Here is a 55618-nt window from a genome sequence, read left to right on the forward strand (position 1 = left end):
GCTTCGTCTTCCACGGTCCCGGACAGGCGTCCTGGCAGGACGTCCCGGATCCGGCCGTCAAGGAACCCACCGACGCGATCGTGCAGGTCGACGCCGTGACCATCTGCGGAACGGACCTCCACATCCTGAAGGGCGACGTCCCCGAGGTCCGCCCCGGCACGGTGCTCGGCCACGAAGCCGTCGGGGAGATCGTCGAGGTCGGCGGTGACGTGCGGACCGTACGCCCCGGCGACCGGGTGCTGGTCTCCTGCATCACCTCGTGCGGCCGGTGCCGGTTCTGCCGGGACGGCTCCTACGGCCAGTGCCGTGGCGGCGGGGGCTGGATCCTCGGCCACCTCGTCGACGGCACCCAGGCCGAGTACGTCCGGGTGCCGCACGCCGACCTCTCCGTACACCCTCTGCCCGCCGCCGTTCCCGGTCAGGACGCCGTCCTGCTCGCCGACGTCTTCCCGACGTCCTACGAAGTGGGTGTCCTCAACGGGCAGGTGCGTCCAGGGGACACCGTCACCGTCGTCGGAGCGGGCCCCATCGGACTCGCGGCGATCGCCACGGCACGTCTGTTCGCGCCCGAGCGGATCATCTCCGTCGACCTGGCCCCGGCCCGGCTGGAGGCCGCCCATCGCCTCGGCGCCGACGCCGTGGCGGACGCGAACGAGGACCCCGGCCAGCTGGTCGCCGATCTGACCGACGGTCTCGGCGCCGACGTGGTGATCGAGGCGGTCGGTGTGCCGGAGAGCTTCGAACTGTGCACCCGTATGGTCCGGCCCGGCGGGCACGTCGCCAACGTCGGTGTCCACGGCGGACCGGCCACGCTCCACCTCGAGGACCTGTGGATCAGGAACGTGACCATCACGACCGGCCTGGTGGACACCTACTCCACTCCCACCCTGCTCCGGATGGCCGCCGCGGGGCGGCTGCCGACCGGGCAACTCGTCACCCACACCTTCCCGCTGGACCACATGGAGGAGGCCTACGAGGTCTTCGCCAGAGCCGCCGACACCGGCGCGCTGAAAGTCGTGCTCGGTCCGGAGCAGCACGCGGAAGTGGCCGTCCCCGCGGCCTGAGCGAGAAGGAGCGTGACGGCCATGACCGAACGCCGAGCGCACACACGACGACGGAGGCGCCCCTCGGTGATCTGGGCCGCCGCCTGGCCACCCGGCGCGCCCGCCTCGGCCTGACGCGCGGGCAGACGGCCGCACGGGCCGGCATGGACGCCGGCTACCTCCGCTACCTGGAGGAGCACCCCGGCGCCGCCCCCGGCACCGGGATGCTGCACCGGCTGGCCGAGGCCCTGGAGACCACCGTAACCGAGCTGACCGGCGGCGCCCTCGACACACCGCCCGGCTCCGGACGCGCCGCCCGCGAATCCCGCCTCACCGAGCTGAGCGCCGCCGAGTGCCAGGCGCTGCTGGGCTCGCACGGAGTGGGGAGGCTCGCGGTCGCCACCGGCTCGGGTCCGGAGATCCTGCCGGTCAACTACAGCATCGTGGACGGTGCGATCGTCTTCCGGACCGCGGCCGGCTCCCCGGCCGCGCCGGCCGACGGCCGCCGGGTGGCCTTCGAGGTCGACCGCATCGACGACGCCTTCAGCCAGGGCTGGAGCGTCCTGGTACGCGGAGTCGCACGCACCGTGACGGACCCAGAGCGACGGCGCCGCTACGCCGAGCGGGCACACAGCAGGCCGTGGGCGGGCGGTGTGCGCGAGGTGTGGATCCGGATCGAGCCCGATGTCGTCTCGGGACGCCGGATCACCGTATGAGCGCGGCTTCCCGGCACGCGTACGGCCGCACCGCCGTGGACGCGCGCGGTCCCCGCAGAGCGTCAGCCGGGCGCCGGCGCCGTCTCAGCGGCCCCCGCCAGGCGGACCCCCGCGACCAGCTCGGGGCGGATGCGCACCGCATGGTCCATGCCCTCGGAGGGGACCCAGGGCTGCAACAGCGTCTGGATGCGGGCCAGTTCGGACGGATCGGTCACCAGGCGGGCGTAACCGGTGACGACCACGCTCCAGCCGAGATGGGTGTCGGGATCGATGACGTCGGCCTCGTACGCCACGACCACGCCCGCGCCGTCGGCCTCCTGAGCGTGCGCCGTCAGTGCCGCGCCCTCATGGGTGCGGATGACGATGTCCCCGCGGTCCAGGACGTGGTTGACGGGGCGGACGGTGGGCAGGGCCTGCCGGGTGAAGACGATCCTTCCCAGGGACACGCTGCCCAGCAACCGCAGCGCCTCGGCGGAGTCGAGGTCGATACGCCGGCGCACCGGGTCGTGGTGAGGAGTCATGGCCTTGCTTCTCCAGGAGGGGGCAAGTGTTCCGCCGGCGGGGCCCGTTGCTCCGTGGGTGCCGGGGCGCGGTCGCGGAGACCGAGGCGTTCTGCGGGCGGAGCGACACCGCGGGGGACCGGCGCCGCTCCTGTCCTCACTGTCGTCCACGGCGCACCCGCCCTCCAGTGCCGGTCGGACCTGATGGGGGGCCGTACGTCCCCCCGACGGGGCGGCCGAACCGGACCGGCGGGCCCCGCTCGGGGAGGCCGCGCTGCCGGGCAGCGCCGGCGAAGGCTACTGTGGCAGTGACCCCGACAGTCCACCCTTCGCGCGCGAGGGGACACGGAGGCACGTGGTGGCACACCCGGAGGAGTCCCGCGTTCGGCTGCCGCAGCTCAAGCTCGACGAGTTGCTGGAGGAACTGCAGGCCCGGATCAACGCGGCCCGGGGCACGCAGAAGAGGGTGCACAGCCTGCTGGAGGCGGTGCTCTCCGTCGGCCGGGAACTGGACCTCGAACAGGCACTGCACTCCATCGTGGAGGCGGCCGCCGTGCTCGTCGACGCCGAGTACGGCGCCCTGGGCGTCATCGGCCCCGACGGACGATCCCTGTCGGCCTTCCACACCGTGGGCGTGAGCGAGGCGCGGATCGCCGAGATCGGCCCCTTCCCGGAGGGACACGGCATCCTCGGCGAGGTCATCCGGCACCCGGCGCCGCTCCGGCTGGAGAAGATCGCGCAGCACCCGGCCTCCTACGGCTTCCCGGCCCACCATCCGCCCATGAACACCTTCCTGGGCGTGCCGATCCGGGTCCGTGATCAGGTCTACGGCAACCTCTACCTGACCGAGAAGCGTGGCGGGGCGCAGTTCGACGAGGAGGACGAGTCGGTGCTGTCCACGCTGGCCGTGGCGGCCGGCGTGGCCATCGACAACGCCCGACTGTACGAGGACTCGCGGCTGCGCGAGCGCGGGCTGCTGGCGAACGCCGAGATCAGTCACAGTCTGATGTCCGGCAGTCGTCGGGCCGAGGCCCTCAAGCTGATCGCCGAACGAGCCCGCGAGCTCATGGGCTCGGCACTGGCGGCGGTGGCGATCCCGCTGGGCGCGGGTGCGTCCCTCAGTGTGGAGATCGCCGTCGGCATGGACGCGGACGCGCATCGCGGGCTGGTGCTGCCCCCGTCCGGAACGCTGATGGGTCTCGCGTTCGCCGCCGCCGCGCCGGTCGCCTCCGAGGACGTGCAGCGCGACGAGCGGGTCTCCCCGGAGCCGCCGCGCTTCGAGGGGCTGGGCCCTGCCGTCGCCGTCCCCATCGGCACCGGGGAGGGCGGTGCCCGGGGCGTGGTGCTGGTGGCCCGGGAATCCGGCCGGCCGGTGTTCTCGGGCAAGGAGACCGAGATGTTGCAAGGGTTCGCGGCGCAGGCCGCCATCGCGATGGAGCTGGCCGACCGCCGGGAGGACGCCGAGCAGATCGCGGTGCTCCAGGACCGGGACCGTATCGCCCGTGACCTGCACGACCTGGCCATCCAGCGGTTGTTCGCCACGGGCATGACCCTGCAGAGCGCGGGACGCTTCATCGAGCACCCGGAGGCCTCCGAGCGGGTGCTGAGGGCCGTGGACGACCTGGACGAGACCATCAAGATCATCAGGTCGGCCATCTTCGGGCTGCGCTCCCGCACGGGGGGACCCGACGACGGGCTGCGGGCCCGGGTCATGCGCGTGGTGGGGGAGGAGACACCCGTGCTCGGCTTCCCGCCCAGCGTGCGCATGGAGGGCCTGCTGGACACCGATGTCCCGCGCGAGATCGCCGACCACGTCGTGGCCGTCCTGTCCGAGGCACTCACCAACATCGCCCGTCACGCGCACGCCGACCGGGCCCAGGTCGTGCTGACGGCCGGCGGCCGGGAGGTGTCGTTGACGGTGTCGGACAACGGCGTGGGCTTCCCGCCCGGCGGCCGGCGCAGCGGGCTGCGCAACATGGCCGAGCGGGCGGAACAGCTGGGCGGGAACTTCGACACGTCCCACCCGGACGAGGTAGGGGCCACTCTGCGCTGGCGGGTACCCCTGCCCGACGCCCAGGGCTCGTCCGGCGGATCATGGGCCGAGTCGGGGCCGGACCGACGTGAGGGCCGGCCAGTGCCCTGATCGTGTTGACTGCCCCCGGCAGGCAGTGCTGGAGTCGGCACGTGGACAGCATCCCCGCCAACCGGCGGCTCTGGAACCAGATCAGCAGCGCCTACCAGCACGAGCACGACCCGCAAATCGGCGCCGCACCCCGGCTGTGGGGCATGTACTCCATCCCCGACGCGCACCTGCAAGCCCTGGGCGACGTCACCGGCAAGCGCGTCCTCGAACTCGGCTGCGGCGCCGGCCAGTGGTCCAGGGCGCTCGCCGCCGAGGGCGCCACCGTGGTCGGGCTCGACCTGTCCGAAGCCCAACTCGCCGCAGCGGCCCGCGCGATGGGAGCGGCCCGCTACCCGCTGGTGCAAGGCGCCGCCGAACAGCTCCCCTTCGCCGCCGACAGCTTCGACCTGGTGTTCTGCGACTTCGGTGGGCTCAGCTGGGCGCCCCCGCACCTGGCCGTCCCGCAGGCCGCACGCGTCTTGGGCCGAGGCGGGCGCCTGGTGTTCAACGTCGCCAGCCCATGGTTCGAAGCCTGCTACGACGAAGCCGCCGGCCGCGTGACCACGACGCTGCAGCAGGACTACTTCGGGCTGAACACCATCGCCGAAGACGACGGCGCGACCAGCTATCAGCTCACCTACGGCGACTGGGTCAAGGTCCTGTGCGGCGCGGGTCTCATCATCGACGACCTCATCGAGCCACGGCCCGAACTCGGAACACTCAACGGTTACAACGAAACCGACCCACCCGACTGGGCACACCGCTGGCCGGCGGAACTGCTCTGGGTGACCCGCAAACCGTAGGTTCCGCCGCGCCGAGACGGGAAAGGGAGGCGAGGGTGACGGCCCCGCGGAAGACGTGGGCGCGTGTGGGGCTGTCCGCCCCTGCTCCGGCGTCTTTTGCGGTGGGCCCGCTGATCTCGGGGCTCGGGAATGGTGTGCTCGATCTGGCGACGTCTCAGGCAGCGGCGGTTGCGCCGGGAGGACTACGCCTTGTCGTCGCCCCAATGGCCCGGCGTGATCAGCAGCGCCGCCCACGGACGGTCACACGATCCGCCGGACGGGCCCTGGACGGGGGCCTCGTGTCCCCTACTCCGGATGACGGTGCTCGGGCGCTGCCGAGCCGGTCGATGGGCCTGCGGGACGGGCCACTCGGCCCATGCCCGGCGACGACAGGCCGGCGCAGTCTGTAAGTGTGGCAGAACGGCATCCAGCCTCTGGGAGGAAGCCATGACCGGCACCCCGACCGTCGTGGACGACGTGATGACCCACCGGGTGGTCGCCCTGCGCGCGGGAGCGGCGTTCAAGGAGATCGTGCGCACCATGCAGGAGTGGAGGGTCAGTGCCCTGCCGGTCCTCGACGACGGCGCTCGGGTCGTGGGCGTGGTCTCCGAGGCCGATCTGTTGCCGAAGGAGGAGTACAGCGAGGGCGGTCTCGACCCGTACGAGCGGGTGCGGCGCCTCGCCGACGTCCGCAAGGCGATGGCGGTTACCGCGGGAGATCTGATGACCACGCCCGCCGTCACCGTGGCACCGGCTTCCACCCTCGCCCACGCGGCGCGCGTCATGGCCCGCAGCGGGGTCAAGCGGCTGCCGGTCGTGGACCACGAAGGGGTCCTGAAGGGCATCGTCAGCCGGTCCGACCTGCTGAAGGTCTTCCTGCGGGACGACGCCGACATCGCGGAGGACGTCCGTCGCGAGGTCGTGGACCGGCTCTTCGGCGCGTACGCGGCAAGGGTGCGGGTCGAGGTGTGCGAGGGTGCGGTCACGCTCACCGGCCAGGTCCGGGAAACGGCGCTGGTCCCCCTCGCCGCGCACCTCACGCGGGCCGTGGCCGGTGTGGTGGACGTGCGGTGCGCCCTGACCGGGCCGCCCCGGCGCCCTGATCTGGACCCGGACCTGCCGGACCCGCAACGGTCCGCCCCGGCCCGGCGCCAGTAGACCGCGCGGACCCGCCGGCCCGCCGGAACGAGGAGGCGAGCGCGGACCCGCGGGAAACTGGAGACGCGAGGGGGATCGGGGTGTCAGGCGACGTCCGCGGCGGTCAGATGGCACTCCACGCCCACGACGCCTTCCACGCCCCGGACGAGACGCGTGGCCAGTGGAACGCGGGAAGCGTCCTCGACGCGCCCGGTCAGGACGACCACGCCGTCGGTCACGACGACGTGCACGGGTTCGATCGGTGCGGGGAAGAGGACGTCGAGGATGTCCCGACGGATCTCGTCGGCGAGTTCGTTGTCCGGGCGCAGGAACACCTTCAGCAGGTCACCACGGCTGACCACGCCTTCGAGCATGCCTTCCGCGTTCACCACGGGCAGCCGTTTGACGTGCCGCAGGGCCATGATGCGCGCGGCCTCGGCGAGACCGGCGTCCGCGTGGACGGTCACGGCCGGTGCGGTCATCAACTCCTCGGCGCAGGCGGCGCCGGCCTTGGCGAGGTCGGGCAGCCGCCGCAGTTGCGTGAAGCGGTCCGGGTCGCTGTTCCTGAACTCCTCCTTGGGCAGCAGGTCCGCCTCCGAGATCACCCCGATCACCCGGCCGTCGCCCTCCAGCACCGGCAGCGCGCTGACCTGCCACTGGTACATGCGCTCGACGATGTCCTTGAACAAGGCCCTGCGGCCCACCGCCACTGCGGCGCGCGTCATCACGTCGCCGACCCGGTGCGGACTGCTGTCCATGCCGTCCTCCTCGCACTCTCGTGGCCGTGTCCCGGCGTTGTCGGGCCGAATCGGGTGTGCGCTCACGCCGAGTCCCCGCTGCCGTACGGGGCGTAGAGATCGAGCAACCGGACGCGCGAGGTGTGCAGTCGCTGGGCGATCACGCGTCCCACCCAGACGGCGATGGACCGGCCGAACTCGGCGTCCGCCGAGCACAGGGCGCGTACCTCGTCCGCGTCGAACTCCCAGGCCTGTACGGGGCTCATCGTCTCGGCGCCCAGGTGCCAGATGCACGGCGGGAAGTGCCAGGACCAGCCGACCAGTTCGCCGTGGCCGAGTGTGTCTATGACGGCGGGCCGGCGTCCGGGCACGCGCAGGTCGAGGGCGACGGTGCCGGTACGCACGATCCAGAAGCGGTCCGCACGGCGGCCCTCCTCGAACAGACGGGTACCGGCGTCGAAGGAGACCTCGCGGGCGAGGCGCATCAGCTGTTCGCGGTGCACCAGCTCAAGAGCGGTCGTCATGGTGGTGGCGGAGGTCATCGCACCGGCTCCCTTCATGCGGTTGTGATCCCAGGGTGCGGGTCCCCGCGCCCGGGCACCACGGGCCGCCCGGACCCGGTCGGGGGCTCTTCGGCCCATGCTCCGGAGCCGCTTCCCCACCGGGGCCCGGGCCGCGTTCGTGAGCAGGTGTCTCGTGCCGTCCGGCGAGCCGTCCGCCGAACGGTCGCAGCTGCCCAGGGGCCTCTCCCACCGCCCGCAAAAATACCCCTGGGGGTATTCGTGTTACGGTCCACACATACCCCCGGGGGTAATTTTCAAGGAAGGAGAGACTCGTGTTCTTCGTCGACACGATCGAGTTGGCCGGACTCGGCAACCGCAGCTACCTGGCCGGCGGTGAGCGGACGGCCGTGGCCGTCGACCCGCCGCGTGACATCGACCAGGTGATCGCGGCGGCGGCTCGGCGCGGAGCGCGGATATCCCACGTCGTCGAGACCCATGTCCACAACGACTACGTCAGCGGCGGCCCGGAACTGGCCCGCGTCACGGGCGCCGCCTACCTCGTGCCCGCCGTGGCCCGGGTCGCCCACCGGCGCACACCCGTCCACGACGGCGACCGCCATGAGATCGATGCCGGCGCCGGCCTGGCGCTGCGGGCGCTGGTGACGCCCGGCCACACCCCGCACCACACCTCGTACGCGCTGGAGGAGGACGGGACGGCCGTCGCCGTGTTCACCGGCGGCTCGCTGCTCCCGCCCGCACCGGGCACACGCCGACGACCGGAAACCCGGGACCGCCGTCCTGCTCGACATACGCGAACCCCACGAGTGGCAGGCCGGGCACGCCCCCGGCGCGGTCCACCTGCCCCTCTCGGCACTCGCCGCGGGCGACGGGCTGCCCACGGCGGCGCGGTCGCGGCCCGTCGTGGTGATCTGCCGCTCTGGCAACCGCTCCCGCCGGGCCGCCGAGCTGCTGCGGGACCGGGGCGTCGAGGCCGTCGACGTCATCGGCGGTATGCGGGACTGGGCCGAGGCAGGCCTGCCGGTCGTGGACGCGCGGGGCGGGAACGGGACCGTCGCGTGAGCACACTGTTCCTCGCCCTCGCCGCCGGAGCCGTCATCGGCCTCGCCCTCGGGGCACTCGGTGGCGGGGGCAGCGTCCTCGCCGTCCCCGCCCTGATCTACCTGCTGGGATTCACCCCCGTGGCGGCCACCACGGCCGGCCTCGTCATCGTCACCCTCACCTCGGCCACCGCCCTGACCGCCCACGCGCGCGAAGGGCACGTCCGCTGGCGTACGGGACTGCTGTTCGCTGCGGCGGGCATCGGCCCGGCGCTGCTGGGCGGCGCGCTCGCCGGACATCTGCCGGCGGCCGTGCTGACCGTCGCCTTCGCCGCGGTCGCCGCGGTCGCGGCGGCCGCGGCGGCCGCGGCGGTACGCATGCTCAGACCGCACACCGCGACGGACGACGTCGTCGCCGTACGGCCGGGACCGGCGGCGACCGCCGGAGCGGGCCTCGGCGCGGTCACCGGCATCCTGGGCGTGGGCGGCGGATTCCTCGCGGTCCCGGCCCTGGTCGACGTCCTCGGCATGCGGATGCGCGAGGCCGTGGGCACCAGTCTGCTCGTCATCACGGTCAACGCCCTGGCCGCCCTGACCATGCGCGCCGGTGCGGCCGACGGCCTGGACTGGACCGTCGTAGGACCGTTCGCCGGGGCGGCGATCCTGGGCGCCTGGGACGGCAAGCGGCTGTCCGCGAAGCTGTCCGGACGCACCCTTCAGCGGGCCTTCGCCCTCGCCCTGCTGGCGGTGGCCGGCTTCATGCTCGTGGACGCGATCACGTGAGGGAGCAGCGACCCGCTTCCCTCACGCCAGGGACAGGAAAAGCTTCTCCAGCCGCGCGCGCATCGCCTCCGTGTCCTCACCGTTCTTCCGGCCCGACTCGATGTCGGTCACGCACTGCTGCAGGCCCGTGGCAATGATCGCGAAACCGGCTCGGTCCAGGGCCCGTGAGGCGGCTGCCAGCTGCGTGATGACGTCCTCGCAGTCCCGCCCCTCCTCGATCATCCGGATCACACCGGAGATCTGACCCTGCGCCCGCCGCAACCGGTTCAGCACTGCCTTCAGGGACGCGCCCTCAAGCTCCAGTTCCACGCTCACTCCTCGAATACCCCTAGGGGTACTGTACGTCCCGGTACGGGACGGCGACGACCAGCAAGGATCACACCCGCCATGCCCCCCTCGTCCTCGACCCCGCCCAGGCCGCGGCCCGGCTCCCCGAACTCACCGTCATCGACGTACGAACCCCCGGCGAGCACGCCGCCGGACACCTGCCCGGCGCGCTCAACATCCCGTTGGACCGGATCCGGCACGCCCTGCCCGGACTCCGGCAGGCGGCCGAGCACGGCGAGCTGCTCCTGGTGTGTGCCTCCGGCGCCCGTTCGGACACCGCCCGCAAGCTCCTGGCCGAGGCGGATGTTCCGGCGGCCTCCCTCGCCGGCGGCACCGGCGCGTGGGCCGGCGAAGGCTACGAGCTGCACCGGCCCGCCGCCTGTGACCCCCGCGCCCGCTGGAGCATGGAGCGCCGGGTACGCCTCACCGTCGGCGCGGCCGTGCTCCTCGGCCTGCTGCTCGCCCTGCTCGTGCACCCGGCCTTCCAGATCCTCTCCGCCGGCATCGCGGGCGGCCTCGTCGTCTCCGCGGTCACCGACACCTGCGGCGTGGCCGCCCTGCTGGGCAGGCTGCCCCACAACCGCCCGCGCCCGGCGGACCTCGCCGCGACGCTCACGGCACTGCGCAGAGGCTGGCCGGGCCGGGGCGCGGAAGGGCACGGATCCGCCCGCCACGCCCGGATCCGGGGCCATCGGACCCCGGTGAGGCCCGTTCGGCGACATGACAGCCGCCGCCGGCCGGGTGAGCCTGAAAGGGCGCGGCGCCTCCACTGCCGCCACGAGCGGCCCGGGAGTGCCGCTGCCCGAAGCCACCGGGCTCAGGCGAGAGCCGGGCACCCGCACAGAGAGGCTGATGTCATGGTCTGGGCAGCATGGACCACCCCCGGCGTCTTCACCGGCCGGGGCGGCGCACTGACCGACGAGGCCGGGGTCGTCACCGGGGAACTGACCGTCCACACCACGTGGGACGGCAAGGAGGCCCAGGTGAAGGTCCAGTACACCGGCACCCTGGACTGGTTCACCCTCACCGGGAGCCCGCTGCCCTGCGGCTCCGAGCAGCACAGCCGCGAACTGCACCAGGCGGCCGTGGAAGCGGTCAAGGCGGGCGGCGCCTCCCTCGCGCGGCCCCGCACGAGCACCGCCCAGTGATGCGAGCAGGAGTGCATCCTTTCGCCGGATTCGACCGGAACCGTCTCTGGCGGTGGGGCGCACCCGTGATTCGCGGTGCCCGCTCCGCCACAGGCCCCTGTCCGCTAGGGAAGGATGCGCAATGAGGCTTCGCGACGAGATGCCCGTGGACCACAGGCTCGCGACGGTCTACCGGTACGGCGCCGGACTGTGCGGAGTGATCCTGCTGGTCTTCGGCTGTCTGGGCTTCGCCGACGAACTGCGCCCGTTCGACACCGCCGGGACCGACGTCGCCGGAATGTCGACCAACGGACTGCTGAGCCTGATCTCCGTGCTCTTCGGAGTGCTGCTGATCGCAGGCGCGGTGATCGGGGGCAACATCGCCTCGGCGCTCAACATGACGGTGGGGGCGCTGTTCCTGCTCAGCGGCTTCGTCCACCTCTTCATCCTCGACCGGCCGGCGAACATCCTCGACTTCGGCCTGGCGAACGTCCTCTTCTCCTTCGTCATGGGGCTGCTCATCGCGACCTTCGGGATGTACGGACGTGTGTCGGGCGGGCTCCCGCACGACAACCCGTACTGGCGCCGCCGGCACGCACGGGAGGCCGCGCAGGAGTCCCTGGCCGCCCGCCGCAGGCAACGTGTCCAGGGAATCCTCGTCGGAACCCGGGAGGCGACCTCCGCCTCGCCCGCCGCACGTCCCCGCGGCTGACCCGCGAACTCGGCGGCCCGGCGGCGACTTCTTGCCGCCGCCGGTGTGGCCTTCGGGCAAAGGGGAGTCGAATGGAAGCTTCCGGCAGGGAAGGCATGTACCGTGCGAGTCCCATGCGATCCGCGCGGATCTGCCGCCAACTGCCGTGTCGCTCAGGGAGAGTTGCCCGATGGACGTGCGACGAACGCTGATAGCGCTCGCCATCGCCGCGTGTGGCTGAGCCTGGAAAGCGGGCTGTGCATGACCACCCCGGGACCGGACGAGGGGCTGATCAGGAGCGCCGGATAACCTCAGCGGCACCGAAGGCTACTGCCCCTGCCGTAGATATCGGGCACCGCAGCTCCGGCAGAAGGGCTCCGCCGCGTCCGTGCCCCATGCCTCGGCGGGCCGGGCCTCGGAAGCGGGGTCGAGGTCGCGGCCGCACAACGCCCTGACCCCGCCCGTTTCGTCATGTGCCAGGTCGTGTCGCGGGCCTCGCCCGACCGTGGCGGCGTGCCCTCCGCGTACTCCGCGCGCAGTTCGAACTCCACAGCCCACCCTCGCTTTCCGCACCCGCTGGTGCTGTGCGGTCAGTCTCGGAAACGCCGGGCGCGGACGGCGGCCCGTACCCGCACCCGCACCTGCGCTCAGAGGTCGATGACGCGCACCACGAAGAACGCGGCGACCAACAGGCAGCCGAACACGATCAGGGACAACCAGAGGCGCGGGTGCTCCCAGATGCCGCCGTTGGGCCGCTCGGGGTGGGCCCCCGCCGTGGACCCCTCCACGGGGGGTGTCTCACCGGGAGGACGCAGTGACTCGGTCATGATCACTCCAGGGTGGTTCGGTCGGTTCGTTCGGGGCCCACTCGCCGACGAAGATGCCCCAGCGGTCGGCGCGCTCCAGTCCCTCGGTCCTGCTGGAGGTGAGCCAGGAGACGAGCGACAGGCCGATCGAGCGCTAAGTCATACATATTTCGGGCGCACCTGCGCGGTCGGATGCACCACCGCCCCACCGAACGTCCCGTCCGCGAGGCGTCAGGGGGTGCCGGACGGCCCGTCACCGGCCAGCACCGCCACCGCTTCCCGCAGGCTCCGAGGGCGCCGTAGCTGGGTCTCGTGCTTGGCGGCACCCCAGCCCGGTCCGCAGACATGCACGGCCGTGTGTGTGCGGGCGCCACGCACGCCCCACCGCGTGGCCGCGAGGTGGCGGGCCAGCGCCAGGCTCGCGGTGGACCGGGACTGTGACCACAGGACCACCGCCGTGGATCCGATCCGCCGCACGGTGGCCACGAGGGCCTCGGCCGGAACGGCGCCGCCCAGCATGAGCACGGGCAGCCCCCGCTCCGCCAGCACGGCGCTCAGCGCCTCCAGCGGCAGGGTGTGCAACTCCCCGGGCATGCAGGCCAGTACGACGGGAAGCGCCTCCCCGCTCCGCCCCGGTGCCTGCGACGAGCGGACGTAGCAATGCCGCAGCGTCGCGGAGACGTGCCAGGACAGCAGGTGTTCGACCTCCACGTACTGGTCACCGGCCGACTCCCACTTGCGGCCCACCGCGTGCAGCGCGGGCGCCAGGATCTCCTCCCAGGCCGTGATGATCCCGTACGTCGTGACGGTCCGGTTCAGTTGCTCCTGCACCGCTACGGCGTCCAGCCTTACCGCGGCCCGTGCCAGACCCCGGCACTCCTGCCACACGCTGCCGAGCGGCAGCCCACCGCCGGAGCGCCCCGCCCCGGCCCCTTCGGACGCTTCGCCGCTCCCGGAGTCCTCGGACACCCGCCCGCCGTCGGGCGGCCGTTCGGCAGGGGAGGGCCACCCCGGAGCGGACGCCTGTCCCGTGGGGAGTTCTCCGGGAGACCCGGGCTCCACGGCGGGCCCCCGTCCTGCCGTGGACGTCGGCGCCCCGATGCCCTCCGGCACCGCGCGTCGCCTCGCGACCCTCGCCGCCTCGGCGGGTGGCACGCCGGCGGCGGTCATCCGGCACATGTCCTGCATCATGGCCACGTCGTCCGGCGACCAGCGACGGTGGCGCCCCTGTACGCGAGCCGCCGGGCCGAGCCCGTAGCGGCGGTCCCAGGAGCGCAGGGTCGTGGGGGAGACGCCCAGCTTCCGGGCCAGGAACCCGGTCGTCACGCCGGCTTCGTCACCGGGATGCTCACCGCTCCGCGATTCGGTCGTCGTCATCGTCCGGCCTCCAGAACACCCAGTCGACCGTCGTTCCTAAGCGGCACAGGAGACGAGCGCGTCCTCCTGGAGGCAGCGGCTCAGACGGTGCAGCGCACGCCGCTGGTGGCTCTTCACCGTCCCCAGGGGCCAGCCCGTGACCCGGGAGATCTGCGCCTGCGTGAGGTCTTCGTAGTAGGCGAGGTTCAGCACCCGGCGCTGCGGCTCGGTCAGCTCCGCCATCGACTCCCCGATCAGCACGCGGTCGAGCACGGTCTGCGGATCGGTGAGCGGCCGGCCGTCGTCCAGGGCGAGCAGGGAGGACGCCGTGGCCACCAGTTCGGTGCGGCGGGTGCGGGCCGTCAGCGCATCGGCGATCTTCCGGCGGGTGATGCCCACCAGCCACGAGGACAGTGAGCCCCGCTCCGGACGGAAACCGCCACGGCCGCGCCACGCGGCGAGGAAGACCGTCTGGGTGACGTCCTCGGCCTCGCAGGGGTCGCCGAGGGCGCGACGGGCGAGCGCCTGCACCAGCGTGCCCCACTCCCGGTAGACCTCGGCCAGCGCGTCCTCGTCGCCGGAGACGAAGCGATCGGCCACCTCAGCGGCACCGGAAGGGTGGGCGGCTTCCGGCGTGCGGCCGCAGTCGATGGGGACTGTCTGCGTAGTCGTCATGGTCGGCCACTCCCGTGCGAAGAACGGCACGTCCCGCGCTGTTCGCGGATCGCCGACGGTCACCTGTGGCTGTCCGTCCCTCACAGCCTCACGCCGAAACGATGCACCCAACAACCCGCATCGTTTTTGCAGCGTTCTGGTCGCACCGTTCCCGCCCCGTACGCGGCAAACGGTGCACCGATCCCGCGTCCGCGGCGGGAACCGGGGCCCGTCCGTGACAACACCCCCCGTACGGGTCACCGGACACGCCAGACTGTGCGAATGCTGAACCGCTTCTCCGATGTACCGGACGACTTGATCGGCCGTTCGCACGAATCGGCCCTGCTCGCCGGAGGCCTGGGCGGGCGACGCGTCGTCACTCTCACGGGCGTGGGAGGCGTCGGCAAGAGCCGGCTCGCGCTCCACGCGGCCGACCATGTGCGGCGATCCGACGGGCGAGCGGTGGCATGGGCCGATCTCTGGCAGCTCCGGGACGACCGGCTCCTGTTACCCCTGGTGGCCGATTCGCTCGGCTTCGCCGACCACACGTACGGGGAACCGGTCGACGCCCTGGCCGGCTGGCTGAGGGGTCAGGACCTGCTCCTGGTACTGGACTCCTGCGAACACCTGACGAGCAGCTGCCGTGCCCTCGTCACCCGGCTCCGCTCGTCGTGCCCGCGGCTGACCGTGCTCGCCACCAGCAGGGAACCGCTCGGTGTCAGCGGTGAACAGGTGGTCGTAATAGAGCCGTTGCCGGTCGACACGGATGCCGTGGACCTGCTGATGCGCCGAGCGGCCGCCCTGGGCGTGCCGCTCACCCGTCCCGAGGACCGGGTCACCGCAGCACGGTTGTGCCGATGGCTGGACGGCATTCCGCTCGCCCTCGAGATGGCCGCGGGCCAACTGGCCGGCGCCACCGTGGGCGAGGTCGAACACCACGTCCGCTCACGCATGGACCTCAGCGCGGCGACCTACGGTCCGGCGGCACCGTCGCACCAGCGCGCGCTGCGCACGACGATCGGCTGGAGCCACGAACTGTGCGAGCCGTCCGAACGCCTCATGTGGGCCCGGCTCTCCGTCTTCCGCGGGCCCTTCGACGCCGAGGCGGCGCTGAACGTGTGTGCGGACGACACGCTCCCCACCGCGGCGGTGCGCGCCGGCCTGGACGCGCTGGAACGCAAGTCCGTCCTCACACGGCACGGCGACCGCCACCGCATGCTCGACACCGTCCGCGAGTACGGACACCTGTGGCTCGGCGAACTCGGGGAGGAACCGGAGTCGAGGAGGCGGCACGCGCGGTACTTCCAGGCGCGCGTGCGCAAGGCCGACGAGGAGTGGCAGAGCGCCGCCCAGACGCACTGGTACCGGTGGATCGAGGACTGCCACGCCGATCTGTGTGCCGCGCTGGACCACTTGTCCTCGACCGGAGCGGCGGCGGCTCTCGACATGAGCGGCCGCCTCGGCTTCTTCTGGAGCTGCGGCGGGCACCTCCGGGAGGCCGCCGGGTACCTGGAGGACTGCCTGGCAGTCTGTCAGGCCCCTGCCCGGGTGCGCGTCAGGGCTCTGTGGGCGCTGGGCGTCACCCGCGTCCTGTGCGGTGACGGCGCCGCCGCGCGCGAACTGGCCGAGCGCTGCTCCTGGGAGGCCGACCGCTGCGACGACGCCGACGGGAGCCTGCGGGCCGCGTACCTGCTCGCGCTGATCCATCTGCTGGACGGCCGCCCCATGGCCGCCGGCCACACCGTGGACCTGGCGCTCCAGAGGGCCACGGGCTCGACGGATGTCACGGCGGCCACGGTGCTGTGCCGCCTGGCCCGGGTCTTCGCACTGACCGGACAGGGGTTCCTCGGTCAAGCGCGAACAGGCGCACTGGAGTTGCGTGCCGACTGTGCGGAGCGGGGGGAGTGGTGGGGCCGGTCCTACGCCGACTACCAGTTGGCGCTCATCGCGCTGTTCGAGGACCGGAGCACGGACGCCGTGGACCACGCCCGGTCCATGGTGGAGGGCAAGCACCGTATCGGTGACACGTTCGGCATGGCGCTCGGCCTGGACCTCTTCGCGGCCGCCCTGGCGGCGCAGGGAAGGGGCGAGCCGGCGGCGGCCGCCTACGCGCTCGGCGAGGTCCTGTGGAGCGCGGTCGGCCATCCTCAGCGCGGCACACCGGAGTTGGGCCCGGTGCGCGCACAGTGCGAGCGCGCCACCCGTGCGCTGCTGGGCGCCGAACGCTACGAGGCCGTGCTCGCGCAGTCGGCGGTGCGGGACCCGGAGACCGTACTCGGCGAGATCATGGGACCTTCCTGGCCGACGGCCTGACATCGGGCGTGACGACGGGCGAGGCCTCCGTGCCCGCCGGACGGCTCAGCCGGCCCGGCCACCACGCGGCGCGGCCCAGGTCCCGTACCAGGGCCGGTACCAGCAGCGAGCGGACCACCAGGGTGTCCAGCAGCACCCCGAACGCGACGATGAACGCGATCTGCACCAGGAAGGCGAGCGGGATCACGACCAGTGCGGCGAAGGTCGCGGCGAGCACGACCCCGGCGGAGGTGATCACGCCACCCGTGGCGACCAGTCCGCGTCGCACTCCCTCGCGTACGCCGTGCCGCAGCGACTCCTCCCGCACCCGGGACATCAGGAAGATGTTGTAGTCGACGCCCAGGGCCACCAGGAAGACGAATCCGTAGAGGGGTACGGACGGATCGGTGCCGGTGAAGCCGAGCGCGCGCTGGAAGACCAGGGCGGACACCCCGAGGGTGGCCAGGAAGCTCAGGGCCACGGTGGCCACCAGCAGGACCGGGGTCACCAGGGACCGCAGCAACCCGATCAGTACGACGAGGATGACGGCCAGCACCACCGGGACGATCAGCGACCGGTCGCGTTCGGCGGTCCGCTCGGTGTCATGACGCTGCGCGGTGAATCCCCCGACCAGAGCATCGGCGGACGGCACCGCGCGCACCGACGACCGCAGCCGGACCACCGTCTCCCGCGCCCCCTCGCTGTCCGCGCCGTCCCGCAGGGTGACGTAGAGAAGCACCCGGCCCTTCGCGACCCGTGCCTGCGGGGCGGAGCCGGGACGGCCGTCACGGGTCAGCGGCGCCACCGAGGCGACGCCCGGAGTGCGCCGCGCCGCCGCGGCGACCCGGGTGAGGCGGTCGGCCCGCGCCGTCACGAGCGTCGGATTGCCGGATCCGCCGGGGAAGTGCCGGGCCAGGGTCCGCTGAGCGGCGACGGACGGCGCGTCGTTCACGAAGATCTCGTCGAGTGGCACCCCCTTCGAGGCCAGCGTCGGGGCGGGCGCGGCGAGGGCGAACAGGGCCACCAGGCAGACGGCCCACACGCGGCGCGGGGTGCGGTCGACCCGGCCCGCGACCCGCTCCCACAGCCGCCGGCCGCGCTCGCCCGGACCCTGCCGGGAAGGGTGCGCCGGCCAGTAGGCGGCACCCCCGAGCAGCGCGAGCACCGCCGGCAGGAACGTGATTGCGGTCAGCAGGGCGCACACGATGCCGATGGCGCCCACCGGTCCGAGAGCGCGGTTGTTGGTCAGATCGCTCAACAGCAGTGCCAGCAGACCCGCGGCGACGGTGGCGGCGCTGGCCACCACCGCACCCGCCGACCGTCGTACCGCGGCCCGCACCGCGGCGAAACGGTCCCGTCCGGCACCGAGTTCCTCCCGGTGCCGGGCGGTCAGCAGCAGGGCGTAGTCGGTGGCCGCGCCGATGACGAGGATCGACAGGATGCCCTGCACCTGACCGTCCACGCGCACCACGCCACGGTCGGCGAGGACGTAGACCACGGCACACGCCACCCCCAGCGCGAAGACCGCCCCCAGGATGATCACCAGGGGCAGCAGCACACTGCGGTACACCGCCAGCAGGATGACCAGCACGGTGACCAGGGCCACGACCAGCAGCAGCCCGTCGATGCCGGCGAACGCGTCGGACAGGTCGGCCTGGCTCGCCGCCGGGCCCGCCAACCGGACCGTCGCCCCCGGCACCCGCTCCGCCGCCGCCCGCACCCGGTCGAGGGTGTCGGGGAGCCGGTCGCCGAGGTCCGGTCGCAGCGGTACGACCCCCTGGAGGGCCTCACCGTCCTTCGAGACCAGCGGAGGGGAGACCGGCCCGGCCAGCGCAGGGTCGCCGTTCAGCGAGGCCAGCGCCCGCGCCGCGCGCGGCTCCAGCCCGGCAGCGGAACCACGGTCCCCGCCGGTCCACACGACGATCGCCGGCAGTGACTCGTCCTGCGCGAACGTCTCCTGCTCCCGCAGCACCCGCGTCGACTCGGCGTTGCGCGGCAGGAAGGCGGCCTGGTCGTTGGTGGCGACCTCGCCGAGCCGCCCGGCGAAGGGCCCGAACGCGGCACCGGCGCCGAGCCACACGACGAGCAGGACGAGGGGGACGAACCAGCGGGCACGCCGGACGGTCGACATCGTTCTCCTTCACGAAAACGGACTGCGGGGCCCGGCGACGGGATCGGCACCGGTGAACCCGATCCGACTACGGCCGTCCCGGCGCCCACGGATGCACTCACGCGCGACCGGCTTCCGCCCGACCGGAACCGGGTTCACCCGACTGGCACGGCCACTCGCGCCCTCGCATCCGCCGGAGCCCCCTGAACCGAAGAAGCCCATGAAGCGCCGATGACACCGCCCGGAGGCGCGCCGGGGCGGACCGGCACCACCTCGGGCCCCAGGGAGGCCGCCGGCATGACGGACTGGCACTGGCTGTTCGGCGACCAGCTCGGCCCGCACTTCCTCGCACCGGGCGACGGCGGACCCGCCCGGAACGCCGGGGTGGTGATGATCGAGGCCCGCTCGGTGTTCCGCCGGCGCCGCTTCCACCGGGCCAAGGCCCACCTGGTGCTCTCCGCGATGCGCCACCGGGCCGCCGAACTCGGCGACCGCGTCCGCTACGTACGCGCCGAGACCTACCGGGAGGGACTGCGCAAGGCGATCGGCGACGCCCCGGTGACCGTGCACCACCCCACCTCGCGCGCCGCCCTGCGCCTGGTCGACTCCCTGGACCAGGCGCGGTTGCTGCCGGCGAGGGGCTTCCTGCTGTCGCAGGACGCCTTCCGCGCCTGGGCCGGGGAACACGACCGGGGGCGGCTCCGGCAGGAGGACTTCTACCACTGGGTGCGCCACGAACTCGACCTCCTCATGGACGGCGACTCCCCGGTCGGCGGACGCTGGAACCACGACCACGCCAACCGCGAACCCCCGCCCAAGGGGGCGCGGGCCCTGGGCGCCCCCAAGCCGTACCGGCCTCGTGAGGACCACATCGACGACGAGGTGCGCGCCGACCTCGACCAGTGGGAGGACGAGGGAATCCGCTTCGTCGGCCGGGACGGCCCGAGGCGCTTCCCCGCCTCCCGGCGCGAGGCGCTGTCCGCGCTGCGCCGGTTCACCGAGCACCGGCTCGCCGGCTTCGGCCCGCACGAGGACGCGATGCTCGCCGGCGACCCGGTGATGAGCCACAGCCTGCTGTCGTCCTCCCTCAACCTCGGTCTGCTCGACCCCGCCGAGTGCGTGACGGCCGCCGAGGACGCCTGGCGTGCCGGGCGCGCTCCCGTCCACAGCGTCGAGGGCTTCGTACGGCAGGTCGCGGGCTGGCGCGAGTACGTGTGGCAGTTGTACTGGTACTTCGGCGAGGACTACCGCCGGCACAACGCTCCGCGCCACCACGCCCCACTGCCCGAGTGGTTCCTCGAACTGGACGCCGACGCCGTCTCCGCCCGCTGCCTGGCCACCGTCCTCGCCCAGGTGCGCGACACCGGCTGGACGCACCACATCCCCCGGCTGATGCTGCTGGGCAGCTTCGCCCTGCAACGGGGCTGGGACCCGCGGGAGGTGACCGACTGGTTCCACCGCTGCTTCGTCGACGGCTACGACTGGGTGATGCTGCCCAACGTCACCGGCATGTCCCAGTACGCCGACGGCGGCCGTATGACGACCAAGCCGTACACCTCCGGCGGCGCCTACATCCACCGCATGAGCGACCTGTGCGACGGCTGCGTCTACCGGCCCGGCGACCGCACCGGCGAACGGGCCTGTCCCTTCACCACCGGCTACTGGTCCTTCGTCCACCGCCACCGCGCGCTGCTCTCGGGCAACATGCGGACCTTCCGCGCCGTGCAGGGCCTGGACCGGCTCGGAGACCTGGAAGAGGTGCTGCGGACCGAGCGGGGCCGCGGCGAGGGGCCGCCCTGACGGCTCCCGCGACGGCTCAGTGCCGCGCGAGGTCGGCCGCGACCTCCCGGGCCGCCCGCGCCCCCGACGCCAGCGCCCCCTGCACCGATCCGGTGGCCCGGTGGTCGCCGCACACGTACCGTCCGGGAGCGACACGGCTGCGACGGCTGAGCGGCAGGCCGGGCGACATGACGGGCAGCGCGTCGGGCACCGTGCGGACGGTGAGCCGCTCCCAGCCGCTCGTGTCGGCCTCGTAGCACTCGGCGAGCGCCGCCCGCACCGCCCGCTCCCGGCCCCCGGCGTCGTCGCCCAGCACGGAGGTCGCCACCAGCGCGTGGCCGCGGGGCGCGTGACCGGGGTGCACCTCGGTCAGCACACAGCTGTTGGCGAACCGGCGCCGCACGTCCGTCACCAGCGTCGGCTCGCGCAACGGGGACCGGGACGCCAGGTGGTAGTAGGTGGTGACACTGCGGTACGGCCCCACGGCCTCGCCCGGCAGCAGCCGGGACGCGGCCGCCGGCCCGGCGACCACCACGGCCCGCGCCGCGAGCGCGCGTTCGGCGCCGGCACCGCCGACGAGCACACCGTCGTCGGTGAGCTCGGGTCACCGGTGACTCCAGGGCGATGGTCCCCGGCGGCAGCGTGGACGCCAGCAACTCCGGTACGGCACCCACCCCGGCGGCGGGCAGGCAGATGGTGCCGCGCGCCATACTGCGCCACACCAGGTGGAAGAACCGGCTGGAGGTCGCCAGTTCGTCCTCCAGGAAGACCCCCGACAGAAATGGGCGGAAGAATCGTTCGACGAAGTCGTCGCTGAAGCCGGCCCGCGTCAGAGCGCGTCGGGTGCAGACGTCCCGGGACCGCCGCCGCAGTCCGACAGGGGCCAGCGTGTCCCAGCCGGTCAGCGCGGCCAGCGCGGCCAGATCACGAGGTCCGGCCAGGCCTGCCGACAGCCCGCTCAGCGCCTGCCGGGGCGCCCGCGTGGGATCGGCGAACCTCAGCCGTCGTTCCCCCGTGTGCACCAGGAACCCGGGGGTGAAGGGCCGCAACCGAAGCTCGCCGAGCGGCAGGCGCCCACGCACCTGCGGGTAGGCGGTGTTGAAGACCTGGAATCCGCGGTCCACCACGCAGCCGTCGATCCGGTCGGTGCGCATCCGGCCGCCGACGCCGTCCCCGGCCTCCAGCACCCGCACCCGCAGCCCGAGTGCCCGCAGGTCCCGCGCACAGGCCAGTCCGGCCAGCCCGGCACCCACGACGACGACGTCGTACGACTCCGCGTCTCGTCCACTCCGCAACGCCGGTCCTCCCTCACGCCCGGGACCCGCACCGGGCCTGTCACGCATTCCCGCCGACGACGCTCCACGGATGCGGGGGTGCCGGGTCGGCCACGCCCCACACACGCACGCGCCATGCCCGGAGCGGGACTCCCTCCGCCGGCGAACGAACCTCCCGCGAGCCATCCGGGCGAGGTGCAGGCCCCGTACGGCATGGTGCCCACGGCCGGGGCGCCCCGCGGCGGATCCTGACGTCTCCCCCTACCGGGAGAGGCCCGTGAGGGATCCCAGAGCCCGGGTGACCCCGAGACCGACGTCCGTCGTGACGAGCGACGACTCTCCCGCTCCGGGGGTCATCGGCATCGGACTCGCCGCGGTGCTGACGTTCGCCCTCGCCCAGGGCTCGTGGCAGTGGTTCGCCACGTTCATCGGGGTGACGCTCCTCGCGGTGCTGCTCGCCTTCCAGCGGCGGGCCGACTGGTCGCCCGGCCTCCGCTCGCCGTACCTGCGCGGCCTGGTCGCCTGCGCACTGGTCGTCGGGCTGTGCATGGCGATCGCCCTCGCACCCCTGCTGCAGCGCCGCGCCTGGCTGTTCCCGATGCCGGGCACGCGCGGCGAGTGCGCACTGCTGGGCAGGTACGCGGCCTCCAGGCGAAGGCCGGACTGGGCGACCTGGGCGGCAGCGACGGCGCCGCCCTGGCGTTCGCGCAGGAGACGCAGGCGGGCCGGGCGGTCGCGGAGTGCCTGGCGGCCACGACGACCCTGTGGCTGCCGGTGTACGGGCTGGGGGCCGCGGTCCTGGTGGGCGCGGTCGCGTGGTTCCGCGACCGCGACCGGGCCCGGCTCGGACCAGGGCACCACTGACAAGCCCGGCCGCCGTGTCAGATGTTCGATCGGTCGTCCGTACGCGTAAAGCGGTCTCCCTCGGCGGCCGAAGCGTTCACCGTGGATGTGGTGAAGCGAGGTGACAGTCAGGGCCATGTGTCGCAGAGGTGTTCGGTCGAGGTGGACACCGCGTGCGACGGGCGGCTCATGGTGATCAGACTCAGCGGTGAGTTCGACGTCGAATGCGAACTCGACCTGGAACTCGTCCTCGAAGTCGCCACTTCCGCTGTGTCCGTCGAACTGCACGTGGGCGAGGTACGGTTCGCCGACTCGACACTGCTCAATCTGCTGCTGCGCATGACGGACCGGTTCGATGTCCGGCTCATCGGCCCGCTCCGGCCGCAACTGGCCAAGCTCATGCGCCTCACAGGCGTCCTGGAGCGGCTCCGTCTCTGCGGCTTGGAAGAGGAGGGGCCCGCATGAGGGCCGACAGCGTCGGGTGGCGGCCACGGTCGAAGGGTGGTGTGGCAACGGACGACAGACACCGCTTCGTCTGCCGCTGCGAGTGGACGGGCGGCGTGTGGCGCCGCGTCCACGGCGAGTTCCCCGCCCTGCTGATGCTGGACAGCGACGGCTCGTCCATCGGCGAGGCCCGTCGTGCCGCGGCGCGGTACACCGCGGCCTGCTGCTCGCCGGTCGACGCGGAGGACGTCGAACTCATCGTCTCGGAGCTGTGCACCAACGCCTACCGGCACGCCACGGGCTGGTGGAGGCTGTGCGTGCACGCCCATCGGGGCCGTCTCGTGCTGGACGTCGACGACGCGTCGACCACGCCGCCGCGCCCCAGGGAGCCGGACAATGTGCACGGCACCGGTGGCCTCGGGCTCCTGCTCGTCGCCCGACTCGCCGACGAGCAGCGGCTCTTACGGTATCCCGCGGGCAAGACGGTGCGCGTTGTCCTACGGTTCTGACCCCGCGAAACGCCCGGTCGGGGGCAACTCGCCCCACAGGGAAGGTCCGTGGCCCCGGCGCCCGGAAGAGCCTGGGTGTGCCGTGCCCGGCAAGGGGCATCCGCTGTGCACCAGAGTGCGTTTCCACGCGGCATCGAAGGGATCGACACCATGCTGTCCATCGTCTCGGCGGTCTTGTTCTTCATCGCCTTCCTGATCAACGCGGCCGACATCTCGACCAACGACACCTTCACCTCGACGAACGTCATGCTCCTCGGACTCACCGTGCTCGCCCTGCACCTCGCGGGCGTCGGAAGCGGCTGGTCGGTCCGGAGCCGCAGACGCTGAGGCGGGCAGGCGTCACGTCTGGCGGGAGTGCACCGGATCGTTGGCGACCTCGTCCGGGCACTTTCGGTGCGGTGCGCGCTTTCGCCGGTCACCCCGCCAGTCGTACGCCGCGAGAGCCAGGGACGCCGCCATGCCGACCAGGGCGGTGACCATCGCGGTGACCAACGCACCGCGGTAGTCGTGGCTCCTGCCGAGCACCAGGTGGAACAGGCCGGGCAGCGCCGCGGTGCCCACCGCGGCGCCGAGCCGCTGCCCGGTCTGCAGGGCACCGCCCGCCGCGCCCGCCATGCGCACGGGCACGTCCCGCAAGGTCATGGTGATGTTGGGGGAGACCACGAAACCGCTGCCGATACCGCCGAGGAACAGGGCCGGCGCGGCGAGCCAGGGGGCGGAATCGAGGGGGGCGAAGCGGAGCAGCAGCGCGGCACCGCCCAGCCCGGCGATCACCCCCGAGAGGCCGCAGACGGTGAGCAGCCGGCCGAACCGGTCCACCAGCCGTCCGGCCACCACGGCCGCACTCGCCGAACCCAGGGCGAAGGGGGTCACGGCGAGACCGGACCGGAGCGGCGAGAAGTGCAGGGGGCCCTGCTGGTAGAAGAGGGCGAAGACCAGCCAGATACCGCTGAAGCCGATGAAGTACAGGGTGCCGACACCCGCGCCGACGGCGTAGCCGCGCACGGTGGTGAACAGGCGGGGGTCGAGCAGCGGCTGCCTGCCGCGGGCGACGAGGCGGTACTGCCAGCGCACGAAGACGGCGAGGATCGCGGCACCGACGGGGAACAGCCACCACCGTCGGCCGATGCCTCGGGAGTCCGCCTGGACCAGCGGGAACATCAGCGCGAGGACCCCGAGGCCGAGCAGCAGCACGCCCGGCAGGTCCACGTGCCCCCGGCCGGACCGGCGCAGGTGGGGCAGCAGGTGGCGGCCGAGGAGGACGGCGAGAACGCCGATGGGGACGTTGACGTAGAAGATCCACCGCCAGCCCTGCGCCCCTGAGGCGAGGGCCAGGATGAGGCCGCCGGTGAGGGGCCCGGCAGCGGAGGAGACGCCCACGGTGGCTCCGAAGAACCCGAAGGCACGACCGCGTTCGGCACCGCGGAACATCTGCTGGATGAGCGCGGAGTTCTGCGGCGCCATGAATCCGGCCGCCAGACCCTGTGCGAGGCGGGCCACGACGAGCAGGGTGATGTTCGGGGCCGCTCCACCGGCGGCGCTGAACAACACGAAACCGCAGAGAGCCAGCAGGAAGATACGGCGCCGGCCCAGCGCGTCGCCGAGGCGCCCCGCGGTGACCAGGGCGAGGCCGAAGGTGAGGGCGTACCCGGACACCACCCACTGCACCTGCGCGGACGTGGCGTGCAGCTCGCGCTGGATGGTGGGCAGGGCGACCGCGACGATCGTCACGTCCAGCAGGCTCATGAAGCCGGCCACGAGGGTGACCCACAGGGCACGCCACCGGCGCGGGTCCGGCTCGTAACCGGCCTCAGCGGATGCCGGGCCCCGGCCGTCCGCCGCTGATCCCGACCTTGTCACATGGGCTCCTCTCACCGGGGCGGCACCCGAGCGACTCAGGGCAGGACCCAGGCTGACCAGGTTCCCCGGACGACGTACCGGCGAACACCGCGGCCCGCGACGAGGAGCCCTGTCACCCTGCGTAGCGGACCGCGTGCCGTGCGAAGGGTGTCGTTTATGCGGGTGAGAACTGCGCACACGTGGTGTCACGGGACCCGCGCGGCCGCTGTGTGTCAAGCGGCGCGCGGTCCCGGTGTGTGGAACGTGTCTTGAGAAAGGAACCCCCGTCATGGCGGCGCCCGACGAGTCGATGAACAGCGCAGCGGTCAAACGCCACCCCGTGCTGTTCCGTGCGATCGAGAGGCGACGTCATCCGAAACTGCGCCGCGGCGACATCACCGTCACCGACGAGGCCGCGGTCAAACGCGCCACCAAGGCCGCCGCCCTCGGCAACGCCATGGAGTGGTACGACTTCGGGATCTACAGCTATCTCGCGGCGACGCTCGGAAAGGTCTTCTTCCCGTCGGGAAGCGGCACCGTCCAGTTGCTGAGCTCCTTCGCGACCTTCGCGGTCGCCTTCCTGGTGCGTCCCGTCGGCGGGATGGTCCTCGGGCCGCTCGGCGACAAGGTCGGCCGCAAGCGCATCCTCTCCTTCACCATGATCTTGATGGCGGTCGGGACCTTCGCCATCGGCCTCATCCCCTCGCACGCGGTGATCGGCCTCTGGGCGCCGGTCCTGCTGATCTTCTTCCGGTTGGTGCAGGGCTTCTCGACCGGCGGGGAGTACGGCGGCGCGTCGACGTTCATCGCGGAGTACGCGCCCGACAAGAGGCGCGGATACTTCGGCAGTTTCCTGGAGCTCGGCACGCTCGCCGGTTACGTCGCCGCCTCCGGGCTCGTCGTCGTCCTCAGCAGTCTCCTCAGCGACGACCAGATGCTGATGTGGGGCTGGCGCATCCCCTTCCTGGTCGCCGCCCCGCTGGGCTTCATCGGCCTGTACCTGCGGCTCAAGCTGGACGAGACGCCCGCCTTCCAGAAGCTGGAGGGCGGCCGGGACAGGGCGAGCGAGGCCGCCGACGCGGTGGAGACCTCCGCCACCGGTGACCTCGCCGAGATCTGCACCCGCTACTGGCGGCCGCTGCTGCTGTGCATCGCGCTCGTCGCGGCGTACAACATCACCGACTACATGCTGCTCTCGTACATGCCCACCTACCTGTCCGACGAGCTCGGCTACGGCACCGACCACGGACTGCTGATCCTGCTCGTCGTGATGGTCGTCCAGATGTGCGTCATCAACCAGGTGGGACGGCTCTCCGACCGCTTCGGCCGTAAGCCGCTGCTGATGACGGGCATGCTCGGCTTCCTCTTCCTGTCCGTGCCGTCCTTCCTGCTCATCCGGCAGGGCAGCGTCGTCCTCATCGCCCTCGGCCTGCTCCTGATGGGGCTCTCCCTGGTGGCGATGCTCGGCACGATGTCGGCGGCGCTCCCGGCGATCTTCCCCACCAAGGTCCGCTACGGCTCCCTGTCGGTGGCGTACAACCTCTCCACCTCGCTCTTCGGCGGTACGACCCCGCTGGTGATCACCGCCCTGATCAGTGCGTTCGGCACCAACCTCATGCCGGCCTACTACGCCACCGCCGCCGCGGTCGTGGGCGTCGTCGCCGTCCTGCTCATGAGGGAGACGGCCAACAAGCCGCTGGCCGGCTCCCCGCCCTCGGTCGAAACGGAGGCGGAGGCCGCCGGGCTCGTCCAGGCGCAGTCGCCGGCTCCGAGGTTCTGACCAGCAGGTACTGCCGCGGGACGCCCTGCGTGGATCCGGGCGGCCTGAGGGGCGCGCCCGCCGGGTCGGCGGGCGCGCCGAGCAGGATCACGAGTACGCTGGGTCATCGGCTGTCGCCCGGCACCGGGTCGGCGGTATCGACTTCGATCTTGGGAGGGGATGCAGCATGACGCTCATGAGCCTGACGACGGACACACATACGGCCGAGTTGCCCGAGGTTGCCGACCCTTCGCAGGTGGCGCCGCAGGATGCCCGTGAATTGTCCCGGTTGTTCTTCGGCCGGCTGGCGGTGCTGGAGGAGGGCACGCCGGAGTTCCAGTACGCGCGCAACACGCTGATCGAGATGAACATGTCCTTGGTCCGGTATGCCGCGGGCCGGTTCCGCAGCCGGGGTGCGGAGGAGATGGAGGACATCGTCCAGGTCGGCATGATCGGTCTGATCAAGGCGATCGACCGGTTCGAGCTGTCCCGGGAAGTCGAGTTCACGTCGTTCGCCATTCCGTACATCGTGGGTGAGATCAAGCGGTTCTTCCGGGACACCAGCTGGGCGGTGCACGTGCCGCGCCGGCTGCAGGAGGCCCGGGTCCAGCTGGCGCGGGCGACCGAGGAGCTGCGTGGGCGTCTGGGCCGGATCCCGACGGACGGGGAACTGTCGGAGCTGATGAGTCTGCCGGAGGAGGAGGTGCGTGAGGCCCGTCTGGCCGCCAACGGCTACACCTCGACCTCGCTGGACGCCACCATCAGCGGCAGCGAGGACGGCGAGGCCGCGCTGGCCGACTTCATCGGTGCCGAGGACCGGGCCATGGGTCTGGTGGAGGACTTCCACACCCTGGCCCCGTTGATCGCCGGACTCGGCGAGCGTGACCGGCGGATCCTGCACCTGCGGTTCGTGGACGAACTCACCCAGGCGCAGATCGGCGAACACCTGGGCGTCTCCCAGATGCACGTCTCCCGGCTGCTGACCCGCACCCTCGCCCGCCTGCGCGAAGGCATGCTCGCCGACAGCTGACCGCGGCGCGGCACATCCTGCCGGGAGACACCACGCAAGCGGCCGACCGGTGATCGCGCCGCCGGGCAGCTCCTGCGGTTGCTGGGCACTATCGGCGTTCCTTGTCCGACGAAGCGGTGCCGCCGTCGTGCAGCAGTTCCTCGAACAACGCCCGGTAGTGGACCATCGCGCTCCGTAGTTCTTCGGTTGAGGTGTCCCTGCCGCCGGCGCGTTCGTTGATCTCGTGGGCGATGCGGTAGTGCTGCAGCGTTCGGGAGTGTTCGACCGAGAGGTCACGCTTTTGTTGCTCGTAATCCTCGGACGGGTAGCCCCGCTCGCTCATGAGCCTGGTCACGAGCCGGTCCGCCTCGCCCACGGCCTGGTCGGGACGGTCGACGAAGTGTTCCTGCACGCTGGTCCAGTCCCGGGCGTAGCGGTCCCGCACCGTCGAGGGCAGTGGCCTGATCTCCAGCGTTTCATGCCGCTCCTCCCTCGCCCTCAGGTCGCGGACGGCCGCGCCACGGCTGCGCTTCGCCTCGACCGCGCGCTCGTATTCCGGCCCGAAACGTTCCCGCAACTGCTGGCGCCGGATCGTGGTCCGGAGGACCAGCGCGACCACGGCCAGGATGACCACGACAGCGACGATGACGACGATGGTCGACATCGCATCCTCCACTCACTTACAGCCCACGACCGGCAGCCACGTTCACAGACTGATCCGCACGTAACGCAGCTTGGCGCGCCCCGCACGACAGGCTTCAGCGGCCACCCGGCGGCGTATGCCCAGGCACGCGGTGCGCCGCGCTCTCATCGGGCTTCCTCGCACGTTCTTGGATCTCACGGGTGAGCGGGCAGCGATGGATGCCGCACACGTCGATCGCCGTGCGGGTGTCGGCACCCTGGGCCCTGGGCCCTCTACCAGTAGTGCCGCCTCCCGCGGACTCCATGCCCGAGGGCGCCCAGGAGCAACAAGATCAGTCCGATGACGAGCAGAATGATCCCGATCGTCCACAATATGGCGACCTTGGCCAGGAACCCGATGACGAGCAGAATGACTCCCAAGGCGATCACGGTGTCCTCCGATCTCGCACAATGCTCTCCCTCCCACTGTGGCGCTCGCACACCCCTGCGGCAACCGCTTCCGAATCCCGCTGACCTCCTGATATGTCAGGCCGTCCGGGCGAGATGCCTTCGCTGCGGCGGTCGCCGGTCTCCGGGTGTGGAACCGTTTTCCGGCCGGAGGCCGGGAGTGCAAGCCGATCACGCGGATCGATGATCATTCCCGTTTTGTCGTGACCGCCAAGGTCGCGGCGGAGCCGTCGGGCCGGGCGGCCCGCAGCAGCGTTCGCCGAAGCCATGTGGCATTCCCGAATGCCATCCGAGCAAGGTGCTGACCGGCAGCGGGGAGTAGTTCACTGGCCGGTTCACCAGGCCCGCCCCGGCTGGGGTGCTCTTCGAGCGGCAACACAAGTGTGACTCTCCAAGCCCTCTCTCGCGTACGGCCACCTAGAAGATCGAGCGGTGTCGCGGTCGGGGGTCTGCAGCGAGTGAGCCGCCAGTCCCGGGGAATCCTGCCGTCCCTGCCGCGGTGGCTTCGCGGACGGTGCGGTTCTACCGTGAGAGCAGCGGGTAGATCCTTGGAGCGGGTCATGATCGTCATCCTCGGACGCGAAGGCGCAGGGAGGCTCACCCCACGTGATCGCGCTCCCGCCCCAAACGGCGGTCCTGGGAGCAGACTGCACTTGTGCGGGCACCGATCCGCCCCCTGGTAGACCGCCCCCACGCGCAGATCGGTGGCCGGCCAGCGCCCCGGATCTTTCTGCCACCGAACCCCAGCAGAGAACTCACCCAGGCAGGCCATCCATGAGTCTCGCAAAGAAGATCACGCACAAGGCCGAAGCGATGAAGGGCGGCGCCAAGAAGACGACCGGCCGCGCCACCGGCAGTCGGCGCCTGCAGGCCGAAGGCCGCGGAGACCAAGTCAAGGGCAACATCAAGCAGGCCGGAGCGAAGATCAGGGACGCCTTCAAGCACTGACCACTCCGCCCCGGGCCGGCGAAGTACGCGTCGTTGGTTCGGTTGGGCCGGTTCCGCCAGGGGTGGAAGCCGTACACAGTGGGGAGTTTTGGTGTCCGGCCGTGGGTGGGTGATCGTTTCCGCCACCGGGGAGATCACGGTTTCCGCCGACATTCCGGGTCCTCCATCGGGTGCGCCGTGCATGCAGGTCGGTCACCGCGACTGCCCTGTCCCTGAACTGGCGGCCAAACGGTCTCGGCACGGCATAGCGGGTTTCGCCGCCACATGCCTCTTCTCCCGCCGTGGGTCCGCTGAGAGTAGGTGTTCACCATGGACTGGCTGACAAGGCTTCCTGGTATCGCACGGCTGATGCGTACGCACGTGTGGCGGGCGTACGAGCGGCTGGCCAAGACCCACTGGGCCCGGCTCGCCGCCGCCGTCACCTACATCAGTTTCGTCGCGCTCTTTCCGCTGATCACTGCGGGCGCGGCGATCGGCGCCAAGCTGCTGAGCGAGGACCAGCTCAGCAAGCTTGAGAACAAGATTGCCGGCCAGGCGCCGGGTCTTTCCAGCCTGCTGAACCTGAAGGGCCTCGTCGCGCACGCAGGAACCGTCGGGCTCATTGCGGGCGCGCTGCTGCTCGTGATCGGCGTCAACTGGGTCGGCGCCCTTCGCGGGTGTCTGCGTGCGGTCTGGGAGAAGGAGCAGGACCCGGGAAATCCGATCCTGCTCAGGATCAAGGACACCGGGGTGCTGGTCGGTCTCGGAGTGGTCGGGCTGGTCGCGATGGGCAGTTCGGTGTTCGCGAACAGCGCGGTCGGCTGGGCAGCCGACAAGGTCGGGATCGAGGGCGGGGCGGGACGGGTGCTGCTGTTCTTCGCGGGCTTGGCCATCGCCCTGCTCGTCGACTTCCTGCTCCTGGTCTACCTGCTCACCCGGCTGCCGCGGGTGCATCCCGGCCGACGTGCGGTCGTGGTCGCCGGTCTGATCGGTGCGGTCGGCTTCGAACTGCTCAAGCTGCTGCTGACCGGCTATTTCCAGGGCGTCGCGCGAAAGAGCATGTACGGCGCCTTCGCCGTCCCGGTCGCCGTCGTGCTGTGGATCAACCTCATGGCCAGGCTGCTGCTGTACTGCGCCGCCTGGACGGCGACGGACACAGCAGCGCAGCCCAGCGAAGCAGACGCAGGTGAGGTCCCGGTTCCCGGGACCGGACCCGCAGTGACCGACGAACCCCAGCGGGCAGCGGAAGACGGCGGTCCACCAACAACACCGCGCAGGCCCTGATATCGAGCGGTCACCGACCCGCCCCTTGCGGCGAGTGCCCACCGCCACCCACCGAGGGGCGAGTGGGGTGGGGCTCCCCGGCCAGTAGCGCGTCCCGGCTCGCCCCGGACTAAGCGACTCACCGCCCACGGGGGTCTCAACCAGAGGAGAGGCCGATGTAAGAGATGATCGCCGACCCTGCGACGACCGGTGCCGGGGTCATGTGGCACGTCAGGACCAAGGGTGATGCCCGCACCACACTGTGCGGACAGGAGGTCGCACGAACCGTGGGTGCCAGACCGGTCCTCGATGACACGCCGGCCGAACGCTACTGCTCGCCGTGTATGGCCGTCGTCCGCGCGAGGATGCGGCCTGATGCGCGCTGACCAGGCGCACGCCCCGGCGCCGGGCGTTCGGGCGTGAGCAGCTCCGGGCTCCGAGGTTCCCCTCTCATCCTCGCCGTTTCAGGGCACGTGCCAGGCGTGGGAGCTCCTCGTGCAGCAGTCGGCCGACCAGGGCACCGCCGAATACGACGACGCCCACACCGACCAGCCAGGACTGGATGACCAGGACGGTTCCGACGGGGCCGTAGGTGACGGCGTTGGAGGCGATCAGCGGCGAGTAGAGGAGCCGGGAGAAGATCCTGAGACCGAGCAGCCCGACCGTGGTAGCCACCGCACCGGGCGCCAGGGCGCGCCAGCGAACCCGCCCGCCCAGCAGTATGCGCTGCGACCACCAGAAGAACAGGACGGCGCTCAACGATGCGACGAACGCGCCGGCCAGGGATTCGGGTCGCAGCGTGGTGGTGGCGGAAGCGAAGAGGTAGCCGATGAGTACGCCGAGCCACACCACATGGCGCCACCTGGCCCACCAGCGGGCCGGGGGCAGATCCCAGACCTTCTCATAGCCGGACTGCACCGCTGCTCCGAAGGCCAGGCCGAAAGCGGCGAGGACGGCGATTCCGAACGCGGTCGTGGTCCGCAGAGCCTGACCGGGACGAGTGAACAACTGCTCCACATGTTCCCTGGAGGTCATCGACACGCCGAGTCCTTCCCCCAGCCACTGCGCGAATCCCCGCCCATGCTTTGGATCGGCCGAGGAGACAATGATCAGCAGCGGCACCAGCTGATCACGCGGCCCAGCCGTTCGAACAGAGAGGAACGGCCTGCGGCACCCGGGGTCTTCATCGGCATGCCTGTCGACTACCACGGTCGACACCGGCGGCCCGCGAGGGCGCGACGCAGCTTCCCGAACGGCTCAGGACGAGGCCATGATCCAGGAAGCCGATAACGTGAGTGGCGTAATCACCACGTCGTGGATCCTCGCGGCCACAGCATCGCCAAACGGCCCGTGGTGGTCCTGCTCTTCGCCGCGATCACCATCTACCTGGTCCGGATGTGGATCTCCGACATCGCCATCCTGCTCGGCCCGGAATTCTGTCAGTGGCACACCCAACTCGAACGCGCCCAGACCATCGGCAGTGGCCACCCGCCCGGGGAAAACCTTTACGTCGAGCCCGGCGACGCTCGCAAACTCTGACACGCACCCCGGCTGGGGTGCCGGCCGCAGGGATGTGGGTACCCGGCTGCCGCGTCGCATCCGGCGCACGGACGGACGCGGCCCATTGGCCGGGAAGGACACTCCGACAGCATGACCACGCATACCCCGCGCCGTCTCCCGCCTCCCCCCGCAGGTGGCAGTGATTTCGCCCGCCTGTCCAAGAAGATCGCCGAGGCCGGCCTGATGGACAGGCGCCCCGGCTACTACACCGTCCGCTCCATCGCCGTGGCCGTCGCCTATGCCGGTGGCTGGTGCGCGTTCGTCCTCATCGGCGCCGGCTGGTGGACTCTGGCGGTCGCCGCGTTCCTCGCCCTGATGTTCGGGCAGGTCGCTCTGCTCGCCCACGATGTCGCCCACCGTCAGGTCTTCCGCCGACGCCGGCCCAGCGAGACGTCCGGCCGCATCGCCGGGGCCGCGATCGGCATGGGCTATGGATGGTGGCAGGACAAACACACCCGCCACCACGCCAACCCCAACCACGAGGGCCTCGATCCCGACATTGCCCCCGACCTGCTGGTGTGGTCCCAGGGCCAGGCCCGCGTCGCGACCGGGCTGCCGAGGTTCCTCGGCCGCTGGCAGGCGTTCCTCTTCTTCCCCCTGCTCGCTCTGGAAGGGGTCAACCTGCACGTCTCGAGCGCGCGGGCACTGGGCAACCGCGCCCTGAAGAACCGCGCCCTGGACGGCACGCTGCTCTACGGGCACATCGCCGCCTACCTGACCGCGGTGTTCCTCGTCCTCCCGCCAGGCATGGCGATCGCGTTCCTGGCCGTCCACCAGGGCCTGTTCGGTCTCTACCTCGGCTGCCTCTTCGCCCCCAACCACAAAGGCATGCCCATCCTGACCGGCGACGACCGCCCCGACTTCCTGCGCCGCCAGGTCCTCACCGCACGCAACGTACGCGGCAGCTGGTTCACCGACCTCGCCCTGGGCGGACTGAACCACCAGATCGAACACCACCTGTTCCCCAGCATGCCCAGCCCCCACCTGCGCAAGGCCCGGTCCATCGTCCGCCACTACTGCCAGGACCTGGGCGTGGACTACCTGGAAACCGGACTGATCGCCTCCTACCGGCAAGCACTCGCCAGCCTCCACCGAGCAGGAGCGCCACTACGGCGAGCCCGTATCGACACCGCCCACGTGTGACGCGCATCTGCCCCAGGGAGCTGTGACCAAAGGGCACCTCACACGGGAACTCACGTTCAGTTCCCGGCGGCTCCGGCCCCCCGTTATGTTCTTCGCGGTCCTGAAAGAGGGCCGCTGGCCTCCGGGCCCGGCATGGCTGTTCCCCCTGTCGAACGGATGACCTGGGGGTGGTGCCACCGGGCCCGAGAGGCGCCGTTGGAGACGCTGATGAGAGGTCCGACTACCGCCTGGCCTGGCGCAACGCCCGGCCGCTTGCGGGCGGCAGGTCTGCATGACGTGGATGCGCGCACGACGCCAACGCCCCGGCCAGCACGCACGACATCCGTTCGGGAGGACGGCTTGTACGGCAGCGACGAGATAGGCGTGTTCCTGGGCCTGGACGTCGGCAAGACGAACCATCACGGGCACGGACTCACCCCGGCTGGCAAGAAGGTCTTCGACAAGCAGCTGCCCAACACCGAACCCAAGCTGCGTGAGGTCTTCACCAAGCTGAAGACCAAGTTCGGCACCGTGCTGGTGATCGTGGACCAACCGGCCTCCGTCGGAGCCCTGCCGCTCACGGTCGCCCAGGACGCTAACTGTCAGGTCGCCTACCTGCCCGGACTGGCCATGCGCCGGATCGCCGACCTATATCCGGGCGAGGCGAAGACCGACGCCCGCGACGCGGCCGTGATCGCGGACGCTGCCCGGACAATGCCGCACACCCTGCGCTCGCTGGAACTGACCGACGAGATCACCGCCGAACTGACCGTCCTGGTCGGCTTCGACCAGGAACTGGCGGCCGAGGCCACCCGCACCAGCAACCGGATCCGCGGCCTGCTCACCCAGTTCCACCCCAGCCTGGAGCGCGTCCTTGGCCCCCGGCTCGACCACCAGGCCGTCACCTGGCTGCTGGAACGCTACGGATCCCCCGCCGCCCTGCGAAAAGCCGGACGCCGCAAGCTCGTCGAAGTCATACGGCCCAAGGCCCCGCGCATGGCAGCGCGGCTGATCGACGACGTCTTCGACGCCCTCGACGAGCAGACCGTCGTCGACTCCGCTGCGCGCCCGGGTCGGCCACAGCGTGACGTCCACGTCCAGCAGGGCACCGGAGCGGGTGACGCGGAGCGTCTCGAAGTGCTCCACCTTCTCGCCCTGGCGCAACCGCTCCAGGAGCGTGCTGATCTCGTCCTCCCGGTCGGGTGGCGCCAGCAGTGAGACGTGGCGCCCCAGCACCTCGCTCGCGGTGAACCCGTAAAGCCGCTGGGCCGCCGCGTTCCAGTAGGTGATGTGCCCGTCCAGGGTCTTGGCCAGGATCGCGTCCTGCGAGGACTCCACGAGCGCGGCGAGTTCGTTGATGCGTTCCTCCGCCGCCTTGCGTTCGCTGACGTCGCGTACGGCGGCGGAGACGAGCAGGCCGTCCGTGGTCTCCAGGGGGCTGAGGCTGATCTCGACGGGGAACTCGGTGCCGTCCTTGCGCAGTCCGTAGAGGTCGAGTCCGGCGCCCATGGGGCGGACCTGCTGGTTGTGGGCGTAGCCGTTGCGGTGGTGGGTGTGATGGCCGCGGAAGCGGCCGGGTACGAGGAGTTCGACGGGGTGGCCGAGGAGTTCTTCGCGCTGGTAGCCGAAGAGGACTTCGGTCTGGGCGTTGACGAGCCTGATGATTCCGCCGTCGTCGACGATGACCATGGCGTCCGGTGCCGCCTCCAGCAGACCGCGAAACCTTTCCTCGGCGGCGCCGGGCGCACCCGCCGGTTCGCCGGCACCGCACCGGCACGACACGACGGTCCGCCCGTCCGCGGGACGAGGCTCCAAAGTTTCGGCCAAGTCGCTCATTTCCACTCCCGCCGCGAGACTCAGCATGAGACTGGCCATCCCAGCGCAACTCGGATGGTTTCGCGGCAGCATGTCGCCTAGTGCCCTGCAACGGTCGACTCCTGCCCGTCAACAGCGGTCGTAGTGACCGCGTGTGACCCACCGGCGCCCGCGCACCGCCCAAGAGGCGTGACAGCCCGGCGAAGCGCCGGTCGCCCCCCATCCGCACGCGACACCCGCGCTCGGCGGAGACACCTGCTCACAGCGCTCAAGTGCGGATGGTGAAAGGCCCGTTCAGGTTCTCCTCCTCACGTCTCGTTCTGTGTACACCGCAGGTCGTAGCAAGACCGCTCCGCAGATGGATTCGCACATCTCTCGTACACGAAATGGTGGTGCCGTCCCGGAAGTTGATCGAAAGGAACGGCCCATCGTGCGGATCGGACGCATGGCGCCCCTGCTCACCGGGGGAGTCGCGGCAGCGCTCGTCGCCACCCTGGCTCCCACGCAGGCATCCGCCGCGGAACCGCGGCAAAGAGCGGAGCAACAGAAGCCGGCATGGCACCGGTGCGACCGGTCGCTGCCCGCCGCCTTCCAGTGCGCGACCATCAAGGTTCCGCTCGACTACAGCCGCCCCGACGGCAAGACGATCAAGCTGGCCGTCTCCCGCATGAAGACCGGCGTCCCCGGCAAGAAGCGCGGCGTGCTCCTCTTCAACCCCGGCGGTCCGGGCGGCGAAGGGCTGGACATGCCGGTCATGATGAAGGAGATGCTGCCCAAGAACGTACGCGAGCAGTACGACCTCGTCGGGTTCGATCCGCGCGGCGTGGGCCGCAGCAGCCCGGTCACCTGCGGCCTGACGGCCAAGGAACAGAACTCCGAACGGCCGTACAAGGCCGCGACGTTCGCCCAGGACGTCAAGTGGGCCCGCACCGTGGCCGACAAGTGCCGTGCCAAGAACGGTGACACGCTTCCCTACATCACCACCCGCAACACCGCCCGCGACATGGACGTCATACGCGCCGTCCTGGGGGAGAAGAAGATCTCCTACCTGGGCTACTCCTACGGCACCTACCTCGGCGCCGTCTACGCCCAGATGTTCCCCGGGCGGACCGACCGCTTCGTGCTGGACAGCTCGGTCGACCCCGCACGCGTGTGGCGCGGCATGATCCAGATCTGGGCGGAGGGCACGGAACCGGCCTTCACCCGCTGGACCAAGTGGGCCGCACAGCGTCACCGCACCTACAAGCTCGGCGACACCCCGGCCAAGGTGAAGAAGACGTTCTGGGACCTGGTCGCCCGGGCCGACCGCACCCCGATCGACGACGGCGGCCAGAAGCTCGACGGCGACGACATCCGCGCCGCCCTGCGCGCGCAGTTCTTCAGCCCCGAGTACGCCACCGAGTCCGTCGTCCAGCTCAAGAAGGCCGCCGCCGGCCACCGGGTGTCCCACCTCATCGCCACCCCGGACGACCGGGAACCGAGCCGCTTCGCGGCCGCCGCGCAGCCGCCGGCCGACAACGGCTCCGCCGTGTTCTGGACCGTGGTCTGCGGCGACACCGCCGCCTGGTCGCGCGACCCCGAGCAGTACCAACGTGACGCCGTCCGGGACAAGGCCAACTACCCGCTCTACGGCGACTTCGCCTCCAACATCACGCCCTGCGCGTTCTGGAACGAACCCTCGGAGCCCGTCACAGCGGTCGACAACAAGGTCGGTCTGCTCACCGTCCAGAACCAGTGGGACTCCCAGACCCCGCTGGCCAGCGGCCTCGGCATGCACCGCGCCCTCAAGGGCTCGCGCATGGTGTACGTCAAGGGCGGCGAGGGCCACGGCGTCTACGCCGGAGACCCCCGTGCCTGCGCCGACCGCGCTGTGAACGCCTACCTGAACAACGGCAAGCTGCCCGCCCGGGACGTCACCTGCAAGCCGTCGGGCCGTCAGGGCGCCGGCGTCAAGCAGCGCATCCTCCCCGCCCCACGGAACACCCCGGCACCGCCACGCTTCTGACGCACCATCGCCCCGCCCGGCCGCGTCCACTCGCGGCCGGGCGGTTCGGCGCTGTCGCGGACGGAACGAGTGCCGCGGCCCCGCTACGGGGCAGGACGGACGAGCGGACGTGAGCACTGCGGTGCCGCGGCCGAGTCTCGGGGGTCGGCCACGGCACCGCGCCACCCGGTTCTGCACCACGTGACGACCCCCGAGTGCCCTGCGACGGCGTGCGCATACGGAGCCGAACGGGTGCTCCGCCCGCAGACGGCGCGGCGGCCGGCCGCCGGGCCTCACGAGACCTGCGACTGCTCCTCCAGCTCGGTCAGTCTGACGGTGCACAGGCCGCCGCGCTCGGTCCTGACGTCGGTCACCTTCAGCTGCGTCCCCGGCAGCAGGAGGAACTCCTCCTCACCGGTGAAGGCGGAGAAGTCCCGGATGCCGACGGCCCGGGCCGGGGACACCTCGAACAGCGTCCGCTTGCCGCGGCTGCCGAGGAAGGACCTGGCCACCCCCGGCTCGGACGTGCACGAGGACACACCCCACCAGGTGACGGTCCGCCCGAGCGGGTACTGGGTCCGCAGGTCCAGCGACACTCCGCGCCACAGCGGGGACGTGCGAACGGGCAGCTGAGACACCGCAGAGAACAGCAGCCGCAGGTACGGCAGATAGGGCACGAGCCGGGCGCGGTCCGGGGAGCGCAGTATGGCGTTGATCTCCCGGTAGAAGGTGGACTCGCAGGTGTACAGATACAGGGCGGCGATCACGTCGGCGGACAGTCCGCCGCCCACTTGGTCGGCCCGCCGCTTGCCGAACTCGCGGGAGCGGTCGACATGGCCGCCCAGCCCGGACAGCATGGCGGCGACCGGGGCGACGGCCGCACCGAAGTCCATGAGCGGGGTGTCGTACACGCCCGTGATCGCGGGAAGGACCAGGCCCTCGTCCTTGACGCCGGCGAGCCGGTCCAGGTAGAGCTGATGCAGCTCCATGGTGGACGCGATGAAGGCGCCCATGCGGCCGGCGACGCCGCCGTCCGGCCCGTCGACCTCCCCGGCGAGCGCGTTCCAACCGGTGCTCGGCAGCCAGTCGATCTCGTCGGCACCCACCGACGCCAGGGCCTCGTTGACCATCCGGAAGTGGTCGCCGTCGCAGAAGACGTCACCCTGAGCGGCGGGGTTGGCGTGGTCGATGTGCCGGACCTCGACGTCGGGGTACTTCTCCTCCAGCTTGAGGACGACCTTCTTCAGACTGCGCGCGTGCGCGCCCCACCAGGCGAAGACGACGCCACGGTCCTCGCCGTCGGCGCTCTGCTTCGCCTTGAGGATCTCCTCGACGATCCGCTCGACGACCGGCCGCCAGAACCGGGTGTGCCGGTCGGTGCCGCTCGCCACGTCGCTGCCGGCCGTCAGAGCGGCGTTCAGCAGGAGCACGCCCTGGGTGAGCATCGCCTGGAACCACTCCGGAGGCTGCACGGTGTCCTGCTTCTTCAGCAGCGCCCGGACGTCGGCGATCGGGGTCTTCTTGGGGATGCCGTACTTCCACATGGCCGCCGCCTTGATGATGCAGCGGATGCTCACGACCCTGCCGAACTGGCTGTCCCGCCAGTCGTGGAAGGTGTTGTCGAACATCGCGATGCCGGTCGCGCTCTCCGGCCGCGGGTACGGGTTCTGACCGAAGACCACGACCTTCCACTTGTCCGGCGCGTTCGGCTTGAGCGCCTGGAACGTCAGCTCGCGCACCGGCACCACCTCCGGACCGCGGCCGGGGCCGATGAACTCGGCTGCGTCGGGCTGGGCCTCGATGACCGGCTTCAGCAGCGGCAGCCACGGTTCACCACCGCCCTGGAACAGTTCCGCGAGGGCCAGCGGATCGTTGGGATCGGGCAGGGCAGGGGTGCGGTCATCGCTCATGGTGGAGGCACTCCGAATGATCGAAACAGCCGAACTGTGCAGGCGGACGGCCTGGCTGACGAAGTGATCACGAGCCTAGGGGTGCCCACTGACAGCGCCCTCCCGCCGTGTCGGGCACTGCTGGTCGGCGGCGTCACTGTCAGTGGTGCGCGGTAGCTTTCCGATCAGTCGAGTGATCGTCTTCCGACAGGAGTGAACCGTGACCGAAGACCGCGTGCAGTCGCCGCTCAGGGTGGTTCTGACCGACATCAACACCGCGGTGGTGGAGTCCTGGCGAGCGGCGTTCGCCGACGAGCCTCAGATCGAGATCCGCAACGGTTCGCTCCTCGACGAGGACGTCGACGCCTGGGTCAGCCCCACCAACTCCCGTGGCCGGATGGACGGCGGCGTCGACGCGGTCGTCAAGAGGTACCTGGGCGCGGGCATCCAGCTGCGGGTGCAGAAGGCGATCCGCGACGAGTTCGCGGGCGCCCTCCCGGTCGGCAGCGCGGTGTGCGTCCCCTCGGGAGCGGTCAAGCCGCGATTCCTGATCTCCACGCCGACGATGGAGACGTCCTCGCAGAACGTCAGCGAGACCCTGAACGTGGCCCTGGCCTGCGCGGCGGCCTTCCAGGCGATCCACCGGCAGAACAAGAAGGCCCCCGGCAGCATCCGGTCGGTGGCACTCGTGGGCATGGGTGCCCGGACCGGCCGGGTGCCGGCGCGGGTGTGCGCCAACCTGATGTGGACGGGCTACACCCTGTTCCACGACCACACCTTCGCGGACTACGACGACCTGCGCGGCACGATCGTCGCGCAGCTCGACGACATCGAGAACGCGCCCGTGGACAAGCCCGTCCGCATAGAACCGCACCGCCGGGCCGGCACCCACCGCTGACGACGGGTGTCAGACGGGCTCGCCCGGTGTCGTGGCCACGTCCTCGGCCCGGTCCCGGGGGCGGTGGCCCCCGGCCTCCCAGAGGCACCAGGTCGACCACAGCAGCAGGACGAGGAAGACGGCGAGCAGGCCCAGCAGGAACACCGTCTGCCGTTCCGTGCCGTCGTCGCCGACCAGGCTCAGGAGCAGGCAGAAGGTCCAGGCGACCACACCACCGGCGTACACGGCCCTGAGCTGTCGCATCTGATTCGCCGAACCCATCGTCACCCCTCGAAGCAGCCGCGTCACGCGTCGTCCTGCCGGTACCCCCTTCGCGAGAGTTCAGCCCGCCCAATCCCGGCCGTCACGTTCCGGCCGGGCGGCCACCGCTCGCGAGGGGCGCGCGGCAGCACGCAGAATCGTTCCCATGAACGCGCGGCAGCCCCCCGAGCGGACACCCGACGGACACTTCATCGTGGTCGACGGCCGCAGATGGCGAGCAACGGACCCGTCCCTCCCGGAGGAGAGCGCCGCCCGGCTCCGGCGTCACCTCATGGCGGCCCGACGCGCGGTGCGGACCGCCACCGGGGCAGGCGATCCGGAAGCCGAGCGGTCGGCACGCGCGCGGGTACAGCGCGCGAAGGTCGCCCTGGGGGGAGCGGGGCACCCCGTGGTGGGAACAGTCCGAGGAGGAGCGCCGCCGACGATGGCAGGACGGCCTCGCCCGACTCGACGCGGACACGGCGGATTGACGCTCCGTCGCCTGTCCGGGCCGCCGCGCATGGTCTTCCCGCCCACGCCTTCCCGTCGGAGGGGGTGGCAGTGACGGCGGTACTCCTCACCACGGCCCTTCGCGCACCGTCTCGTCGGACGCCTCACGCGGTGCGGGCGTACCGCCGCCGTCACCGGCCAGGATCCTCCCGCCGCCCGTCGAGCCACCCGCGAGGAAGGGTGCGGGTCCATGTCACGAGTACCGTCCGCCCGCGGTGGCCGCCGTCCCGAGCCCGGGTTCTCGGGGAGCCGACGCCGGAGCGCGCACTCCGAAGGCTGTCGGGATGGTCGCCCCGGCGGCGTCGGTCCCTGGAGACATCGACGCCGCCGACGGCGGGCGCCCTCGCGCCGCGGGCGCGGCAGGGCACCCCCGTGGCCCTGGCGCGCCGTCGGCACTGGGCCTGGTGAGCGACCCGGGGTCAATGATCCTTGCGGGGGTCGGGAGTTGTCCTTCGCACAGCGTCCACGGCCGTGTGCGCACCGTCCACGGCCGTGCGGCACAGCGCCCGCTCCCGTACCTCGCTCGGAGTGCTGCCGTGCACGGAGCGGAAGGCGCGGGTGAAGTCGCCTGGACGCGGGAAGCCCCAACGGGCGGCGATGGTCTGGATGGGGACTGCGCGCGCACCGGGGTCGGTGAGATCCTTCAGGGCACCGGCCAGCCGCTGTCCCCGTACGTACGAGGCCACGGTCAACCCCTCCTCCTGGAAGAGGCGGTAGAGGTAGCTGCGGGAGATGTGGTGGGCCTCGGCGATCTTCACGGGTGTCAGGTGCGCATCGGCCAGGTGCTGTCGGACGAAGGACTTGATGCGCAGCATCAGGGTGCGGGCGTGCGTCTCGGGCGGCAGCTGCGGTTCCGCCTCCAGGGCGTGGGCGAAGACGGCGGTGACCAGGTCGCCGACGACCGTTCCCAGCCGCTCGGCGTCGGCCGCCCGGTAGGAGGAGGTGTCCGAGGTCAACTGCACCAGCAGCCCGGCGAGCAGCGCGCCCATGCCCGCACGGCCGGATATCCGGCGCCCGACCACGTCGTCGGCCCGGCGGACCGGAACGCCCACCGCGGTGCGCGGGATCTCCACCCCGATGATGGTGACCGGCTGGGACCCGGTGGAGATCTCGTACGACCGGGACGAGCAGTTCACGTGGAAGTCGGAGACCTCGTACCCCACTTGCTGTCGGCCCCAGCTCGCCGCGGCGTCGCCGTGCCGCAACAGGGACAGGTGGAACACCTCGGGGTCGGACTGACGCACGAGCCTCGGCGTGCGGTGGAACACCAGATGGTCGAAGGTCGCCGGCCACACCGTCACCTCGCCCAGGCCGATCACGCGCTGGTGCCCCCGGTAGTCGGCGGCGCGCTCGCTGCTCAGGTGCATCGGCGCGTGCGTACGCCCCAGTTGTTCCGTCCACGCCTCGAAACGGTCGCTCGCCGGCAGGTCACGGGTGGTGAAGACGGTTTCAGGCAACACCGAGGTAGTCAACCACAGTGCCTCACAGGGGAGGTGAGGGGTGGGAACGCACTGGCTGGGCCCGAGGCGGTGAAGAGTCCGCGGCGCTGTCGGCGCGCAGCGCCAGGAAGAGCCGGTGGTGCAGCAGACCGAGACCCGGCTCCTCCGCAGACAGCAGGGGCGCGACCAGCTTCCAGTAGCGGGCCATCACGGGCCCGTCCTCGCGCGCGAGCAGCTCGGCGAGCCGCCGCCGGAAGGCCGGGCTGTCGCGGGTTCCGAGCGCCGCCGCGTAGGCGGCGACGAAGCAGTCGAGCGCGCCTCCGCCCTCCGGCGGACGCCCACCGCGCACCTGAGTACCTGCCAGGCCGTACGCCTCGTCCAGCGCTTCGTACAGGACGGTGGGCCGGTAGGTCTCCCCGGCCAGCGGTGGCCGCGGTCGCAGTGATGGCACGCGGTCCAGGCGGGGATCCGAGACCAGCGCGTGCAGGCGGCCGAAGGCGAGGACCTGCTCGGGGACGGGCGCCGACGGCAGGGCCGGCACCACCGCGTCGAGCACCCCGGACACCAGCTGTGCCGGCAACCGGACCGGCAGCACCCGGCGCCAGAACCGGAACACGGCGTCCATGTCGGGAGGGAGCGTCAACGCCCCCAGCAACAGGAGCCGTTCGTCGCGCTCCTCGCCGCTGGACTCCGCGAGCAGCAGCAGTGCGGCCTCCCGCCACCGCAGCGCGGCCAGCTCCCGCTCGACACCCCGCAGCCGTTCCCCGAGCACCTGCTCCAGAGCCCCGTCCCGGTCCAGTGCCCGCTCGACCTCCGGCACGGCGAGATCGAGGGCGCGCAACGACCGGATCACCCGGAGCCGTTCGAGCGCCTCGGGCCCGTACCGCCGGTGCCCACCACCGCTGCGGCCTGCCTCCGGCAGCAGCCCCCGGTCCGAGTAGAAGCGCACGGTCTTGACGGTCACCTTGGCGCGCTCGGCGAGCTCCCCGATGCTCCACAGCCCGTCCGACTGCACGACACGCTCCCCCTCGGTGTCTCGACGGCCCGAACACCCAGCCTAGCGAGGGGATTCGGTGCTCCGTCCCACCTGTTCTTGAAGCTCCCCCGGGAGGAGTTCCTAGCCTGCAGACGACCGCGGAGCCGCGCGGTAGTGCTTACGAGGAGGCGGCATGACGGCGTTCGTACTGGTGGGTGGCCCCTTCACCGGTGGCTGGATGTGGGAGGACGTGGCCGGACGGCTGCGGGAGGCGGGGGAGCGGGTGTGGCCGGTGACGCTCGACAGCGCACCGGGCGCCGGACTGTCCACCCACATCGCGGAGTTGTCGCGGATCGTCGATCGGATCGAGGTGCCCCGGGTCGTGCTCGTCGGACACGACTACGGCATCCACCCCGTCCTCGGCGCCGCCGACCGGTGCCCGGAGCGGATCTCCCGGGTCGTCCACGTCGCCGCCGGCCTGCCCCGGGACGGCGACACCGCCCGCCGACTCGTGCGCGACGAGACCGTACGCGCCCGACTGGCACACGACGACGCCCCGGTGCGGCCGCCGCGGGGCCGGGCGTGGGAGCGCTGGGGCAGCACCGCCGGCCTGTCCGCCGAGGCGCTCGCCCGACTCGACCGGCTCGCGGTACCGCAGCCCGCCGCCACCTTCACCGAGCCGCTCCGGCTCACCGGCGCCGCCCACCGGCTGCCCGCCACGGCGGTCCTCTGCACCGCCGACGGACCGGGCATCGACACGGTGGACATGCTCGTACGCTCCGGTCCCCCTCAGTTCAGGGAGCTCGCCGGTCCGCGCGTGAGCTACTTCGAACTCCCCACGGGGCACTGGCCGATGCTGTCCCGACCGGACGGGCTCGCCCAGGTGCTGATCAAGGCGGCAGCGGGGGAGGGCCGCCGTATCGCCGCACCGGACGACGATCCGGGCGGCACCCGCGAAACCTTCCTCCTCGATCCGCCCGAGGTGCCCCGGGAGCGCATCGGCCGCCTCGACCTCCATCTCCCGGAGGCCGATCGCCCCCGGCCCGCCGTCCTCTTCGTCCACGGCGGCCCCGTCGACCCCACCCGCCGGCCCACCCCGCGGGACACGCCCTTCTTCCTCGGTTACGCACGTTTCGCGGCTAGCCGTGGGGTCGTCGGCGCGACCCTCGATCACCGCCTGCACGCTCTCACCGACTACGCGAAGGCGGCGGAGGACGTCGCGGCGGCCGTCGATCAGGTACGTGCCGATCCCCGGGTGGACCCGGACCGGATCGCGCTCTGGTTGTTCTCCGCCGGCGGCCTCCTCGCGGCGGACTGGGTCGCGGCACCTCCGCCGTGGCTGCGCTGCCTGGCCCTGACCTACCCCGTCCTCGCCCCACCGCCCGGTTGGGAGACGGTGGACGCCCGCTTCCGTCCCGTGGCCGCCCTCCGCGGCGCCGGACGGTTGAACACGGTTCTCACCCGGGCAGGGCTCGAACACCCCTCCTTCGCCGCGACGGTCCGGCAGTTCCTGGACGCCGCCACCGAGTGCGGGGCGGCCGTGGAGGTCCTCGACGTGCCGCACGGGCGGCACGGCTTCGAGCTGCTCGACCACTCCGAGGAGTCGCGGGCCGCCGTGGAACGGGCGATGACCGCCGTCACGCGGCTGCTGGACGCCTGAGCCCGCAGGCGTTCCCGGGCCACGACCGTGAACCACCACGAGCCGTGATCCCCCGGCGCACCCCACCCGCCGGCGAGTGGGCGCGTCGCCCACGGCACCATGGAGGGTATGCGGACGCAACCAGTGCTGGTGTACGACGGCGACTGCGGCTTCTGTACGGCCTCGGTCGCCTTCGCCCGGAAGTGGATCAAGCCTCGCTGTGAGATCACTGCCCAGCAGGCCGCGCCCCTGGAGGCACTGGGGGTCACCCGGCAGCGGGCCGAGTACGAAGCGCTGTGGGTGACCCCGGAGGGGACGGTCCACGGAGGCGCCCAGGCGGTCGCCGGACTCCTGTCGAGCGCCGGTGGTGGATGGATGGTCGTCGGCGCCCTGCTCCGCCTGCCGCCGATGCGCTGGATCGCCCACGGCGTCTACCGCCTCATCGCCGACAACCGCCACCGACTGCCGGGCGGCACCGCCGCCTGCGCGCTCACCGCCGGCGGGTCCGGGTCTGGGCGAGGTGCGAAACCTGGTAGTGGGTGATGTACCAGCCGTCCTCCGCGCGCTTGACCAGCACCGCCAGGTTGACGGTGAGCGTGGGCCGGTCGGTGAAGGAGAAGTCCACACTCAGATAGCCGAGGGCGAGGTCGTCCGCGAGTCGCCTGGTCTCGACCATGCGGTAGTCGGCGGTCAGTCCCAGGGGCTGTGAGGCGTAGTAGTCGGCCACACCTTGGCGTCCGACGCTGTAGGGGCGCAGCCCTTGGAAGATCGCGTCCTCGGTGAACAGCGACGCGACCCGCTCCGGTTCGTGACCGTCGACGGCGGCCTTCCACCGGTCGAGGACCCCGCGCAGGATCGAATCCGTATCCGTCGTGCTGCTGCCCATCGTCGTGCTCCTGTCGGTCGGAACCAGCTGCGGCCGGGTGCTCTCCAGCGGATCGGCACGCCCGTACCCGAATAGTAGCCGACCGGTCGGCTAGTAGGTGGACGGTACTCGCGCCGGCCCGATGGACGCGGCGGATGCTCTGCTAGGCCCGGTACGGGTCGTCGAGGGGCAGCCATGCGGACGGACCGTGGATGCCGAGGTCTCCGACGCCGTCGCACAGAGCGTCCACGAGGGCACGGACCACCCCGCGGACGTCGCTCCGGCGCCACACCAGGGACCAGGTCCACCAGACCTCCGGAGCCACGACGGTGCGCCGGACCAGGTCGGGCGGCACCGGTGTGGTCTGCCCTTTGGGGCAGTTGACGACCGGCAGCCGGTTGCGCCGGACATGGTCGAAGAAGGCCGGGCCGGTGATGCCGTTGTCGGAGATGCGCATCGCGCGCGCCCCTGTGTCCCGCGCCAACTGCTCGGCATAGGCGTTCCAGGAGAACCATGAGGTGGTGTCGTCGTCGAGGAGGACGACGGTGTCCCGGGCCGCCACGTCGCCGGTGTCGTCACCGGTGGCGACGGCGTACAACCGGTCGGCGCCGATGAGCCGGGCACGCAGGCCGTGCTTCTCGAGGTCTTCCGTCCTCACCCAGCACACGGCGAGGTCCAGGCTGCCGTCGGCCACCCGGGCGGCCTGGGTGTGCGACGGCGCGACCCATGCGTCGAGGTGGACCTGGGCCACCGCGGAGGTGCGGGCGCTCAGGTCCGCGGGGAGCCAGTTGACGTAGCCGAGGCGCAGTGGCTCGGAGCCGGACAAGCGGCGGGCGTGCTGCTGGAGGTCGTCGGCCTGTGCCAGCAGGGCACGCGTCTGCGGAAGCAGGGCGGTACCGGCCGCTGTGAGCGAGACCGAGCGGCGGTCACGGTCGAAGAGCCGTACGCCGAGGTCGCGTTCGAGTGCCTTGATCTGCTGGGACAGGGACGGGCCGGCGATCAGGAGACGCTCGGCCGCCCGGCCGAAGTTCAGCTCCTCGGCCACCGCCACGAAGTACCGCAGTTGGCGCAGCTCCACACCCGCCATGCTACGTCCGGTAGGAGGTTCTCCCTACCAGCAGCGAGGAAGCCGGTCGTGGCGTGCGCCGGGTCGACGGGAGCACGCTGGGAGCCGAAGCCCGACGGCATACGACCGCACCCGGCGGCCCCGCACGCATCGCGGCGGACGGACACCGCACGCCCGGGCCCGCCGCTCCGGAGCGGGACCATTCCTGCCAGTCCAGCCCCCGCGGACCCCCGCCCACAAGGAATGCGCCATGCCCGTACGACACCTGCGCGCCGCCTCGGCCCGAACAGGAGGCCTCTCTCCCTCGCCCCGGGTCCACGTCGCCCGGACCGCCGCCGCACTCGCGGCGGCGATGGGCATCGGCCGCTTCGTCTTCACCCCGATCCTCCCGCTGATGCACGCGCAGGCAGGGCTTTCGGTGAGTGCCGGCGCGAACCTGGCCACGGCCAACTACGTCGGCTATCTGGCCGGCGCACTCGCAGGCATCTTCGCTCCCGCGCTGGTCCGCTCACCGGCTCTCCTGCGCGTCGCCCTGGTCGTACTGACCGGGACCCTGGCCGCGATGCCCGCCACGCACGACGCGCACCTGTGGATCACTCTGCGCCTGCTGGCGGGAGCGGCCAGCGCCCTGGTCTTCGTCCTCGCGGTCGGCTCTCTCCACAGCAACCTCCGCGGCCACCCCGCCCACCTGTCCGGATGGGCCTTCGGTGGAGTGGGTACCGGCATCGCGCTGTCCGGCCTTCTCGTCCTCGTGCTGCATTCCGTAGCCGACTGGCGGGTCGCCTGGTGGGCCTCGGCCGCACTGGCCGCACTGTTCACCGCGGGAGCGTGGCGCCTGCGCCCTGAAACGGCACCTGTTCGGGAACCGCGGAAGGAGCCCGGGGCGGCACCGGGAGCCGGCACGCCGGCAGCGGAACGGACGACGACTCGCACGCGCCGCTGGTTCACCACCCTGTTCGCCTCCTACACGCTGGAAGGCGTCGGGTACATCGTCGCGGGCACCTTCCTTGTCGCCGCGATCGAGCAGAGCTCGCCTGGCCCGGTCGGCAACGCCGCCTGGGTGCTGGTCGGTCTGGCGGCCGTACCCTCCTCGGCGTTGTGGGCGGGGCTCGGGCGCCGCTGGTCCCATCCCGACCTGCTGCTCGCCGCACTCGTCGTCCAGGCGACCGGCATCGCCCTGCCCGCCCTGATCGGCGGGGTGACGGCCGCACTGATCTCCGCGGTCCTGTTCGGCGCGACGTTCATCGGTGTCAGCACCCTCGCGCTGGCCGCCGGCGCACACCTCTGGTTCCCGCGCTCCGTGGCGCTGTTGACCGCCGGGTATTCCGTCGGCCAGATACTCGGACCCCTCGTCGTCGCACCACTGCTCCACCACGGCTACCACCGGGCCCTGATCGTGGCCGCCGTCGTCGTCCTGGCGGCCGCCGGGGCAGCGGGTCTGCTGCGCATCGGCTTCCCGAGCCAGGGCGTGGTTCCACGCGGAGCCGTGAACGGCCGGCGCACCGGAGCGACGCCGACGGCGGGCCCGGACCGAGGTGGCGCCTGACGGGACGCGTCCGGTGCACCAGGTCGGGTGCGTCACCGCCTTGACAGGTGACGGATTGGGGGCGCAGGCTGAAGGCGATCGAGCCCTGCGGGCCGGTCGCCTCGACGAAAAGGGAGCCACCATGGAAACCGAGCCTTCGCTGGACACGGCAGCGGCAGCGGCAGCGCGGCACGCGCGCTTCGGCAAGCTGCCGGAGCGTATCCGGTTCGACGAAATGGTCGAGGAGAAGGTGGTCGAGCCGAACACCTCCGCGATTGCCTCGTACAACCCGGAAGGGTCCTGGAATCACTTCTCGTGTCTCGCGCTCGATCTGGGGCTGTAAACTTGATTCATCAACTAGATGAGCGTCGGATTCGGTAGTCCGCCGCACTCCCTGGCGCCTGTCGCGCACCCCGATGGAGCGTCCACGCCTTGGGAATGACCGCAGAGGGCCTCGCCGCCGGTCTTTTCGAAGTCCTCGAAACAGGGGATCCCGCCCTGGCAGCGGAGGTGGTGCACGAGGAATTCCGGAACCGTGAGGCGGCCGTGGCGCCTCCGGCGTGCCGGACGGCCGGCCCGGCGGGTGTGCCGGCGTCCGGCGCGTGGATGCGGTCCGCGTTCGAGGGCCTGCGACTGCCCTTCCTGGGGGACCGTCGCCGACGAGCGGCAGGTGTGGCTGCGGTTGCGCATGCGGGGGCGCCATGCCGGGGCCTTCGCCTGTTCAAGGACGGTGCCGTGGACCGAGTCGTGCCGCCTACGGGGCGGGGGGTCGACTTCGAGCAGATTCACGTCCTCGACCTGCGTGACGGCAAGGTGATCCGGCACGAGGCCGTGCGCGACGACATCACGATGTTCGGCCGGCTCGGGGTGTTCCCGCCGACCCCGGCGGCCGGAATGCGCATGCTCGCGTGGCGGGTCACCGGGCGGGCTTCCCGGGCCGCGGCCGAGGTGGCGGCGACCGCATTGCGCACGCCCGCTGCGCAGCTTCTGGCGAGGCAGGTTGGGGGCGGTCTTCGGCCGCGGGTCCCGGTCGACTTCGGCTCGGAGGCGTCGCCGCAACTGGAGCCGGTGGTCTTGGCGTTGAACCCTCTCCGCCGCGGCGCACGGCGTACCCGCTGTCGTCGTCCCGGATTCGCCCGAACGGCAGCGGTAGGCGGAACGCCCTCTCGGTCACCGGGGCCTGCATCGGCCTGCGGCCCGGGAAGGGGGCCCGCGGTGATCGCGGCGGCCGTCGGTCGGCTGCTGTCCGATGCGGCATGCACCGTTGCGGCGTCCCGCCTGCGTGACGAGGTGGCCGCCATGCCGACCGCGGAGGAGGTGGCGGCCCGACTGGCGGCGGTGGCCGCCGCGGAGCGAGGGCGCTGAGGGCGTGGAACCGCCTAGGGTGAGGGGGAGCCGAGCTGGGGCGGTGCCGTTCGAACGGCCGCGTCGATCACTGCGGCGCTATGCGCTCCAGCACCTTTGCGGCCGCGGCGATGTCGCAGCCGTCCAGGCGCGAGAAGACGTGCCGCCGCACGCTGGCGAGGTTGGTGGGCCACGCCTGTTTCAGTTGCTTCCAACCGGCGTTGGTGAGGATGGCGAGCCAGGCCCTTCCGTCGTCCGGCGCCTTCTCACGGATGACCAGGGACTGCGACTCCAGCCGGTTGACCACGCGTGTCATGCCGCTCAAGGACAGCCCGCACATACTGGCCAGTTCGCTCATCCGCATCTGGTTGTGCGACGCCTCGGAGAGGTGCACCAGGACCATGTACTCGGAACTGGAGATCGGCAGTTCGTCCAGCATGTCCGCGTCGACCAGGCGCGGCAGGAGCGTCATCACCCTGCCCAGCGCCCGCAGGAAGGCCTCCTCGTCACGATCGAGGGGCTCGATATCCGTCGCGTCTGCCATGGCCTCAGTGTAAATGGCATGCCGGGGCGCAGGTGAATGCCGAACTGGTCGCATTGTTGTACTTGCCGCGCAAATTACCGCGTGGAACGCGATGTCCTGGACCGGTCCGAGATCGGACGGCCGGTGTGGGCAGGTCTCGAAGCCGACCCGCTGGTCGCGTGTCAGGAAGCGCGGTCCACGTCGACGACCGCCTGGGCGAAGGCGGTTGGCGCCTCCTGCGGCACGTTGTGACCGATGCCGGTCAGGGTGCGGTGGTCGTACTCGCCCGTGAACCGGTCGTGGTACGACGCCCCGTTGCCGGGCGCGGTGAACGGGTCGCGCTCGGCGTCGATCGTGATCGTCGGCACCTCGATGACGGGACGCGTCGCGAGTACCTTCTCGTAGCGGTCGTAACGGCGTTCACCGTCCGCGAGCCCCAGGCGCCAGCGGTAGTTGTGGATCACGATGGCCGCGTAGTCGGGGTTCTCGAACGCGGCGGCCGTCCGCTCGAAGGTGGCGTCGTCGAAGTGCCAGGTCGGGGAGACGGTGTCCCAGACGAGACGGCACAGATCGTGCCGGTCCGTTCTGTCCTCCATGGCGAGGCGGCCACGCTCGGTGCTGAAGTAGTACTGGTACCACCACGAGTACTCGGCCTTCGGGGGCAGCGGCTTCTTCTGCGCCTCGACGTCGGTGATGAGGTACCCGCTCACGGAGACCAGTCCCTTGACCCGCTCGGGCCACAGCGCCGCGATGATGTCGGCCGTACGCGAGCCCCAGTCGAAGCCGGCGAGGAGGGCCTTGTCGATCTTCAGGGCGTCCATCAGGGCGATGATGTCGACAGCGACCGCCGACTGCTGGGCGTTGCGGACGGTCCGGGAGGACAGGAAGCGCGTGGTCCCGTGCCCGCGGAGGTACGGAACGACGACCCGGTAGCCCTGCGCCGCGAGCAGGGGGGCCACGTCCACGAAACTGTGGATGTCGTAGGGCCAGCCGTGCAGACACAGGACGACGGGTCCGTGCGCGGGACCCGCCTCGGCATAGCCGACGTCCAGCACACCCGCCCTGACGTGCTTCAGCGTGTCGAAGGACGTGTGGGTGCCCGGGGCCACGACGGGCACCGTGGGGGTGGGTGTGCCACCCGTCGCACGGTGCGCGGACGCGGCGGTCGCAGGTGTTCCGAATCCGGCCAGCGAGGCGGCGGCCGCGCCCGTGCCGATGCCGGCGGCCTTGGTGAAAGTGCGCCTGTTGATCATGAGAAACCCCTCCGTCGTACGGATGAGAAGGCGTGGGTGCCAGTCGCAGGCGCTCCCGGCGGACGTCTTCGGGCCATCGCGTTGCGAGTGTGCGATGACTGTTCCACAGCGTGCGTCACCAGTCAAAAAGGTGACGCACTCGCTCGCCTTGGCTCGGAGGGCACGTGGGGACGACGAGTCGGGCTGCGCGCGGACCACCTCCCACCGAAGGCTGACGAGCGGGCGCCGGGCCGGTCGACCGCGGTGAGAGGCCTCACACGGCCGGCCGCGCGTCGCACGGAATGAGGCGTTCTCCGCTGCGGTTTCCCGGTCACCCACCTCATTCCGAGCCGGCTGCGCCGCACGCCGGTGTACCGAGGAGAAGAACCATGAATCGATCGGTGTGCAAGGAGAGCCCGGCTCGCCTGCGCCGCGTCCGTCTGCCCGGAACGGTGCGCGCCTGCCCTGCCAAGCTGCCGCCGCGACCACGCCGGACAGGACCGGATCCGGACCCGTCGTAGGCGGCGGAGTGTCAGCCCCGGCACGTCTCCAGCAGCCTCAGCCAGACCTCGCTGATCGTCGGGAAGGCCGGCACGGCATGCCACAGTCTGCGCACGGGCACCTCGCTGACGACGGCCACCGTGGCCGAGTAGAGCAGCTCTCCCACGCCGGGGCCGACGAACGTGACGCCGACCACGGTGTCCCGTTCCTCGTCGAGCAGCATGCGGGCCCGGCCGCGGTACCCCTCGGCGTACTGCCGCGCACCCGCGACGAGTCCGATGTCGTAGTCCACGACCTTGACCCGCCGCCCCGTACGCTCCGCCTCGCGCGTGGTCAGACCCACCGACGCGACTTCGGGGTGGGTGAAGACGACCTGCGGGACGGCCTCGGTGTCCGCGGTCGCCACGTGGTCGCCCCACTTGGCGTCGTCGACGGGCCGCGCATGGGCGCGTGCCCCGATCGCGGCACCCGCGATCCTCGCCTGGTACTTGCCCTGATGGGTCATCAGCGCCCGGTGGTTGATGTCCCCGACGGCGTAGAGCCACCCCTCGGGCACGGTGGTGACCCGGCAGGTGTCGTCCACGGGCAGCCATTGGCCGGGCGTCAGCCCGATGGTCTCCAGCCCCAGATCCTCCGTCTTCGGTGAGCGGCCGATGGCGAACAGGATCTCGTCCGACGTGATCTCGTCGCCGTCGGACACCGTCGTCCGCACCTCGCCGGCCGCGTCGCGCGCCACCGACGTCACCGAGGTTCCGATACGCACGTCGACGCCGAGTTCGCGCAGCCCCTCCGCGACCATCTCGCCGGCGAAGGGTTCCATCCGGGGGAGCAGTCCTGCCCGGCTGCGCACCAGCAGGGTCACCTCGGAGCCGAGCGCCTGCCAGGCGGTGGCCATCTCCACGGCCACCACCCCGCCCCCCACGACGACGAGCCGGCCCGGTACGTGGTCGGCGCTGGTCGCGTCGCGGCTGGTCCAGGGCCGTACCGCGTCCAGGCCGGGAAGGTCCGGAAGCGCCGCGCCCGTGCCCGTCGCCACCACGACGACCTGCCGGGCGGTCAGCCGGACGGTGTCGCCCTCGGCGGTGCGCACCTCCACCTGTCTCGGGCCCGTGAACCGTCCGTGACCGCGGATCAGGTCCACGGACACGGAGTTGAGCCAGTCGACCTGGTCGTCGTCCTTCCAGTGTTCCGCCATGGTGTCGCGGTGCGCGAGGACCGCGGGTGCGTCGAGCGCCCCCTGCACGGCCTGACTCAGACCGGGCACACGGCGGGCGTCGGCCCGTGCGATCACCGGCCGCAGCAGCGCCTTGCTGGGCTCGCAGGCCCAGAACGAGCACTCGCCACCCAGCAGTTCATGCTCCAGGATCACAGTGCTGAGACCGGCGGCACGTGTTCGCTCCGCCACGTTCTCACCGGCCGGTCCTGCCCCTATGACCATCACGTCGTACGTGCGGGAGGCGTCGTTCATCACCGCTCCTGTGATCCAGTCGCCTCTCTCGGCTCACCGGACTGCACGGACGTGTCGACACCGGGCAGCGCCCGGGGAGTCCGCCGGCGCTGTCACCTACGCACAACGGTGCGGGAGAGGCGGCACATGGCGACCGAATGCCACCCTATGCCCGGAAGAGAGCGCGTGCATGCGGGTGTGAAGCCGTGGGGCGCCGCCCCTCCGCGCCCCAGCGGAGACCGGTGGCCGCGTCAGGCGTGGACCGGGACCTTGGGGTCCTGGACGCCCAGCAATGCCCGGCAGCTCGGCCAGAGCGTGTTCAGGCGGGCGGGGTTGTTGTAGAGCTTGGCGAAGAGCACCTGACCCTCGAGCTGGGCCACCATCGATCGGGCGGCCTCGTGGGCGTCGGCCACGGCCACCTCGCCGCGTTCCCGGGCTGCGGTGACGACCGCCTCGACCATCGCCACCTGGGCCTCGAAGATCTCCTGCAGGCGGCCGCGCAGGGCGTCGGCCTGGTTGCTCATCTCCAGGGAAAGATTGCCGAACATGCATCCGAGGACCGCGCCGCAGCTGTCCTGCGCCGCCTGCTGACGGGCTTCGGTGGCCTCGAACAGTCGCTGGAGCCGCTGCAAGGGCTCGGCGTCGGTGTTCAGGACCTGCTCCCAGTCGCGCCGTTCGGCTGTCCAGTGCTCGTCGATCACGGCGAGCGCGAGGGCCTCCTTGGACTCGAAGAAGTAGTAGAAACTCCCCTTCGGCACCCCAGCCGCCTTGCAGATCTCGGCGACGCCCAGGGCCGAGTAGCCACGCCGCTCGAACAGTGTCCGAGCGGCGGTGAGGATCTTGTTCTTGGCATCGCTGGTCCGTCCCATACCACAAGTATACGACCGAACGACTATCAGTGGCGCGCCGCCTACCCGCCCCTCCTCGGTGCCGCGGCGGAACACCCCGTCGGCGTCGTGGAAGATCCCGCCGACCTCGATCGCGCGGTCGACGAGCTCGGCGTGGGCCGCCTCGATGTCCGGGACGACGAGGTGCGGGCCCCGCGTCGAGCCGGGGGCGGCCGTGGTGACGCCGGTGCCGAAGAGAATCGAGCACTGCGAGCGCCGGGAGGTTCCCTTTCGTGAGTGTCACCTGTTCGACCGGTGGGATCTCGTCAATATGTCCCGTCACCGGTCAAGCCGGTGACGGTCGTGCATAGGCGGTCGGACCGACCTCGGCCCCGCATGCGTCCGGCCGGAGTCGTACCTAGGCTGGAGTCCGTTCACCCCCCAGGACCTCGACCGGGCCGAAGAGGCCCCGAGACGTCGCCGGGGATGCCGCCGGCCGCTGTTCCGGCAGCTCGCCGGCAGGAGATGGTCACCCGGCTGTGTCCGCGGGCGGCTCTCCGTGGGCGGCTTCGAGTAGGAGACGGGCATGGCCGAGCCTCACGACCCGTACGACCTGCTGCCGACGGTGCCCTCGTTCGAGCTGAGCAGCTCCGACATCGCCGACGGGAAGACCTTGGGCGTTGCGCAGACCAGCGCCATCTTCGGGGGGCCGGGTCAGGACAGCTCGCCGCACCTGG

At 71.5% G+C, this 55618-nt stretch carries 50 protein-coding genes and 8 pseudogenes (2 of these 58 only partly in view); 32 read left to right on the plus strand and 26 right to left on the minus strand.

Going from position 1 to position 55618, the window contains the following annotated elements:
• Together BLW57_RS37620 and BLW57_RS37625 are read left to right on the plus strand one after the other, a co-directional pair.
• A protein-coding gene (locus BLW57_RS37620; RefSeq protein ID WP_093480145.1) for a zinc-dependent alcohol dehydrogenase family protein crosses the window boundary here: on the plus strand, positions 1-1064 show its 3' portion. The gene continues 7 nt to the left of window position 1, outside the view; the window shows 1064 of its 1071 coding nt (coding positions 8-1071); its start codon lies beyond the left edge, outside the window; its stop codon occupies positions 1062-1064.
• Between the two features lie 71 nt (positions 1065-1135).
• Positions 1136-1759 carry a helix-turn-helix domain-containing protein gene (locus tag BLW57_RS37625; RefSeq protein ID WP_256339870.1) on the plus strand — a complete coding sequence of 208 codons (624 nt, stop codon included), beginning with the start codon at positions 1136-1138 and terminating at the stop codon, positions 1757-1759.
• 62 nt (positions 1760-1821) lie between these two features.
• Here BLW57_RS37625 and BLW57_RS37630 read toward each other — a convergent pair whose 3' ends face one another.
• Positions 1822-2280, minus strand: coding sequence for a pyridoxamine 5'-phosphate oxidase family protein (locus tag BLW57_RS37630; protein ID WP_093480146.1), 459 nt, complete (start codon positions 2278-2280; stop codon positions 1822-1824).
• Positions 2281-2617: 337 nt separating this feature from the next.
• Here BLW57_RS37630 and BLW57_RS37635 point away from each other — a divergent pair, with 337 nt between their 5' ends.
• On the plus strand, positions 2618-4402 hold the full coding sequence (locus BLW57_RS37635; RefSeq protein WP_093481113.1) for a sensor histidine kinase: 1785 nt from the start codon (positions 2618-2620) through the stop codon (positions 4400-4402).
• A gap of 41 nt (positions 4403-4443) precedes the next feature.
• On the plus strand, positions 4444-5184 hold the full coding sequence (locus BLW57_RS37640) for a class I SAM-dependent methyltransferase (RefSeq protein ID WP_093480147.1): 741 nt from the start codon (positions 4444-4446) through the stop codon (positions 5182-5184).
• A gap of 68 nt (positions 5185-5252) precedes the next feature.
• On the opposite strand, the pseudogene BLW57_RS37645 reads toward BLW57_RS37640, so the two are convergent.
• Positions 5253-5507, minus strand: a pseudogene (locus BLW57_RS37645) (IS5/IS1182 family transposase); the annotation flags it as partial.
• A 103-nt stretch (positions 5508-5610) separates the two neighbouring features.
• Between BLW57_RS37645 and BLW57_RS37650 the strand changes: the two are divergent.
• On the plus strand, positions 5611-6321 hold the full coding sequence (locus BLW57_RS37650; RefSeq protein ID WP_093480148.1) for a CBS domain-containing protein: 711 nt from the start codon (positions 5611-5613) through the stop codon (positions 6319-6321).
• A gap of 83 nt (positions 6322-6404) precedes the next feature.
• Here BLW57_RS37650 and BLW57_RS37655 read toward each other — a convergent pair whose 3' ends face one another.
• Both BLW57_RS37655 and BLW57_RS37660 read right to left on the minus strand, forming a co-directional pair.
• Complete coding sequence (locus BLW57_RS37655) at positions 6405-7058, minus strand: CBS domain-containing protein (protein WP_093480149.1); 654 nt, start codon at positions 7056-7058, stop codon at positions 6405-6407.
• A gap of 62 nt (positions 7059-7120) precedes the next feature.
• The gene (locus BLW57_RS37660; RefSeq protein WP_093480150.1) at positions 7121-7579 is read right to left on the minus strand and encodes a cyclic nucleotide-binding domain-containing protein; all 459 of its coding nucleotides are present in this window, start codon (positions 7577-7579) and stop codon (positions 7121-7123) included.
• Positions 7580-7947: 368 nt separating this feature from the next.
• Here BLW57_RS37660 and BLW57_RS37665 point away from each other — a divergent pair.
• The 3 genes and pseudogenes from BLW57_RS37665 to BLW57_RS37675 form a co-directional block, all read left to right on the plus strand.
• A pseudogene (locus BLW57_RS37665) lies at positions 7948-8205 on the plus strand (MBL fold metallo-hydrolase); the annotation flags it as partial.
• Between the two features lie 142 nt (positions 8206-8347).
• Positions 8348-8620 (plus strand): rhodanese-like domain-containing protein, encoded by a 273-nt coding sequence (locus tag BLW57_RS37670; RefSeq protein WP_371127877.1) that lies wholly within the window; start codon positions 8348-8350, stop codon positions 8618-8620.
• The gene (locus tag BLW57_RS37675) at positions 8617-9381 is read left to right on the plus strand and encodes a sulfite exporter TauE/SafE family protein (protein WP_093481115.1); all 765 of its coding nucleotides are present in this window, start codon (positions 8617-8619) and stop codon (positions 9379-9381) included. Before BLW57_RS37670 ends, BLW57_RS37675 begins: the two co-directional genes overlap by 4 nt.
• A gap of 21 nt (positions 9382-9402) precedes the next feature.
• Here the strand turns inward: BLW57_RS37675 and BLW57_RS37680 are convergent, their stop codons facing one another.
• Positions 9403-9690 carry a metal-sensitive transcriptional regulator gene (locus tag BLW57_RS37680; RefSeq protein ID WP_073896789.1) on the minus strand — a complete coding sequence of 96 codons (288 nt, stop codon included), beginning with the start codon at positions 9688-9690 and terminating at the stop codon, positions 9403-9405.
• A gap of 104 nt (positions 9691-9794) precedes the next feature.
• Between BLW57_RS37680 and BLW57_RS42665 the strand changes: the two are divergent.
• Together BLW57_RS42665 and BLW57_RS37690 are read left to right on the plus strand one after the other, a co-directional pair.
• Positions 9795-10334, plus strand: a pseudogene (locus BLW57_RS42665) (rhodanese-like domain-containing protein); the annotation flags it as partial.
• Positions 10335-10977: 643 nt separating this feature from the next.
• Positions 10978-11547 (plus strand): DUF4383 domain-containing protein, encoded by a 570-nt coding sequence (locus BLW57_RS37690; protein WP_093480152.1) that lies wholly within the window; start codon positions 10978-10980, stop codon positions 11545-11547.
• A gap of 626 nt (positions 11548-12173) precedes the next feature.
• Here the strand turns inward: BLW57_RS37690 and BLW57_RS37700 are convergent.
• The 3 genes from BLW57_RS37700 to BLW57_RS37710 form a co-directional block, all read right to left on the minus strand.
• Positions 12174-12353 carry a DUF6480 family protein gene (locus tag BLW57_RS37700; protein ID WP_093480153.1) on the minus strand — a complete coding sequence of 60 codons (180 nt, stop codon included), beginning with the start codon at positions 12351-12353 and terminating at the stop codon, positions 12174-12176.
• 210 nt (positions 12354-12563) lie between these two features.
• The gene (locus BLW57_RS37705) at positions 12564-13709 is read right to left on the minus strand and encodes a MerR family transcriptional regulator (protein ID WP_093480154.1); all 1146 of its coding nucleotides are present in this window, start codon (positions 13707-13709) and stop codon (positions 12564-12566) included.
• Between the two features lie 36 nt (positions 13710-13745).
• Entirely contained in the window at positions 13746-14363 is a 618-nt protein-coding gene (locus BLW57_RS37710; protein ID WP_093481116.1) for an RNA polymerase sigma factor, read from the minus strand.
• 261 nt (positions 14364-14624) lie between these two features.
• On the opposite strand from BLW57_RS37710, the gene BLW57_RS37715 reads away from it, so the two are divergent.
• On the plus strand, positions 14625-16655 hold the full coding sequence (locus tag BLW57_RS37715) for an ATP-binding protein (RefSeq protein WP_093480155.1): 2031 nt from the start codon (positions 14625-14627) through the stop codon (positions 16653-16655).
• Here the strand turns inward: BLW57_RS37715 and BLW57_RS37720 are convergent.
• The gene (locus BLW57_RS37720) at positions 16627-18765 is read right to left on the minus strand and encodes an MMPL family transporter (RefSeq protein WP_093480156.1); all 2139 of its coding nucleotides are present in this window, start codon (positions 18763-18765) and stop codon (positions 16627-16629) included. The genes BLW57_RS37715 and BLW57_RS37720 overlap by 29 nt on opposite strands.
• A 276-nt stretch (positions 18766-19041) precedes the next feature.
• Here BLW57_RS37720 and BLW57_RS37725 point away from each other — a divergent pair, with 276 nt between their 5' ends.
• Positions 19042-20544: a cryptochrome/photolyase family protein gene (locus BLW57_RS37725; RefSeq protein WP_093481117.1), complete on the plus strand. Its 1503-nt coding sequence runs from the start codon at positions 19042-19044 to the stop codon at positions 20542-20544.
• Between the two features lie 16 nt (positions 20545-20560).
• On the opposite strand, the pseudogene BLW57_RS42920 reads toward BLW57_RS37725, so the two are convergent.
• Positions 20561-21866: pseudogene (locus BLW57_RS42920) on the minus strand (FAD-dependent oxidoreductase).
• A gap of 192 nt (positions 21867-22058) precedes the next feature.
• On the minus strand, positions 22059-22346 hold the full coding sequence (locus tag BLW57_RS42685; protein WP_256339723.1) for a hypothetical protein: 288 nt from the start codon (positions 22344-22346) through the stop codon (positions 22059-22061).
• A 69-nt stretch (positions 22347-22415) separates the two neighbouring features.
• On the opposite strand from BLW57_RS42685, the gene BLW57_RS42690 reads away from it, so the two are divergent.
• The 4 genes from BLW57_RS42690 (at position 22416) to BLW57_RS41675 (ending at position 23920) form a co-directional block, all read left to right on the plus strand.
• Entirely contained in the window at positions 22416-22661 is a 246-nt protein-coding gene (locus tag BLW57_RS42690) for a hypothetical protein (RefSeq protein WP_256339725.1), read from the plus strand.
• Between the two features lie 141 nt (positions 22662-22802).
• A complete protein-coding gene (locus tag BLW57_RS41665) occupies positions 22803-23105 on the plus strand; it encodes an STAS domain-containing protein (protein WP_176985871.1) in 303 nt (100 codons plus the stop codon).
• Between the two features lie 41 nt (positions 23106-23146).
• A complete protein-coding gene (locus BLW57_RS41670; RefSeq protein WP_176985872.1) occupies positions 23147-23593 on the plus strand; it encodes an ATP-binding protein in 447 nt (148 codons plus the stop codon).
• Positions 23594-23743: 150 nt separating this feature from the next.
• Entirely contained in the window at positions 23744-23920 is a 177-nt protein-coding gene (locus BLW57_RS41675; RefSeq protein ID WP_093480158.1) for a hypothetical protein, read from the plus strand.
• Between the two features lie 12 nt (positions 23921-23932).
• Here the strand turns inward: BLW57_RS41675 and BLW57_RS37750 are convergent, their stop codons facing one another.
• On the minus strand, positions 23933-25453 hold the full coding sequence (locus tag BLW57_RS37750; protein WP_256339726.1) for an MFS transporter: 1521 nt from the start codon (positions 25451-25453) through the stop codon (positions 23933-23935).
• 268 nt (positions 25454-25721) lie between these two features.
• Here BLW57_RS37750 and proP point away from each other — a divergent pair, with 268 nt between their 5' ends.
• Positions 25722-27212, plus strand: coding sequence for a glycine betaine/L-proline transporter ProP (gene proP, locus BLW57_RS37755; RefSeq protein ID WP_093480159.1), 1491 nt, complete (start codon positions 25722-25724; stop codon positions 27210-27212).
• A 166-nt stretch (positions 27213-27378) separates the two neighbouring features.
• Positions 27379-28221: an RNA polymerase sigma factor SigF gene (locus BLW57_RS37760; RefSeq protein ID WP_093480160.1), complete on the plus strand. Its 843-nt coding sequence runs from the start codon at positions 27379-27381 to the stop codon at positions 28219-28221.
• 88 nt (positions 28222-28309) lie between these two features.
• Here BLW57_RS37760 and BLW57_RS37765 read toward each other — a convergent pair whose 3' ends face one another.
• On the minus strand, positions 28310-28864 hold the full coding sequence (locus tag BLW57_RS37765) for a hypothetical protein (protein ID WP_093480161.1): 555 nt from the start codon (positions 28862-28864) through the stop codon (positions 28310-28312).
• Between the two features lie 251 nt (positions 28865-29115).
• A complete protein-coding gene (locus BLW57_RS42695) occupies positions 29116-29271 on the minus strand; it encodes a DUF6131 family protein (protein WP_093480162.1) in 156 nt (51 codons plus the stop codon).
• Positions 29272-30063: 792 nt separating this feature from the next.
• Here BLW57_RS42695 and BLW57_RS37775 point away from each other — a divergent pair.
• Positions 30064-30237: a CsbD family protein gene (locus BLW57_RS37775; protein ID WP_093480163.1), complete on the plus strand. Its 174-nt coding sequence runs from the start codon at positions 30064-30066 to the stop codon at positions 30235-30237.
• A 309-nt stretch (positions 30238-30546) separates the two neighbouring features.
• Positions 30547-31500, plus strand: a complete 954-nt coding sequence (locus BLW57_RS37780; RefSeq protein WP_093481119.1) for a YihY/virulence factor BrkB family protein — start codon at positions 30547-30549, stop codon at positions 31498-31500.
• A 429-nt stretch (positions 31501-31929) separates the two neighbouring features.
• Here BLW57_RS37780 and BLW57_RS37785 read toward each other — a convergent pair.
• Positions 31930-32604: pseudogene (locus BLW57_RS37785) on the minus strand (YhjD/YihY/BrkB family envelope integrity protein); the annotation flags it as partial.
• A 189-nt stretch (positions 32605-32793) separates the two neighbouring features.
• Between BLW57_RS37785 and BLW57_RS37790 the strand changes: the two are divergent.
• From BLW57_RS37790 to BLW57_RS40715, 3 genes and pseudogenes are all read left to right on the plus strand, one after another.
• Positions 32794-33018 (plus strand): hypothetical protein, encoded by a 225-nt coding sequence (locus tag BLW57_RS37790; RefSeq protein WP_093480165.1) that lies wholly within the window; start codon positions 32794-32796, stop codon positions 33016-33018.
• A gap of 111 nt (positions 33019-33129) precedes the next feature.
• Complete coding sequence (locus tag BLW57_RS37795; protein WP_093480166.1) at positions 33130-34182, plus strand: fatty acid desaturase family protein; 1053 nt, start codon at positions 33130-33132, stop codon at positions 34180-34182.
• Positions 34183-34521: 339 nt separating this feature from the next.
• Positions 34522-35214, plus strand: a pseudogene (locus BLW57_RS40715) (IS110 family transposase); the annotation flags it as partial.
• A gap of 8 nt (positions 35215-35222) precedes the next feature.
• Here the strand turns inward: BLW57_RS40715 and BLW57_RS41680 are convergent.
• Positions 35223-35997, minus strand: a pseudogene (locus BLW57_RS41680) (PAS domain-containing protein); the annotation flags it as partial.
• Positions 35998-36406: 409 nt separating this feature from the next.
• Between BLW57_RS41680 and BLW57_RS37805 the strand changes: the two are divergent.
• Positions 36407-37981: an alpha/beta hydrolase gene (locus BLW57_RS37805; protein WP_371127831.1), complete on the plus strand. Its 1575-nt coding sequence runs from the start codon at positions 36407-36409 to the stop codon at positions 37979-37981.
• A gap of 272 nt (positions 37982-38253) precedes the next feature.
• Here BLW57_RS37805 and BLW57_RS37810 read toward each other — a convergent pair whose 3' ends face one another.
• On the minus strand, positions 38254-39870 hold the full coding sequence (locus tag BLW57_RS37810) for an ADP-ribosyltransferase domain-containing protein (RefSeq protein WP_093480169.1): 1617 nt from the start codon (positions 39868-39870) through the stop codon (positions 38254-38256).
• A 199-nt stretch (positions 39871-40069) separates the two neighbouring features.
• Between BLW57_RS37810 and BLW57_RS37815 the strand changes: the two genes are divergently transcribed.
• Positions 40070-40747 (plus strand): macro domain-containing protein, encoded by a 678-nt coding sequence (locus BLW57_RS37815; RefSeq protein ID WP_093480170.1) that lies wholly within the window; start codon positions 40070-40072, stop codon positions 40745-40747.
• 9 nt (positions 40748-40756) lie between these two features.
• Here the strand turns inward: BLW57_RS37815 and BLW57_RS37820 are convergent, their stop codons facing one another.
• Positions 40757-41008: a hypothetical protein gene (locus tag BLW57_RS37820; protein WP_093480171.1), complete on the minus strand. Its 252-nt coding sequence runs from the start codon at positions 41006-41008 to the stop codon at positions 40757-40759.
• Positions 41009-41153: 145 nt separating this feature from the next.
• Between BLW57_RS37820 and BLW57_RS42700 the strand changes: the two are divergent.
• A pseudogene (locus BLW57_RS42700) lies at positions 41154-41478 on the plus strand (hypothetical protein).
• 438 nt (positions 41479-41916) lie between these two features.
• Here BLW57_RS42700 and BLW57_RS37830 read toward each other — a convergent pair.
• Both BLW57_RS37830 and BLW57_RS37835 read right to left on the minus strand, forming a co-directional pair.
• Positions 41917-42957, minus strand: coding sequence for a helix-turn-helix domain-containing protein (locus BLW57_RS37830; protein WP_093480172.1), 1041 nt, complete (start codon positions 42955-42957; stop codon positions 41917-41919).
• A gap of 22 nt (positions 42958-42979) precedes the next feature.
• Complete coding sequence (locus BLW57_RS37835) at positions 42980-43951, minus strand: helix-turn-helix domain-containing protein (protein WP_256339730.1); 972 nt, start codon at positions 43949-43951, stop codon at positions 42980-42982.
• 154 nt (positions 43952-44105) lie between these two features.
• Here BLW57_RS37835 and BLW57_RS37840 point away from each other — a divergent pair, with 154 nt between their 5' ends.
• Positions 44106-45572: a dienelactone hydrolase family protein gene (locus BLW57_RS37840; RefSeq protein WP_093480173.1), complete on the plus strand. Its 1467-nt coding sequence runs from the start codon at positions 44106-44108 to the stop codon at positions 45570-45572.
• A gap of 108 nt (positions 45573-45680) precedes the next feature.
• Complete coding sequence (locus BLW57_RS37845) at positions 45681-46094, plus strand: thiol-disulfide oxidoreductase DCC family protein (protein ID WP_093480174.1); 414 nt, start codon at positions 45681-45683, stop codon at positions 46092-46094.
• On the opposite strand, the gene BLW57_RS37850 is transcribed toward BLW57_RS37845, so the two are convergent.
• Both BLW57_RS37850 and BLW57_RS37855 read right to left on the minus strand, forming a co-directional pair.
• Positions 46042-46437, minus strand: a complete 396-nt coding sequence (locus BLW57_RS37850) for an SgcJ/EcaC family oxidoreductase (protein ID WP_093480175.1) — start codon at positions 46435-46437, stop codon at positions 46042-46044. The two genes, BLW57_RS37845 and BLW57_RS37850, sit on opposite strands and share 53 nt — an antisense overlap.
• Positions 46438-46579: 142 nt before the next feature.
• On the minus strand, positions 46580-47503 hold the full coding sequence (locus BLW57_RS37855; protein WP_093480176.1) for a LysR family transcriptional regulator: 924 nt from the start codon (positions 47501-47503) through the stop codon (positions 46580-46582).
• A 229-nt stretch (positions 47504-47732) separates the two neighbouring features.
• On the opposite strand from BLW57_RS37855, the gene BLW57_RS37860 reads away from it, so the two are divergent.
• The 3 genes from BLW57_RS37860 to BLW57_RS37870 all read left to right on the plus strand — a co-directional run bounded on the left by BLW57_RS37860 (position 47733) and on the right by BLW57_RS37870 (position 50372).
• Positions 47733-49028 (plus strand): YbfB/YjiJ family MFS transporter, encoded by a 1296-nt coding sequence (locus tag BLW57_RS37860; RefSeq protein WP_371127832.1) that lies wholly within the window; start codon positions 47733-47735, stop codon positions 49026-49028.
• 121 nt (positions 49029-49149) lie between these two features.
• A complete protein-coding gene (locus BLW57_RS37865) occupies positions 49150-49350 on the plus strand; it encodes a hypothetical protein (protein ID WP_093481122.1) in 201 nt (66 codons plus the stop codon).
• Between the two features lie 95 nt (positions 49351-49445).
• Entirely contained in the window at positions 49446-50372 is a 927-nt protein-coding gene (locus tag BLW57_RS37870) for an ester cyclase (RefSeq protein ID WP_093480177.1), read from the plus strand.
• 67 nt (positions 50373-50439) lie between these two features.
• Here BLW57_RS37870 and BLW57_RS37875 read toward each other — a convergent pair whose 3' ends face one another.
• The 4 genes from BLW57_RS37875 to BLW57_RS37890 all read right to left on the minus strand — a co-directional run bounded on the left by BLW57_RS37875 (position 50440) and on the right by BLW57_RS37890 (position 54923).
• A complete protein-coding gene (locus BLW57_RS37875; protein WP_093480178.1) occupies positions 50440-50895 on the minus strand; it encodes a MarR family winged helix-turn-helix transcriptional regulator in 456 nt (151 codons plus the stop codon).
• A gap of 161 nt (positions 50896-51056) precedes the next feature.
• Positions 51057-52127, minus strand: coding sequence for an alpha/beta fold hydrolase (locus BLW57_RS37880; protein WP_093480179.1), 1071 nt, complete (start codon positions 52125-52127; stop codon positions 51057-51059).
• 511 nt (positions 52128-52638) lie between these two features.
• The gene (locus BLW57_RS37885; RefSeq protein WP_093480180.1) at positions 52639-54075 is read right to left on the minus strand and encodes a dihydrolipoyl dehydrogenase family protein; all 1437 of its coding nucleotides are present in this window, start codon (positions 54073-54075) and stop codon (positions 52639-52641) included.
• A gap of 230 nt (positions 54076-54305) precedes the next feature.
• The gene (locus BLW57_RS37890) at positions 54306-54923 is read right to left on the minus strand and encodes a TetR/AcrR family transcriptional regulator (RefSeq protein WP_093481123.1); all 618 of its coding nucleotides are present in this window, start codon (positions 54921-54923) and stop codon (positions 54306-54308) included.
• 544 nt (positions 54924-55467) lie between these two features.
• Between BLW57_RS37890 and BLW57_RS37900 the strand changes: the two genes are divergently transcribed.
• On the plus strand, positions 55468-55618 hold the start of the coding sequence (locus BLW57_RS37900) for a YbhB/YbcL family Raf kinase inhibitor-like protein (protein ID WP_093480181.1). It continues 389 nt past the right edge of the window; only the first 151 of its 540 coding nucleotides appear in the window; it begins with the start codon at positions 55468-55470; its stop codon lies beyond the right edge, outside the window.

Source organism: Streptomyces sp. 1222.5 (assembly GCF_900105245.1).
GTDB lineage: Bacteria > Actinomycetota > Actinomycetes > Streptomycetales > Streptomycetaceae > Streptomyces > Streptomyces albidocamelliae.

Bases quoted from the DNA above. Each gene is read 5' to 3' on its own strand.
- BLW57_RS37885 (WP_093480180.1), bottom strand. From the start codon at position 54,075: ATGAACGACGCCTCCCGCACGTACGACGTGATGGTCATAGGGGCAGGA.
- BLW57_RS42685 (WP_256339723.1), bottom strand. From the start codon at position 22,346: ATGCACAGCCCGACGACCAGTGCGCAGGCGACCAGGCCGCGCAGGTAC.
- BLW57_RS37650 (WP_093480148.1), top strand. From the start codon at position 5,611: ATGACCGGCACCCCGACCGTCGTGGACGACGTGATGACCCACCGGGTG.
- BLW57_RS37875 (WP_093480178.1), bottom strand. From the start codon at position 50,895: ATGGCAGACGCGACGGATATCGAGCCCCTCGATCGTGACGAGGAGGCC.
- BLW57_RS37710 (WP_093481116.1), bottom strand. From the start codon at position 14,363: ATGACGACTACGCAGACAGTCCCCATCGACTGCGGCCGCACGCCGGAA.
- BLW57_RS37760 (WP_093480160.1), top strand. From the start codon at position 27,379: ATGACGCTCATGAGCCTGACGACGGACACACATACGGCCGAGTTGCCC.
- BLW57_RS41675 (WP_093480158.1), top strand. From the start codon at position 23,744: ATGCTGTCCATCGTCTCGGCGGTCTTGTTCTTCATCGCCTTCCTGATC.
- BLW57_RS37700 (WP_093480153.1), bottom strand. From the start codon at position 12,353: ATGACCGAGTCACTGCGTCCTCCCGGTGAGACACCCCCCGTGGAGGGG.
- BLW57_RS37870 (WP_093480177.1), top strand. From the start codon at position 49,446: ATGACCGCAGAGGGCCTCGCCGCCGGTCTTTTCGAAGTCCTCGAAACA.
- BLW57_RS37855 (WP_093480176.1), bottom strand. From the start codon at position 47,503: ATGGCGGGTGTGGAGCTGCGCCAACTGCGGTACTTCGTGGCGGTGGCC.
- BLW57_RS37775 (WP_093480163.1), top strand. From the start codon at position 30,064: ATGAGTCTCGCAAAGAAGATCACGCACAAGGCCGAAGCGATGAAGGGC.
- BLW57_RS37810 (WP_093480169.1), bottom strand. From the start codon at position 39,870: ATGAGCGATGACCGCACCCCTGCCCTGCCCGATCCCAACGATCCGCTG.
- BLW57_RS37725 (WP_093481117.1), top strand. From the start codon at position 19,042: ATGACGGACTGGCACTGGCTGTTCGGCGACCAGCTCGGCCCGCACTTC.
- BLW57_RS37715 (WP_093480155.1), top strand. From the start codon at position 14,625: ATGCTGAACCGCTTCTCCGATGTACCGGACGACTTGATCGGCCGTTCG.
- BLW57_RS37780 (WP_093481119.1), top strand. From the start codon at position 30,547: ATGGACTGGCTGACAAGGCTTCCTGGTATCGCACGGCTGATGCGTACG.
- BLW57_RS37890 (WP_093481123.1), bottom strand. From the start codon at position 54,923: ATGGGACGGACCAGCGATGCCAAGAACAAGATCCTCACCGCCGCTCGG.
- BLW57_RS37660 (WP_093480150.1), bottom strand. From the start codon at position 7,579: ATGACCTCCGCCACCACCATGACGACCGCTCTTGAGCTGGTGCACCGC.
- BLW57_RS37765 (WP_093480161.1), bottom strand. From the start codon at position 28,864: ATGTCGACCATCGTCGTCATCGTCGCTGTCGTGGTCATCCTGGCCGTG.
- BLW57_RS37865 (WP_093481122.1), top strand. From the start codon at position 49,150: ATGGAAACCGAGCCTTCGCTGGACACGGCAGCGGCAGCGGCAGCGCGG.
- BLW57_RS37850 (WP_093480175.1), bottom strand. From the start codon at position 46,437: ATGGGCAGCAGCACGACGGATACGGATTCGATCCTGCGCGGGGTCCTC.
- proP (WP_093480159.1), top strand. From the start codon at position 25,722: ATGGCGGCGCCCGACGAGTCGATGAACAGCGCAGCGGTCAAACGCCAC.
- BLW57_RS37880 (WP_093480179.1), bottom strand. From the start codon at position 52,127: ATGATCAACAGGCGCACTTTCACCAAGGCCGCCGGCATCGGCACGGGC.
- BLW57_RS37720 (WP_093480156.1), bottom strand. From the start codon at position 18,765: ATGTCGACCGTCCGGCGTGCCCGCTGGTTCGTCCCCCTCGTCCTGCTC.
- BLW57_RS37690 (WP_093480152.1), top strand. From the start codon at position 10,978: ATGAGGCTTCGCGACGAGATGCCCGTGGACCACAGGCTCGCGACGGTC.
- BLW57_RS37795 (WP_093480166.1), top strand. From the start codon at position 33,130: ATGACCACGCATACCCCGCGCCGTCTCCCGCCTCCCCCCGCAGGTGGC.
- BLW57_RS37705 (WP_093480154.1), bottom strand. From the start codon at position 13,709: ATGACGACGACCGAATCGCGGAGCGGTGAGCATCCCGGTGACGAAGCC.
- BLW57_RS37845 (WP_093480174.1), top strand. From the start codon at position 45,681: ATGCGGACGCAACCAGTGCTGGTGTACGACGGCGACTGCGGCTTCTGT.
- BLW57_RS37655 (WP_093480149.1), bottom strand. From the start codon at position 7,058: ATGGACAGCAGTCCGCACCGGGTCGGCGACGTGATGACGCGCGCCGCA.
- BLW57_RS37630 (WP_093480146.1), bottom strand. From the start codon at position 2,280: ATGACTCCTCACCACGACCCGGTGCGCCGGCGTATCGACCTCGACTCC.
- BLW57_RS37860 (WP_371127832.1), top strand. From the start codon at position 47,733: ATGCCCGTACGACACCTGCGCGCCGCCTCGGCCCGAACAGGAGGCCTC.
- BLW57_RS37840 (WP_093480173.1), top strand. From the start codon at position 44,106: ATGACGGCGTTCGTACTGGTGGGTGGCCCCTTCACCGGTGGCTGGATG.
- BLW57_RS37820 (WP_093480171.1), bottom strand. From the start codon at position 41,008: ATGGGTTCGGCGAATCAGATGCGACAGCTCAGGGCCGTGTACGCCGGT.